This window comes from Bartonella sp. AU18XJBT (assembly GCF_028618595.1).
Classification (GTDB): domain Bacteria; phylum Pseudomonadota; class Alphaproteobacteria; order Rhizobiales; family Rhizobiaceae; genus Bartonella.
Genome location: NZ_JAQITE010000010.1, coordinates 1 through 57,671, shown reverse-complemented (window position 1 = coordinate 57,671; position 57,671 = coordinate 1). Strand labels below are relative to the sequence as shown.

The following is a 57,671-nucleotide window of genomic DNA, read 5'->3' as shown; positions in this document are numbered from 1 at the left end:
AATCCCCACAATAAAATTATTACCGAGATCAAAATTAATACCCGCATAAAAACCACCTATAAATCCAGAAAGCTCAGGCATATACTGTTTCTCGACAGGTACCCATGGTTTACTTTTACTCTCCTCATCAGGATAGAGAGGAATATCAACATCACGCGTTATTGCAGAAGTCTTACTTGAAAAGCCACCAACTTGCCCCCCAAAATAAATACCTCCCCAAGAAAAAGGTGAAGAAGCAACAACTTCTGAGGCAACATGTACTGGCTCTTCATGAGCCACCACATCTGCAGCCTGTACTATAGAAGGCGAAATCAAAGAAAAAACAGACGCTGTTATAAATTTTGTATTCATAAAATTATACCCCATTGCTAAATTATATAATCAAAAATCACATTTAGAAAAACAAAGTTTTATAAAATCTTATGCAGCAAAATCGCATGTACTCCTTTATCGTTACATATTAAATCTATAACTATAATAATATATCATTACAATATATCATTACATCAAAATTTAATATTATCAAATAAATTTTAAAATATTATAATAAATCAATATTAAAATAATAAAAATTTAATAAAAATACTTATTATGTTTTTAAAATGAGAAGGTGTAAAACATTTTGTATTTAAAATACAACAAAAAATCATAAAATAGTATATTTTATGCCTTTTTTTTATGAGAAAAATGCTAAAAATAATGTAATTATTTTTAGAGAATCGATGTTCATTAAAAGTAATTATAAATACCTTAATATTCTTACATGCAAAATGCATACTGTAAATTTTACATAGTATAAAAAATTACACCTATTTTATATTAAAACTATACCTTTTTTTATACAATTTTCTAAAGGATGAGATTATTAATACGACAATATCATTATCCTTCTAAATCTTGTCTCCAAATAAAAATTCTCAATCATTTTATTTAAAAATTGCTCTTCCCCTACTGATTTCTATATTATCATCTGCCTTTATTGCAAAACGGTCTTTATTAGGAAAAGTTATAAAACATCCCTTCATACAAATTGTAATTATTTGATGAGTATTTAAAGAAATTTTTGAAGGTATACTTCCTTCGACAACAACGAGAGATTGTATCTTTAAATCAGTATTCTTCACTGTTGCAGCAAAAGCTGTTATGGTAAAAAGATTCAACAGAATAACTGTAATCAAAGCACAAATATATTTCAGCATTCTAGGATTCCTTCCTCAGCAAAACGCTTATATAAGCTAAATCGAAGAGCATTGGTTACATGAGAAGGTGAAGTAATATTAGGCACATAAATAGCTAAATTAAAGGAGAAACTCTTATGATCAAATGCTGTAAAACTCACCTGCGGAGTAGGACTTTTTAAAACGCCTTCTGTTGCAAAAGCAATCTCCAACAAAATTTCAGCAACATGCTCTGGAGCAACCTTAGATGATACAGTAACTGGTATATCAATTCGTCCTACTTTATTGCGTCGTGTCCAATTACTAACGTTGTTATTAATAAGGCTTGAATTGGGAATAATAATCGTCTTACGCTGAATGGTCTCAAGTTCTGTTGCACGCACATTAATACGCTTAACAACACCAGCGACTGATCCAGATTCTATATAGTCTCCTATTTTAAATGGTCTTCCAACTAAAATAATAAGTCCAGAGACAAAGTTTTGGACAATATTCTGTAAACCAAAACCTATACCAAGAGAAAGTCCTCCAGCAATAAGAGCGAAATTTCTAAGATCCAAACCTGCCATTGACAATCCCGTCAAAGCAGAGACAACAACGCCTCCATAACTTATCACTGTTTTGATAGAATTACGGATACCAGAATCGAACTCTCCATGAACCAACACCACACTATCTAACCAACCAATAAATCGGCGAATAAGAAACCAGCAAACACAAAAAGAAATAATTCCTGTTACAAGAGAAATCAAAGAAAGAGTAATATTTCCAATCTGAAAACCGGTAACCAATTGCCACAATACTGCTTTCAAATCAGAATAGGAAAATCCAAACTGTACAGCAATTGGCATTGCACAAAAGACAACAACAAATAAATTGAAAAAGACGCTCACAAAAACTCCCAATTGATTCATCGTTTTTTCTTCTAAATGAAACCTCTGCATCAAAAGATGACCAACCGTTGTTTTCATAAATTGTCCTTTAGTTCCAAGTGCTTGAGCGCTTCGTATTCCTAAATACATGAGAACTAAAAATGCTCCATCAATCATAATTTGCTGCATAATAAAACGTGCAAGACCAACGTAGCCTAAAAAATTCAACACAAAGAGCAGTAATCCCAAGCCAATAAGAGGAATGCGTATATAAAATGGCCAAAAGTATGGCTCTTTTTTTTCTCCTTGAAGACGCCTACGTCTAAACCGCAAAGGTACAAATGATATTATAAACAGCAATATCGCTACAAGAAAAACAGCAATAAAACTTTTAGCAATTGTCAAAGATAGAGGCGCTGAAATGATTTCATAAATACTATCAAGAACAGCGTCAAATGCCAAAACACCCCCTAAAGAAGTAAGTAGAATCACTAATTGATAAGCAGACAATGGTGCAATACTGAGAAGACGCACATGGGGTATATTCGATGATAAAAGAACAATCGCTAAGCGATTAATTAAAAATACTAAAATAATTTGACAACCTATCATATCAAAAACTGGTGTAAGCTTACCTGGATCTAAGTTAAAACTACGAAACAAAAACAACACAAGATAAACGCAAAGAGTACATACAAGCGAAGGTAAGAGAACTGAAATAAAAGCGATCAATAAGCGTTGTAAATAAGATATTTCCTCATTAGACTTCCTAAAGTGGCAATACACATGAACAAGAACTTTTCGAGAAAAATATGAAAGACCCAAAGTAATAAAAAGTGGGATTAAAAAGGAAAGAAATAGTTGTAACAACTTGAAATAAAATATAAAACTCCACCAATAATTTAACAAAAAAAGAAAATCTGATAAAGCCTCTTTTGTTTTTTGGGCGAGATGTTGAACCATCGGAATAGAAAACTCAAGCCTATACGTAAGTGTGCGTTTAAAAAGCTCCCGAGATTGAGAAATAGAAAGTTCAGCTATTCTATTTGCCGCTAAGAAAATCTCTTCAAAACGAAGCATGATACTGTTAATTTTATCTTTTTGCTCTATCAAGTAAGAATATTCCGTTACTGAGCTTTTCAGTTTTTTTACGTCACGATGGAGCTCCGTTAATTGATCAAGAAGTGTATTAATCTCATTAAGAGGAGGACGCAAAACAAATGCTGCCTCAATAGCACGTTCACTGATATCTTGTGCACGTAACCGCAATTCTTCTAAAGCACGCTCATTTTCTGGCTTTCTGTCAAAATCTCTTTTTAAAGTTTCAGTATTTTCTTCAAGAGTATCAATAATCAACTGTTGTTGTTGAACAATTTCATCAACTGAATAAGAAGTAATTGTTTGTTCGACAATTGTATTTTGTGCACCCCTATTCCCCCATGCACCAGAATGAAATACAAAGATAATCCCCAAAAGAAGGAAAATTATGCGGATGTTTTTTCTACAAAATGTATACATATCTACCTTATGCGCACAAAAAGGATTTTATCCCCCTTCTCTTTAATATGGTATAAAGAAGATATTTTCAACTTTTATAGAATAATCTTATAAAAGCTTTCCCTTATCCTATAATACTGATAATAAGAGAAAAGGATATAAATAAGCTGAACTCAATAAGATTAAAGAAGGCACTCTAGCATGTGTTTTTTGCACCTCTATTGCAAAAAAGAAAATTTTCTTCCTTTGACAACTTGGATTTTTTTATCCAGTTTAGGGGTATTATTGACGAGCAACCTAGGAACGCGTGCTTATTTAATCAAACAATCACACACCAACAATATCATTAAAACGAATAGATTTGATTTACAAAATAAGTATGATCAGTTGAATACTACCACAACTGAAAACAAAAAACTTGTAACACCCCATGCAGAATCTATTTTTATGAGAACCTTTCAAAGAATCCTAACATTGGATTTCTTTTTAATAAAGATTCCAGCTGTTGACACACGATTTTGTAACATTAAAATGCAATATTTCTCAAATAAACGCGCTCCTCCCAATAAGTACTCTTAATTCTCTTCCTTGAATTATAAAACGATCATCTTATTTTATTTGTGCTTTTAACTTTAAATAACTGTTAGATTGCCTATTAGCGGAATATATCATGCGTACACCTGGTTGGTTAACTACCCTTTATTGTTTTATTCTTTTAAGCAGCATTTATGTTGCCTTACCCAATTTATTTTCACACGAACAAGTTAAAAACTCGAAATTCTTACCCGACACCCGTGTAGCACTTGGCCTTGACCTTCAAGGAGGCTCTTCCCTCCTGCTCGAGGTTGATAGCAAAACGTTAAAACGCGATCAGTTACACATAGTTTTAGGCAGTGTACGCAATGTATTGCGTGAAAAACAAATTCGCACCTCAAGTGTGCGTATCGTTGAAGATAGCGTTATTGCCCTTATTTCAGATCCATCGCAAACTGAAAAAGCACTCTCTGCTTTGAAAACATTAATAACCCCCATACACAGTAGCTTTGGCACAACAGAACATAACATCACGATCAGTGCTCAAAATGAAACTCTCCGCATCACATTAACGGAAGCTGGTATAAAAGACCGTGTAAGCAATGCTATTGAACAAAGCTTAGAAATCATCCGTCGCCGTATAGATCAAGTTGGTGTTTCAGAACCAGCCATCCAAAAGGTCGGAAATGATCGTATTATGGTCCAATTGCCTGGTCTACAAGATCCAAAACAACTGCGTGATCTTTTAGGAACAACCGCTAAGATGAGTTTTCATCTTGTTCCTTCTAATGTGGACCCCAATAATCCCCCTATAGGTGTTTCTATTCTCCCTGGATACACTGATGCAACACAACATTATGCAATTTATGATCAAATCGCTTTAGATGGAAATGTCCTGAAAGATGCTCGTGCAGGTTTTGACCCCCAAATACCAGGACGTTCCATTATTTCATTTACACTAGATTCCGCTGGCGCAAAAATATTTGCCGATATAACACGACAAAATATTAACCGTCCTTTTGCCATTGTTCTGGATAATAAGGTTTTAACCGCTCCGACCATCAATAGTGTCATTCCCAATGGACAAGGTCAAATTACAGGAAACTTTGACGCCAAAGAAGCCTCAACTCTGGCTGCTCTGCTTCGTGCTGGTTCCCTCCCCGCACCACTCACAGTCATTGAAGAGAGAACCGTAGGCCCAAATCTTGGTGCTGATGCCATCCAAATGGGACTTTACACCGGCATAATTGGCTTTATTCTTGTTGCAATTTTTATTTTTCTTCTCTACCGTATTTGGGGATTAATTGCCAATATAGCACTAGCTCTACACACGATTTTAACGTTTGCTGCACTGAGTCTTTTAGGAGCTACGCTGACCCTGCCTGGTATTGCTGGTATTATTTTAGGCATCGGTATTGCCGTTGATGCTAATATTCTCATCAATGAACGTATCCGTGAAGAAAGTCGAAAAGGTGTGAGTGCTTTTGCAGCCCTAGATCGTGGATTTAAACACGCTTTTGCAACCATTGTTGATGCAAATGTTACAGCAATTATAGCGACCGTCTTACTATTTTGGTTCGGTACTGGTCCTGTTCGTGGTTTTGCCGTCACAATGTTGCTTGGTATTATCATCTCCATGTTTACAAATATCACCATTGTACGCATCATCATGATTTGGATCGTTCGTAAATGGAAGATTAAAAAATTGCATATCCACTCTGCTTTCAACATCCTGCCACAAAACACAACTTTCCACTTTATGAAAGCACGCTTCATTGGTATTGGCGTTTCAATTGTTTTATCAATAGCTTCAGTTTTTCTCTTTTTTAAGCCTGGATTGAATTTCGGAATTGATTTCATTGGCGGAAGCCAGATGAGTATTACCACGAAAGCACCAGCAGATCTAGCAACTCTGCGTTCCAAGCTTTCTACTCTTAATATTGGTGAAGTTACCTTGCAAAATATTGATAACGAAAATACCGTATTAATTCGCATGCAGAAACAAAGCGGTAGCGAAGCACAACAAACCATCGCCATTGATAAGGTCAAAACAGCTGTACAAAATATCTATCCCGATACCACATTCGATCAAATAGAAGTTGTTGGTCCCAAAATTTCAGGCGAGCTTGCCACAGCTGCTTTTACTGCTGTTATTCTTGCGGCTATTGCCATGTCTCTCTATATATGGTTACGCTTCGAGTGGTTCTTTGCCATTGGAGCAATTATCACTCTCATTCTAGACACCACCAAAATGATTGGCTTTTTTGCTTTATTTCAATTTGATTTTAATTTAACGGCTATTGCTGCGCTCTTAACAATTGTTGGATATTCTATAAATGATAAAGTTGTCGTCTATGATAGGATGCGCGAAAATATGCGCCTTTATAAAAAAATGCCGTTGCGCGAACTGATTGATCTGTCAATTAATCAGGTTCTTGTACGTTGTTTTTTTACATCAGCTACAACAATTCTTGCTATGCTCCCCATGGCGATATGGGGTGGAAGTGCTGTTCATAATTTTGCATTACCCATGGTCTTTGGGATTATTATTGCAACATCATCCTCTATCTTTATTGCTGCTCCTATTTTACTCCTGCTAGGAAATTGGTGGCGTGAACGAAATAATCGTGCAAATATCAAAATAAAATAAAAATGTCCTTTAATGCGTATGATACATCTCTCCTCTCTTCTCATAGAAATGTAGTCATTTTCACTCACTCGATTTTTGATCAAGAATAGTAAATAATCCATGCTCCACGACACACCACTTATCACAACTATTGTTGCAGGTTTATGTTTAGCATTTCTCTTAGGAATGCTTGCTAGCCGTTTACGTATTTCACCACTTGTAGGCTATTTGTTAGCTGGTGTTATTGTGGGACCCAATACAGGCGGATTTAAAATAGATTCCGTCATTATTAATCAACTTGCTGAAATTGGTATTATTTTGCTAATGTTTGGTGTTGGGCTCCACTTTTCATTAAAAGACCTTTTGTCTGTCAAAGCTATTGCTGTCCCCGCTGCTATTGCACAAATGGCATTTTCTACTTTTCTAGGTTTGTGCCTTGGTTTGATTATGGGATGGGGTTTCAGTGGTAGTTTGATCTTCGGCCTCGCTTTATCCATAGCAAGTACTGTTATCCTGCTACGCGCTTTACAAGAGCGTCATCTTATTGAAACAGAAAAAGGACGCATTGCCGTTGGATGGTTGATTATTGAGGATTTAGCAATGGTCCTTATACTTGTCCTCATCCCTTCCCTAGCAAGTGCACTCAGCAATACCAAAAAAGAAGCGTTGGATCCTCTTGTTCAATGGTTGGATTTAAGTATTTGGGGTATTTTTGGTCTCACCATACTGAAAGTGATTGTATTTATCGCACTTATGCTCGTCATTGGGCGACGCGTTATCCCATGGCTTTTAAAAATGAGCGCACAATCGGGATCACGTGAATTATTTCGTCTTAGCGTCTTTGCTATTGCATTAGGAGTAGCATTCGGAGCCGCTCATTTATTCGGTGTTTCTCTTTCTCTTGGTGCTTTTTTTGCTGGTATGGTTATGAGCGAATCAGAATTAAGCCACCGTGCCGCCGAAGAATCCTTACCACTGCGCGATGCTTTTTCTGTTCTCTTTTTTGTTTCTGTAGGCATGTTATTTGACCCAGAGAAACTCTTAACTCATTTTTTTCCTCTCTTAGCAACCTTATTTATTATCGTAATCGGAAAATCTGCTGTTGCCTTTTTCATCGTTAAGGCTTTTCGCTATTCTAATGCAACAGCTTTGACTATTGCTGCAAGCCTTGCCCAAATCGGAGAATTTTCCTTTATCCTTGCTGGTTTAAGTTTAAGCTTAGGACTTTTAAACAATGACGCTCATGATTTAATTCTTGGAGGAGCAATTTTTTCTATTTTGCTCAATCCTCTTGTTTTCATTGCCTGTAATAAAATTAAAAAACATCTAGAAAAAAATTCTGCATCTTCACAAAACACCCAAACAATTATTGATATTGATCCACAAGACCCAGACCAAGATTTTTTACCGATGACCTTAAAAAATAACCATATCGTAATTATTGGCTATGGTCGTATCGGTAAGTGTGTTGCATTATCTTTAATCAATAGAGATAAACCTATAGTGATCGTAGAAGAATCAAAACGCCTCTCTGATAAAGCGATTGCAGATGGCTTTGAGGCTATTTGTGGCAATATCATTCAACAAGAAATAATGAACGCAGCAAATATAAATAATGCACATAAAGTTGTTATTACAATGCGAAGTACCATTGAAGTAGGAGAATGTATCGTGAATATACGTGATATGAAAAAAGATATCCAGATAATCACACATGCATTATCCGACACAGAAACAACTTATCTCATTGATTTAGGTGCTGATGTTGTAGTAACAGATGATGAAGAAATTGCCAATGGCATTATAGAGTATATAACAGAACGAAGATCTGTAAGGAATATGCTCAATCATGAAGATTTACAGAAAACATAAAATGGATACAGAATCGTGAAAATAAAGCAATTTATATGGCCATTGATTGGTATCTTAGCAATGCTGGTATCTATTCGAATTCTTTACATGAAGCTCTCTACCATTTCATTTGGGGATGTATTGGAGCGCTTGAGCGATTTAAATGCACAGCAATGGTTATTAGCCTGTTTATGTTCTCTCCTAGCTTATGCTGCTCTTGCTGGATATGATCGAATTGCCTTGCAACATCTAGGCCATAAAATTTCTTGGATTTTTATCGCTATATGTTCATTTACAACCTACGCTCTTTCACACAATATCGGTGCTTCAGTTTTTTCTGGTGCCGTTGTGCGCTATCGTGCCTATAAAATGAAAGGATTAAACGGAACAGAAATCGCCATATTAGTAGGTTTTTGCTCTTTTACTTTTGTAATCGGCACAATCTTACTTTTTGGAATCGTTTTGGTGCTGCAACCCGAAATTATCACCCTCATTCATAAAGAACTTCCTAAATGGCTAGGAACAACGGTTGGAGCAATTTTACTCAGCTGTATAGCACTTTATACGTTTGGCAGCTGGCTTCAGTTAAAACCCTTACGTTTGGGTAAGAAAATTCAACTTTCCTATCCGCGGCTGAAAATTGTGATTCAGCAGCTTCTCATTAGCCCTCTAGAGCTTTTAGGAGCAGCAGGAATTATATATGCTGTTCTCCCACACAATGCAGATATTCATTTTATCTCTGTTCTTGGTGTTTTTCTAGCATCTTTTACGATAACTCTTCTCTCCAATGCTCCAGCAGGAGGAGTAGGAGTTCTTGAAGCTCTCTTCATAACAGGCATGCCCAACATAAATCCAACTGATGTTATTGCAGCACTTATTGTCTTTAGAATGTTTTATTTGATTATACCGTTCATCATTTCATTGTTTGTGGTCGTCATTTTTGAAGCGCAACAATATTGGAAAAGAGCCTCCAAAACACCACCTGAATAAATAAAAGGCTATCAACGACTTCTTTTTTTGTGTACCTATAAATGATTATAATCACGCTAAATTCAATTATATATGTAAATTAATACAATCATTATTTATTTATCTTTTTCACATTGAAACTTGAAGGTCCCCTTTTATAAAAATCTTATTTATAAAAAACATAGAAATATTTTTCTATTTTCCTTTCAAAAAAAACTCCTATAAGCTTGAATATTAAAGATACTATTTCATTGTGTAATCGATTTTTATGTTGGATAAAGCATATGATTGCAAAATTTTTTGCAAAAAATATATGCTCAAAATTAAGGACCTCTATTTGAAAATAACTTCATTTTATTATTTGAAAAAGAAAAAGTATTATAGATAAATAATAATTAAAGGACCCTTTTAATAAAAAATCTCGCAAATGATCATACAAAAAGGCAAGAAAAAACTTTACAAAATTTTTATTTCTCAAAAATATAGGAATAATGTGTATACATATTGCGTCACGCTTTTGTTTGTTACGTTCTTTAATAGAATCAAGCCTCTTAAAGAGAAAAAACACCATCGTGTTGCCAATTTACATATCTTTTTTAAGAAACCTCTCTCAGCGCTCTTCCCATTACAAAACAACACCCGTGAATGGTATAATAGTAAAGCCATTGTTGCAGCGTCATCTTTATACTTAATAAAAGAGCAAGACTGCACCATTATACTATTTTTCCAATGCTGTGATAACTTTTAGCGCCTAAGAACGTTAATAAAAATCATTTTTATGCTTTTCTTCAATAGTCTTTATCCACACGTTAATCCCATTTATGATGCACAAATGAATGATTTTAATTGATTCATTATAAGAGGGATTAAAATAAAAGAAGTTTATGATATTAAAGTTTTTTCAAACAAAGAATAATTAATTATTATAAATCAATATATTATAATGATTCTGAGCAGTTTTCTTAATGTTTATATTTTTAGAGATTAAGCTAACGGGAAAATAGTATAGCGTAACTGTACAATCTAATATTTAAAAACTTTAAGCCTTATTAAAGCTTATTTTCTGTTGTTTAGCAGGTATGAGCTTTAAATAATTAAGCTGATCTAATTTTATTCTTGTTATGTCCAGCTAATTACTTTGTTTTATCTTGATTTATCCTCTTGGAATACTGATGATTATTACAGATATCTTTTATTTAAGTGGGAGAGTTACCAAAAAATATTCACGCTTCTGACACAACTAAAGTGTAAATTTTCTTCTATCTTTAGACAATATGCTAAAAATCCAAAAAAATTTAATCAATTTATATTAAAAGAAGTGAAAACCGTTGATTTTTATACCCCTTTAAATAACACAATTGTCGGTAAGAAACTTCTCCTTACCAATTGATTAAAAAAGAAACAATACGCATTAAAAGATCTTTAAATCCCCTAAAAGTACAAAACCTGATGACTAAGCTATATCAACAATCTTTACTTTTAAACAAACACATATGGGAAATCCTACTGCCCAATTTTATTTAGCAACTCGTACCTTAAAAAATTTACACAATCAATAAGTTATTTATGGTATAAAATCGAGTGGTGGGTGATGAGGGGATCGAACCCACGACCCGCTGATTAAGAGTCAGCTGCTCTACCAACTGAGCTAATCACCCATAAGCTTCCCAAAAGATGAGAATGAACGTTTCTATAACGCTCCTAAGGATGGATGTCCAGATATTTTGTTGTTTGTTATATAGACTCATTGTCTGTAAGGTTAAAAATATGATATTCACCACTTGATCTTATATAAAAATAACCCCATTATAGGAATCTTTATAAATAAATGTTCTGATTGTTATACAGAACCTATAGTTTAGAGGATTATCGAGCATAATGCCCGAGCAAAGTTTAGAGGAACCTTCTTGTGGTTGTAAGCGGGATGGGGCATTGTTTTGTTTTATCAATAATCACATGGATTCAAACAATATTTTGCTGTTTTTTTTCGTTGAATATAAATTTTTTTTACATTCAATGTTCATGATCCAATATACGAAAAAAGCCTATGAATTTTTTTTGTCAATCGCACGCTTTTAAGCTTCTAAAAGGTAAGGAATGATGGAATGGATCACTGATCCCCATGCGTGGTTTGGTTTGATCACGCTGGTTTTTCTCGAAATTGTTTTAGGAATAGATAACCTTATCTTTATTGCAATTTTAGCTGAAAAATTGCCCCTACATTTGCGTGACCGCGCACGCTTTCTAGGTCTTACTTTAGCATTAATTATGCGGCTCTTCCTTCTTACAGTTATCGGATGGGTTATGAGACTCGATAGGGTAATTCTTTCACTTTCATCTGTTGTATTTAGTTGGCATAGCTTTATTTTAATTGGGGGGGGAGCTTTTTTGCTAGCAAAGGGAACGCTAGAATTACATGAAAGGTTAGAAGGGGTATCACATGAAAGAAAAACAGGCGTTGCTTATGCTGTTTTTTGGCAAGTAATTGTTCAAATCGTGGTGCTGGATGCCGTTTTTTCACTAGACAGCATTATTACCGCAACAGGTATGATTGCAAAAGAGCAAGCAGCAGTTATGTATATCGCAGTTATAGCTGCTATGGGAGTGATGATGTGCGGATCTGGTGCTCTTATGCGTTTTATTAATCGTCATCCCACTATTGTAATTCTTTGTCTTGGTTTTTTGATGATGATTGGCTTTACTCTCATTGTTGAAGGATTTGGTTTTCATATTCCAAAAGGGTATTTGTATGCTGCTATTGGTTTTTCTGTTCTTATCGAAGCTTTTAATCAAATTGGACGTCGTAACCGTGAAAAAATGATTAAAACGAATGATCTACGCAGTAGAACAGCTGATGCTGTTTTGAGGCTCTTAGGAGGAGGAAGCAAAGATAGTCACCTTGCTGAGACTGTAGATGTTATTGCTGAACAAGCTGCAGCTTCTGAGTTGTTCAGACCAGAAGAAAAGGAGATGATTCGTGGTGTTCTCGATTTAGCTGATCGCCCTGTTCGCTCTATCATGTCGCCACGTAATGAGATTGAGTGGTTAGATTTAAATGCTGATGAAAATGAAATGCGTGAAGAATTACAAAAGGTTAAACATAGCCGCTTAATTCTTGCGCGTGAAAAAGTGGATGAATTTGTTGGCGTTGCGTTGACAAAAGATCTTCTTTTGAATTTGGCTGAAGGAAAAAAGATTAATTGGAAAAAAGCTATGCGAGAACCCCTCGTTGTTCATGAAAACACAAGTGTTTTAGGATTGATGGAGCAATTACGTCATTCTTCGATTCAGCTTGCAATTATTGTTGATGAGCATGGATCTTTTGAAGGAATTGCGACACCAACCGATATTCTTGAAGCTATTGCAGGAGACTTTCCTGATGATGATGAAGAACTCATGATCGCAGAACAACTTGAAAATGGCAGTCTTCTTGTTGAGGGATATGCTGATATCCGCCGTTTAAGTGGTTATCTTGGGCGTAACCTTGTGGATGAAGCAGATCGTTATACGACTCTGGCAGGCTTTATGCTTTGGCAGTTTGGTCATTTACCAAATGAAGGAGAAAGTTTTGAAACGGATGGTTTACACTTTAAAGTGATTGAAATGGAACGCCGAAACATATCTAAAATCCTTATTTCTCCAATTATCTTACCAGAAAAAAGCTAATTCTTTTTATAAGCAAGATGAATAAAAGATTTTTTTATGATGAAAAATTGAAAAGAATAGGAAGTTGATAACTTATATGTTTGAGTGCAAAATGAAAATACACTTATGAGAATCTCACTAAATGAACATTTAAACGTTTGAAACATAAAATGAGATCTCTATAAGAAACGGTTGAAACCTAGGTTTTATAAAAAGCGATTGTTTATTGTCTTATGAAAAGCTGCTTTTAAAAACCAATGCTTGGTAAATGTAAAAAACGGGTTTTGTTACAGATATTCACTTAATACGCATTTTTTCTTGATTATCTTGATATGAACCTACCAAGCATTTTAATTTATTTGATAGGTTTAATTTTAGAATGTAAATTATTTCAATTCACTCAGCTAGATTTTGAGCTTGATATTTTGAAACGTTTTAAAAGAGGCATTTTAATAATGTGCTTTGTTTCAAATGACCACCTCAAAAATGAGGGAGTTATTCTTAATATGTTTTATAGCCATAAAAAAGTGTTTATAGGTTCTGTAATTCAAATGAGTGATAAAGATCATATCTGTTCATTTACGTTCCTTTTGATAAGTTTTAATCAATCGAATAGAGTGCTTGCAATATGATACGTTTTGTATATATGCGTTCATTATTGATTTCTTTTGTATGATCTGTAGTACCTCTATTTAAAAGCCGCGTCATATCACTTGGCACGGCTTTCTTTTATGCATTCTCTCTTTTATGATGGGTTTTATAGCCATCAAAAAGGCGCCCCCCTCGTCTATCATTTATTCTGTTTATCAATCTTAATAACGTTATCGCTTTCATAAACCTCACAAATTATGGAAACCGAATATAAGTCGCTATGTCTTTTTATTCTTGCATTACCATATACATACCTCTAATTACGAAATAACCAGAAATCTTGGCATTGCCATAAACAGAGCTATATACATCAGCATGACACCCCACTCTAGATTGCCGTAAACCTTGCTTAACAACAGCATGATCATAAACCGCGGCATTGCTGTGAGTACGTGCATTACCAGATAATTTTGCATTCCCATAAACCCGCGCATAATGATAAACTCAAACATTATAAGAAAAACGAGCATTGTCATAAACATGAGCACCAAAATACACATGGGTTTTATCACATATTAAGGCATTGCCATACACATAGACACCAATAACAGCATTGCCATAGCCCCTTGCGCTTTTATAAATACGACCAGATTTTACAACACAGGCATTATCAGAAACCTAGCAATTGCCATCATGAGAGAGGTTGCTTTCATTTTCAATCAAACCACCTAGATCGCCTTTTTTACATCACCAAAATCTTTTAAAGTACGAATGCGATATAATATATGACCAGTCACAATCCATTTGATTGGTCAATTCATATTTTTGGGATCTTTTATTAACAGAAGCGGTTTCATTTGCAATGGAAGCAAGAACGGGGCTGTTTTGTTGATATCGTTGTCATAATTAAACCTGTATGTTTTAAAAAGTTTTAAACAAGCATTAAGCCGACTCCAAACCAAATGTTGATCGCATCAAGCGCCCTGTTCAAACTAATAATAACATATTCATTACCTAGTAGAATACCAACTCCTACACCTGCATAAAGCGAAGCAATAATCCGCCGATTATGGCTATGCTGTATGACCATAATAAAACCCAAAACCATCATTGCTACACTCGCAATACCAACAGCAAAACGGATCAAAAGGACTAAGTATTAACGCCATAGAAATAATAAGTGCAACCATTACTATAGCTGCACAAGATAGCATGCGAAGAGCAAGAGATATAATCCAAATTCTGCCAAGCGTAAAGAACATACCCCCAAACTAAATAACCACCATAATTAGCGCTAACTATATAAGAAAGTTGCTTAAAGGTAAACAATCACTCATCCAACATAACTGACAATATTGGTGTATAGAGAAATTGCCCGATACCCATTCTCAAAACCATAATAACCATACTGGATACAGCGTTTTGAACCAATTCAAATCTTGACGATTATTTTTCCCATTATTATTCTTTAACTAGTGATATTTCTCATCCGCGTTCCATCTCACTATAACAACCTTTAGCGCCCCAAATAGAATAAAAGCAAATTTAGCTATCTATTTTAATGCTCAGAACAATATATTTAGCGATCTACTGTCAACATCGCCAGATAAGTTATACAATAAGATATTGGATTATATGTATTTTTATGTTATAAATATTTATAGTTAAATTGAAAGCATATTTAGATAATCTGGCTTTTTATCTCGATATTCAAAATGACTAACTGAAAAATTATATACGCAGCCATAAATTTTACTTCTCTTAAAATCATTTTCTTATCCGCTACAAAACTTAATAAACAACTCAAACGACCATTTTCATAGAAGAGGTAAAGTGGTTTCTTTTTAGGTAATATTGCTATTTAGGATGATATGAAGTTGAAGAATTTGGTGCACCCGACAGAATTCGAATCTGTGACCTCTGCCTTCGGAGGGCAGCGCTCTATCCAGCTGAGCTACGGGTGCTTCAAACTGATCATTAAAATCAGTTATGCTCTTTTAACTAATCATACTCTTAGCTTCAATGCTAAATTATCATTCTAATAAAAATTACTTGTTTGTAACTTATCTAACGACGCATTCCTCTTACTTTTCAATGATACTTTACCTTGAAATAACTTCTCTTTATTCAATGCTCTTTTTATTATAAAAAGAGTTTTTATTGCAACTTCAAAACTCTCAAAAATAAGTTACAACATAAATTATAAGTATCAGGATAATTTTTAAATGACTACGTTACCAAGTCGCTTTCATTTTATTTCCGCAGAAACTGAGGACGCTATCAAAGCTACCCATAAGTTAATTTCGGTTTATGGTCATTCTTCTCTGGAAGAAACTGATATTGTTGTTGCAATTGGTGGTGATGGGACAATGTTACAAACCGTACGAGACGTCATGTACACAGGAAAACCTATTTATGGCATGAATCAAGGTTCTGTAGGATTTCTTATGAATAAATTTCATGAAAAAAAATTGCCCCATCGTATTGCTGTCGCACATAAAAAAGAAATCCATCCCCTGCGTATGATTGCAAAATCTGAATGTCAAGATTTTATCGAGGCGCTTGCAATTAATGAAGTATCCCTCTTTCGGCAATCTTATCAAGCCGCAAAAATTCGCATCACCATTGATAACAACGTACGCATGGAACAATTAAGTTGTGATGGTGTCCTCGTCGCTACACCAGCTGGATCTACCGCCTATAATTTATCAGCACAAGGACCTATCTTACCTCTTATGGCCCCCCTTATGGCCCTCACTCCCGTTAGCCCTTTTCGCCCTCGGCGTTGGCATGGAGCTTTACTTCCCAATACAGTAACAGTGCGTTTTGATATGCTTGAACCTGACAAACGCCCTGTCAACGCTGCTGCAGATAATATTGAAGTTAAATCTGTCCATTCAGTTACTATTTCAATGGCAACAGAAGTAACAGCTTCAATCCTTTTTGACTCAAATCATTCATGGGATGAGCGCATTTTATCAGAACAATTTCGCTATTAATGATTGTATTATGCGTTTTATATGTATATGATTGTTATAGTTAGTTTTTTTGTGAAAACATCTTAACACTTTTAAAGAGTGTAGAGTATTGATTATAATCATCATTTAGATAGCACAGTTAAAATCACAGAGCAATTGATAAAAAAATGATACCATCTTTAAACAGTTTTGATGATTTAGGTCTTTCCGCAAAGGTTATTAATGCGGTAAAATCAGCGGGATATAGAGCTCCTACACCTATTCAAAGTGAAACAATTCCGCATGTCCTTCAAGGAAAAGACGTTTTAGGAATCGCCCAAACAGGCACAGGTAAAACCGCCTCTTTCGTATTGCCTATGCTCACTCTCCTTGAAAAAGGTCGTGCACGAGCACGAATGCCCCGTACACTCATTTTAGAACCAACACGGGAAATTGCAGCTCAAGTTGAAGAAAATTTTGATAAATACGGAATAAATCATCGTTTAAATGTTGCTCTTTTGATTGGCGGAGTTTCTTTTGAACTCCAAGATCGCAAACTTGAACGGGGAGCTGATGTTCTTATAGCAACACCAGGGCGCCTTCTTGATCATTGCGAGCGCGGTAAACTACTTCTAATGGGTGTTGAAATCCTTGTGATTGATGAAGCTGATCGCATGTTGGATATGGGCTTTATTCCTGATATTGAACGTATCTGTAAGCTAACTCCTTTTACGCGTCAAACTTTATTCTTTTCTGCAACAATGGCGCCAGAAATTGCAAAACTAACGAAACAATTTTTACATTCTCCCGTATCTGTTGAAGTTACAAAAGCTTCCTCAACGGCTACCACAATTACACAATGGCTTGTCAAATCTGGAAATAAATCATGGGATAAAAGAGCGATTTTACGAGAGCTGATCCAAAATGAAGGTGCAGAGCTTCAAAATGCAATCATTTTCTGTAATCGAAAGAGAGATATCTCCGAACTTTTTAGATCGCTCATCAAACATAATTTTAATGTAGGGGCACTTCATGGAGATATGGACCAATATTCGCGCATGAACACCCTAGCTGATTTTAAAAATAATAAACTTACGCTTCTTGTTGCTTCTGATGTTGCTGCCCGTGGGCTCGATATTCCAGCTGTAAGTCATGTATTTAACTATGATGTTCCTACACATGCTGAAGACTATATCCATCGAATTGGTCGTACAGGGCGTGCAAATCGTAGCGGAAAAGCTTTTACAATTGTCACAAAAGCTGATCAAAAATATATCAATGCCATTGAGGAAATGAGTAATGAAAAAATTGAATGGCTCAATGGAGATCTCTCAACTTTAATAGCCGATGATCAAACAGAAGATATTGTTGTAAAGAAAAAATCTTTAAAATCATCAAAGAAAACTGCTCCCAAAGAGTCCGTTGCTCACGCTAAAAAATCTGTAGAAGAGAATAAAACAGAATATATCAAAAGTGCAAATAATAAAGAGAAGCCATCTGAGAAACAACGCCCACGAAAAAATAAGAATTACACGCCCCTTGGATTTGGTGATGATATTCCTGCTTTCATGCTTATAAAAACGTGTAAATAAACCCATTCTTTATTCCCTTTAAAAGTGAAATGAACGAAATGCTTTAAAAAAAGCCGCTCTTATTTCCTAGTGAGTCTTTCCGCTACCTTTTCACGCCCTAAAAGCTGCAAAATTTTTCCCATTTCAGGTCCATGGTCCATGCCCGTCAGTGCCTGGCGTAATGGCATAAACAAAGCTTTTCCTTTTCGACCTGTTTTTTCTTTTAATGCTGTTGTCCAAATTTTCCAACTTTCCTCACTCAAAGCACCTTCAGGTAAAAAATCGAGTGATTGGCGCACGAAAGCACGATCTTCTAGTGTCACTGTATCAAAATTCTGTTCATCATGAATGATTTTCCACCACAAAACAGCATCATTGACTTTATTAATATTGCTTCTTATCGCGTTCCAGAAATATTCCGCCTTATCTCCCTCAATAGAAAGTTTTTTAAGGCGCATTTTTACTTCCTCATAGGTTAACTCATGGACAAGATGACTATTCAAAGCAAGAAGATCAGCAATATCAAATTTTGCAACGGATCTTGACGTATCTTGAAGATTAAAACGTTCTAAAAGCGCTGCTTGATTGGGATAGGGATGCACATTTTGCGATGTCCCAATCAAAACAGCAAGACACTGAACAGCTATAGATTCAAATCCTTCTTCCCGTAGAGAACGAATAGAAAGATCATGGTCACGTTTTGAAAATCCTTTTCCTAAAACTGTCGCCAATAAATTGGTATGACCAAAAAACGGTAATTCTGCATTAAGAGCTTTAAAAAGAGCAATTTGAGCACCTGTATTTGTAATATGATCATCCCCACGAATAATATGCGTAATAGCCATATCTACATCATCAACAACAGACGGCAATGTATAAAGATAGCTTCCATCTTCACGAATAAGAACAGGATCTGAAAGAGACGCCAAATCAACCGTCTGCTTTCCCTTTACGGCATCATTCCAGCAAACTTCTGTTCGCTTTGTTTGCAAAGGATCATTTTCAAAATTAGGAAGAAGAAAACGCCAATGGGGTTTACGACCTTGTGATTCAAATTCTTTTTTCTCTTCTGCTGTCAATTTTAATGCAGCACGGTTATAAATAGGAGGCAATTTACGTGAAAGCTGGATTTTACGACGCCGCTCTAATTCTTCTGCAGTCTCATAACAGGGATAAAGAAGCCCGCGTTGTTTGAGAATTTCCGCAACTTCATCATATCGATTAAATCGCTTAGATTGGTAATAAATTGCATCTGGTTGAATACCAAGCCATTCAAGGTCAACAGCAATAGCATCGATATATTCTTGTTTAGAACGTTCAACATCTGTATCATCATAGCGCAAAATAAATTCTCCCTTATACGCTTGCGCATAAAGCCAATTGAAAAGCGCACTACGGATATTGCCAATATGAATATAACCTGTTGGAGAGGGAGCAAAACGAACTTTAACCATAAAATAATACTCAATTTTTATCGCGAAAATAATTGACTATGGGATAGCGACGATCGCGTCCGAAATTCTTGTAACTGATTTTTACACCGGGTGCAGATTGTCGTCTTTTATATTCGGCACCATAAAGAAGCTGTTCAACTTTCTCAACAGTTTCCTGTGAATGCCCACGTTTAATAATATCACAAATACTCATGTCATTTTCTACAAGAGATTGCAAGATATCATCTAGAATAGGATAAGGGGGAAGAGAATCTTCATCTTTTTGATTTTCCCGCAGTTCTGCAGAAGGCGCTTTTTCTATAATATTGTATGGAATGACAATTCCTTCTGGTCCTCTCAAATTGTGCAAGTGATTTTTATTGCGCCACTCAGCTAATGCATAAACCTGCATTTTATAAATATCTTTAATAGGATTAAACCCGCCATTCATATCACCATAGAGTGTTGCATATCCCACAGCCATTTCTGACTTATTGCCTGTCGTTACCACCATTGAACCGAATTTATTTGAAAGAGCCATTAAAAGTGTACCACGTACACGGCTTTGAAGATTTTCTTCTGTTACATCAGGCGACAACCCTAAAAAAATAGGTGCCATTGTCTTAAAAAAAGCTTCAACAGTTTGCTCAATCGGTATGATTTCATAACAACATCCTAGAAGTTGTGCACATTCTTTAGCATCTTTTAATGATTCTTGTGAAGTATAATGATAGGGCATCATAATGGTGCGAACTCTCTCAGAACCAAGAGCATCCACCGCCATTGCCGTACACAGGGCTGAATCAATTCCTCCTGAAAGACCAAGAATAACATCCATAAAGCGATTTTTATTAACGTAATCTCTCAAACCTAAAACACAAGCTTGATAATCGGCCGCTAATCCATTGAGAAGACTTTCATTAGGACCTGAAATACAGTGCCAGCCCGTCGTTGTTTTTTGCCAATGGGTTAAAGCAATATGGCTATCAAAGTGCTTCATTTGAAATATCTTTTTTCCTTCTCCATTCAAGGCAAAAGACCCGCCATCAAAAACGAGCTCATCTTGACCACCAACTTGATTAGCATAGATAATTGGTACCCCAGATCGTAGAGCTTGCGTATGAACAACATCTATACGTTTTAAAGTTTTATTACGATAGTAGGGAGATCCGTTAAGGACAAGAATAATTTCCGCTCCTTTATCTTTAAGCTCTGTACTAAGAGAAAAATCATTCCAAAGATCTTCACAAATGACAATTCCTAATTTGATTCCATGATAAACAATAGGTTCAGGACGTGGACCTGAAGAAAATAAACGCTTTTCATCAAACTCAGCATAATTAGGTAAATCAAACTTCAAACTTTCGGCAATGACTCGCCCTTCATCAAGAAGCATGACACCGTTGTAAATATTGCCATTGCGTCTTAATGGAAGACCAATAACAATTCCTGGTCCGCCTACAGTTATCTTTGCTAATTTCTTAACAGTCTCTTCACATGTTTTTGTAAAAGCAGGTTTTAGAACAAGATCTTCCGGCGGATAAGCGCTTATAAAAAGTTCCGTGAATAAAACAAAATCAGCCCCCTCTTCCTTAGCCTTTTGATGTGCCATGACAGCTAAAGAAAAATTCCCCTCAATATCACCAACAATAGGATTTAATTGGGCAATGGATACCCGAAAATCATTTTTCATAAGCCTTTGTATCATTTCATCAGTTTAGCAACCACAACTTTATTCTTCATCATCGGAAATATCACTTTTTTTTAAATTCTCTTTTGCCATAATGACCTAAAAATATATTAGGAAAATTTTTGCCTACCCACCAGCAGCAATTGCTAACGAGTCAGTCACACGATTTTTTTTAAGGAGTTCAGCAACAAGAAAAGCCAATTCTAACGCTTGATCTGCATTTAACCGTGGATCACATTGCGTATGATAACGATCAGATAAATCGTCCACAGAAATAGCATGCGCCCCTCCTGTACATTCAGTAACATCACGGCCTGTCATCTCAATATGAATGCCCCCTGGATAAGTTCCCTCTCCACGATGCACTGCAAAAAAATTCTCTACTTCTTTTAAAACATAATCAAAGGGACGCGTCTTATAACCATTGGCAGTAATTGTATTGCCGTGCATTGGATCACATGACCATATAACCGCACGTTTCTCGCGTTCAACGGCACGGATGAGTTTAGGCAGATAACTTTCAACTTTATCATAACCAAAGCGCGTAATGAGAGTAAGCCGCCCCAGTTCGTTTTCAGGATTTAAAATATCAATTAATTTTAAAAGCTCATCAGGTTCAATGGAAGGACCACATTTTAATCCTACAGGATTCTTAATGCCGCGACAATATTCAACGTGAGCATGATCAATCTGACGTGTACGGTCACCAATCCATAACATATGACCGGATGTTGCATACCAATTTCCTGAAGTTGAATCAATCCGAGTCAAAGCCTCTTCATAACCAAGCAAAAGTGCCTCATGACTAGTATAAAAAGATGTTTCACGCAATGAAGAATGTGTTTTGGATGTAATTCCTATAGAACGCATAAAATCAATTGCTTCAGAAATGCGCTCTGCCAATAATTCATAACGCTCCCCCTGCGGACTGTTAGAAACAAAACTCAACATCCATGTGTGTACATTTTCTAAATTAGCATAGCCACCTTGTGAAAAAGCACGCAATAAATTAAGTGTTGCGGCAGATTGGCGATAAGCCATAGACATCCGTTGCGGATCCGGAATACGAGAAACGGCTTCAAACTCAATGCCATTAATAATATCCCCACGATAAGCAGGAAATTCAACGCCCTCTTTTCTTTCGATATCAGAAGAGCGAGGCTTTGCAAATTGACCAGCAATACGACCAATTTTAACAACCGGTTTAGAACTACCAAAGGTCAAAACAATCGCCATTTGCAAAAATACACGAAAAAAATCACGGATATTATCAGCTTCATGTTCTGCAAAGCTTTCGGCACAATCACCACCTTGCAATAAAAAAGCTTGGCCTTTCACAACTGCTGCTAATTCATTTTTTAAATCACGTGCTTCACCGGCAAAAACTAAAGGAGGATAGCTTCTCAGTTTTCGCTCAACATCTTCTAACATAGACTTATCCGGATAAGTCGGAACTTGTTTAATTGGCCTTGTTCTCCAAGAGTCAGGCGCCCATTCTTTTATCATTACACTCTCTCTAAAGATTAATCTTACAGATTGGCATATCAAAAGCTTTTTACCACAATATATGCTCTTTATATGCTCTTTAACTTTCTATTTTCTTCCCATTTTCATATATATAACTTGGTTTATACATCGTTACCAACTCTTCTGCCATCGTTGGATGCACTGCCATCGTTTCATCAAAGATATCCTTCGTCAGCTTACCCTTGAGAGATATTCCTATAAGCTGTGCCATCTCACCAGCGCTTTCTCCCAAAATATGAGCTCCTACAACGATACGACTTTCACCATCAACAATGAGCTTCATAAACATTTTTTCTGAACTCCCAGAAAGAACATTACGCATAGGACGAAAAACTGTACGATAAATTTCAAGGCGTTTATAACGGCGTACTGCATCTTCTTCTGAAAGACCAACTGTTCCAATCTCTGGCTGAGAAAAAACTGCCGTCGTAATTAAATCATAATCAGGTGTCGTGGGAATATTCTCAAACGCAGTCTTCACGAAACACATTGCATCATGAATCGCAACAGGTGTTAATTGAACATGACCTGTTACATCACCAACAGCCCAAATATGGGGTATATTTGTTGTCATTCTTTCATCAACAACAACTGCACCAAATTCATCCACTTGAACACCTGCCCGCTCAAGTTTTAAACCCGTTGTATTTGGTACACGCCCCGTAGCCAACATAATCTGATCGGCACTGATCATTTTCCCATTTGATAAAACAACTTCATAACAATTTTCTGCAGCCTGCACTTTAGAAATTGTTACGCCATAGAGAATAGAAATCCCTTTTTCAATCATTGCATTGCTGAGCAATTGCCGCAAATCATAGTCAAAATTACGAAGGATTAAATCACCCCGATGGAGTAGTGTTGTTTTTACACCTAATTCATGAAAAATATTAGCAAATTCAACACCAATATATCCTCCACCAACAATAACTATTGATTTTGGTAGTTGATCAAGGTCAAAAATCTCATTAGAAGTAAGGCAAAATTCACCGCCTTCTATGGAAGTATTTGGTGCAAATTTTGCCCCTGTTGCAATCAAAATTTTCTCTGCACTTACCCGCTCACCCGTGGCAGAAAGCTCTAATGTGTGATCATCTATAAAAGTAGCACGACTTTCATAAATATACACATTATTATTTTCTAATCCCTTACGATACAGCCCTTCTAACCTTGATATTTCTTTATTTTTAGCTGCAACCAACTTTTCCCAGCTAAAAATTGGATCCGCATATTTCCACCCAAAACCAACACTTTTCTTAAATTCTTTTACATATTGTGATGCATAAACATAAAGTTTTTTGGGAACGCAACCACGAATAACACAAGTGCCCCCTATACGATATTCTTCTGCTATAGCGACTCGCTTTCCAAGCCCCCCAGCAAGCCGTGCTGCACGCACTCCACCAGAACCACTGCCAATAACAAATAAATCAAAGTCAAAAGAGCCCACGAATTATTCCTTCTTATATATCTGTAAGAATAGGCTAAGATCATTTATTATCAAATGAAAGTCTTTTTTTCTTTTGAAGAAGCATTTCTTTATAAAGCTGTATTCTAACCTACTCTCATTAAAATATTAAAAACGGCGGAAAAACCGCCGCTATTTAAAAATCTGAAATTGCCCATTGGTTATCATGATATCAATCAAGCTATTTTTTATTTCCTGAAGATTCTGATTTTATAGGTACATTTGTAGGCATAGTAGAATTATTCAAATTAAGTGTTTCAGACATCTCTTTTCTCACATTTTCTACAAGATCCTGCATAAGAGCAGTACGCCATATATCAAATGCTGAATAAGAATCACGCGCTATATTGGGGACTTCTGTCAAAAACTTTTTACCGGTATCAGAATTATAAAATGTTGTTATTGCATCAAGCTCTTTTTGAGTAAAATATTTTGCATATACATGAGCAATCTCTTTTTCTAGATCAGAGCGCCTTTTAATTAAAGCAAGCGCCTGCTTATCAACAATATCAGAAATATCCGCTGCCAAATTTGGATCATCCCTCATCAGTGCAGTTTTAAGATCATCTACCGCATTTGGTAAAAAACTATCAAATTGATCCGTTGCTTGAATAGCTCTGATTGCCTTTCGCGCTGAATCTAAATGTTGGTCACTCACACCTTGTGCATAAACCATTCCAATATTCACAAAAAAAATAATAATTGCACCAAAATATACGACAAAACGCTGAAAAGAAAATATTGTTTTCATTTAATGATTACCCCGATAATTAATTATAATTCAAATGCGTTATTTATTCAAAATTTTAATACTCTTTGATTTATTGTATTGTGCTAACATATCGTCATGAAACTGTCTTCTCTAAAAATCAAAAGATTCTAAAATTTTTGTTTGACCATCAGCCATAGCGACAATTGCACGTGAAGCCAACCCCAAAAAAAGTCCATGCTCAACAACACCAGGAATGGCAAGAAGTGCATCCGATAATGGTTTTGGTTGCAAAATACAGCCCCAAAATGCATCAAGAATAAAATGGCCACCATCTGTTTCAAAAGGATTTGTTCCATTCATCCGCAATGCAATTTCTCCAGAAAGCCCTAAATCATCAGCGACTTTTTCGATAGCTCTGCATGTTGTATGGATACCAAATGGATTAACTTCAATTGGTAGTGCAAAGGCACCAAGTCGTTTTACCACCTTTGTTTCATCAGCAATGACAAGCATTGCACGAGATGCCGATGCTACAATTTTTTCATACAACAATGCTCCCCCTCCTCCTTTAATAAGCATCATCTCAGGACCAATTTCATCTGCTCCGTCAATATCAAGATCCAGTTCAGGTATTTGTTCTAAAGTGCTAACAGGTACTCCAAACTTACGACAGAGTTGTTCAGAATATCTCGAAGTAGCAACACCAGTCACATGCAAACCACCCGCAACACGCTCGCCTAGAAGACGAATAAATTCATTGACTGTCGAACCAGATCCGATACCAAGCCGCATACCATCTTCAACAAACTCGAGTGCTTTAATAGCTGCCATTTTTTTTAACTGCTGAACATCCATGAATGACTTTGCCTTTTATCCGTATAAGCAGCATTTATCACCCCTATTACCACCGATAATAATGATAATAAAAGATAACCTCTTGACGCAATCTATTTAAATTTACCATCATCTTTTGCTTGAAGAGATGTTACTCGTTATAGAAATATATGATAAGAATAAAATAGAATAATCAACAATTATCTTTTTTATTTCTTTGAGAAGATTTGTTAGCATTTTTCTCATTCAATAAGATTTTTTGATTTATCTTGTTCTATCAATAGGATACACAAAGATACACATATCAATTTTTTTTGAATAATTTAAAATGATCATATATAAAAAAATCATCTATTTTTAGAAAACTGTAGATTATTATCTCGTTTCAATGACGTTGATAAACTTACCAAGTGAAATACCGTAAAATATTATCAGAAAAGTCTTCTATTATTTTTTGTTTTGTCATTATCCAAATGTGAAGCAAAAGATGATAGATTATATATTTTTTATGAATGCTGTCTGTGCATATTCCATGGTCTATGAAACCCTAGCGAAGACCAAATAATATCTCCACCTTTGGTCATCATAACGCTTCCTCGTGATAACAATTGTTGAGGCATAAATATTATTTTTGCCTTCTTGTTACAAGTTGGATTATGCATTACAAATGTCTGAATGAGAATATCTGCCTCTACACATTGATCTGTTTCTCTCTGTAAAACAATCACTTTTAATCCATTCTCTAATAATGACGTACATACATGATAATCACAAATAAATTGTCCGTGCAACGAAGGACCATATTTTGTTGGTTTAATCGTTTCATTCACACGAAATGACTTTTTCCATATGGATGTCGTGAACTTAGAGATATGGTAACGATCAATATATAGCTTTTTATCATGAATAACGCCCACGAGACGCATATTATCTGCTATAATCAGTTGTACAGGTGAATGCATTACACAAATAGAAATACCAGCCAAAATAAATAAACTAAAAAAGAGCCGGATAGGTGTTTTGCAAAAAGTCAGTCCAACCAAACCTATACTCAATAAAACTAATGCTGATAACGGCATAAAACCAGGATTCAAATCAGGAGAAATAGCCTTGATCGCATGTGCAATCTTTATTACAAGATCAACTCCAAACCCCATAATTTGAAGGGGGAGCCATTCGAATCCTCCTAACATTGAGAGGACTGCAATTAATCCAAAGGGAATGACAAAAATTGAGATGACAGGCAAAGCAAAAGCATTACTGATAATGCTCAAAGATGCCATATTAGAAAAATGATAAGCAGCATAAATTCCACTTGCACTCCCTGCAACAAGGGAAGAAGCACATGTTGAAAGCATCGATAAGAAAGCAAAATTTATCACTCCTCCTCCAACATACGAGGGCGTTGTTTTTCTTTTACGAAAAAATGACCTTCCACTCCACCAATCAAAAAAAGCGATCAAAGCAGCAGTCGCAGAAAAGGACATTTGAAAGCTAGGACCTAATATTTCATGGGGTGTCATCGCCAGAGTTATCAACCCTGCAATAGAAAAATTACGCATTGTTATAGCTGAGCGATTACACAATATAGCAACCAACATAACAGCAATCATCACAAAACTTCTTTGCGCTGATATTGCTAAGCCCGACAATAACAAATAAAAAGCTGTTATCATAAACGCAACGATAGCAGCAAATTTTTTACTGGAATAATAGGAAGAAAAAACTGGAAAAAATGCTAAAAAACTACGGATACTCAAAAGAACTATGCCGCTTAACAACGCCATATGTAAACCTGATATTGATAAAATATGGGCTAATCCAGCCGTACGTAATGCTTCATTTGTCTCATTTGAAATACCAGCACGCTGCCCTGTTATGAGAGCAGCTGCAACACTCCCCTTTTCTCCTTCAAGGGCTATACGAATTCTTTGTGTCATCTTCGTGCGTAAATTTTCAATTTTCTGTAGAATGATAGCGAATATTCCATCAGGCTGCGAAACGGATATTTTTATTGGTTTTCCTAAATAAACGCCTTGTGCCCCAATTCTTTTAAAATAATTATGAAAACTAAAATCGTAGCCTCCTGGACGCACCGGCCCAGAGAATGCACGAATCTTAACTTTTCCATGCAGTCCATCACCAATCGCTAAGCCAGATGGCAAATATCTTGCTGATAAACGAATACGATGAAGACTATGGCATAATACGGGCTTTTCTGTACTCAAAATATCCAAAACCAAACGAAATCCCCCTTTAGCGCCTGGCTCAATAGAAACAATTCTTCCCGTCAATGTGGTGACAATGTCACTGCTTAACATAGGTGTTGCAATACGCCACGTTTCTATTTTTGCTGCTAAAGCACCCAATATAATACAAAACAAAAATCCCACGGGAATCCATATTTTTCGATAAAAACGTGCCACATAGAATATTCCCAAAAAAATACTGACCAACGCCCCCAAATGTCCCCAACTTGGCTCCCACTCTAAATGGAAATAGAAAATGATTCCCAGGGCAAAAAAAACTAAAATCAGTGAAAAAAGGATACCAAAAGAAACTTCTTTACTGATACAATCTTCTAACCATTTGCGAAAAAAAATGATTATTCCTTTTAAGAGTGTCAATAAAAAAAGTTTTTGTTGGTTATAACTGCTGTTCTTTGTATCATCATATTCAGAAAAAACACTTTGCCCTATTTGGCATGGCTTTTTTCTTTCTGTAACAGATTTTTCGGATAAACCCGCTTTAACTTTACTTTTATAAAACATCCGTCCCCCACTTTAACTCGCAATACGGCTATTGCACACCCCATCACTTATGTTAACATGACTTTTCTATAAAATTCCATAAGTAATATCTTAGTTTAAAGGAAAATATTCGTGTCTGTTATTACTCGTTTTGCCCCTTCACCCACTGGCTTCCTTCATATTGGTGGTGCTCGTACTGCTCTTTTTAATTGGCTTTATGCAAAACATACCGGTGGAAAAATGCTTTTACGAATTGAAGATACAGACCGAGAGCGCTCAACAGATGCAGCTGTAAAAGCTATTATAGATGGCTTGCACTGGATGGGGCTTAGTTATGATGGCGCCCCTATTTCGCAATTTGAACGTGCTGAACGTCATCGCCAAATCGCCGAACAGTTGGTCAAAAACGGCAAAGCATATTATTGTTATGCTTCACCTGAAGAGTTAGCTGAAATGCGTGAAAAAGCCCGTGCAGAAGGTCGTCCACCACGTTATGATGGACGTTGGCGCAACCGTGATACTTCTGAAGCTCCTAAAGGTATTAAGCCTGTTATTCGTATCAAGGCTCCACAAGATGGAGAAACAATTGTGCATGACCGAGTCCAAGGTGACGTTCGCTTCCCTAATAAAGATCTCGATGATTTTATTATTTTGCGTTCTGATGGTTCGCCTACCTATATGCATGCTGTTGTCGTTGATGATCATGATATGGGCATCACACATATTATACGTGGTGATGATCATCTTACCAATGCAGCACGCCAAACAATTATCTTCAATGCAATGGGATGGGACATTCCTGTTATGGCCCATATTCCTCTTATCCATGGTGAAAACGGTGCAAAACTCTCAAAACGACATGGTGCACTCGGTGTTGATGCCTACCGGACAATGGGATATCTTCCTGCTGCTTTGCGCAATTATCTTGTCCGTTTAGGTTGGAGTCATGGTGATGACGAACTGATGTCACTTAAAGATATGATTTCTTGGTTTGACATTGGGGATATTAACAAAGGTGCTGCTCGTTTTGATCTCAAAAAGCTTGATTCCATCAACGGACACTATATGCGCATGAGTAATGATCAAGAACTTTTTGATGCCGCTCTTAATATTCTACCAGAAACCGATAGGGGAGCACAAATTATTGAAAGACTTGATGAAAAACGCCGTGTTCAATTTTTAAAAGCAATCCCACATTTGAAAGAACGTTCAAAAACTCTGTGCGAACTGATTGAAAATGCCTCCTTCATTTTTACGCAACGCCCTTTACAACTTGATGAAAAAGCACAAATGCTCTTAGATAAAAATGGACGCACCATTTTAAACGATCTTTATCTTGCCCTGAATGCTTGCCTCTCTTGGGATACAAAAACCCTAGATGAAACACTTCGCTCTTGTGTACAAACACAGAATCTCAAATTTGGATCTATCGCCCAACCACTTCGCGCAGCTCTTACAGGATGTGCAACATCACCAGGTGTTTTGGATGTTCTTATTTTATTAGGACGCGATGAATCTCTTCATCGCATCAAGGACCAACTTATCGCCCATGATGTGTACTGAGTATATTTCCTCAAATAGGGATCTATACAGATATCTTAACGCGCTCTAAAAGAGTTTTTTATGTTATATCATTGAAATACATTTTTTATTGAGTAATAATGATCAATAAGGAAATATTTTTAGATTGCATGTACTCACTTTTAGAGGCAATCTACCCTTAATATAAGTAAGAAAAGCTTCAGCTATACATCCCCCACTCTGATGAAGCAGAGTCTTAATTTTTAGAAGTGAAGGATCTGAAAGGAATACCGAATGTCCGAGAATAACGCATATATTATTGTGAATGATAAAAAAGTAGAGCTTCCCTTGCGTAAAGGTACGATTGGACCTGAGGTCGTTGAAATTGCTTCTCTCTACAAAAAAACCGATATTTTTACTTATGATCCTGGTTTTACTTCAACAGCTTCTTGTGAATCAAAAATTACTTATATCGACGGTGATAAAGGCATATTGCTTTATCGTGGTTATCCTATTGATCAATTGGCTGAGAAAGGAGACTTTCTCGAAAGTTGTTATCTTTTACTTTATGGAGAACTCCCAACACAGCAAGAAAAAAATGAATTTGATCGATGTATTATGCAGCATACCATGGTACACGAACAGTTTGCACGCTTCTTCCAAGGCTTCCGTCGTGATTCTCATCCTATGGCCGTCATGGTTGCCTGCCTTGGCGCTATGTCTGCGTTTTATCACGACTCTATTGATATTACAGATCCTCACCAGAGAATGATTGCTTCTGTTCGTCTTATCTCAAAAGTTCCAACGCTTGCTGCTATGGCCTATAAATACAGTATCGGACAAGCATTTGTTTATCCACGTAATGATCTTAGTTACGCCGCAAATTTCCTCCGTATGTGCTTTGCTGTTCCTTGTGAAGAATATAAAACAAACCCTGTGCTTGCTCGGGCGATGGATCAAATCTTTATCCTTCATGCAGATCATGAGCAAAATGCTTCTACATCTACTGTACGTCTTGCTGGATCCTCGGGTGCTAATCCGTTTGCCTGTATTGCAGCAGGTGTTGCATGCCTTTGGGGACCAGCACATGGTGGTGCCAATGAAGCATGTCTAAAAATGCTACAAGAAATAGGTTCTATTAAAAGAATTCCTGAATTTATTGCACGTGCAAAAGATAAAAATGATCCTTTCCGCCTTATGGGCTTTGGGCACCGCGTCTATAAAAATTATGATCCACGCGCAAAAATCATGCAAAAAACCTGTCATAAAGTTTTAAAAGAACTCAACATTCAAGATGACCCGCTTTTTGATATTGCAATAGAACTTGAAAACATTGCCTTAAGTGATGAATATTTTATTGAGAAAAAACTTTATCCCAATGTTGATTTCTATTCCGGCATTACATTAAAAGCTCTAGGTTTTCCAACTGAGATGTTTACTGTCCTTTTTGCATTGGCGCGCAGTGTCGGGTGGGTGGCACAATGGAAAGAAATGATTGAAGACCCTGCACAAAAAATTGGTCGTCCTCGACAACTCTACACAGGCTATGCTATGCGTGACTATATTCCTATAGATGAACGTGCAAATTAAAAAAGAAATCAATAAAGCTTCAATCTACTGAAGCTTTATTGAGAGTAATCAAAAAACATCCTTTAGGAATTTTTATAAAACGTAATTTTAAAGCTCTTTCTACCGAGATAGCATCATCATAAAAATTTACTAAAAAATTCTAAGTTTTAGCTCTGTAAATAATTAGCTCTGTAAATAAATTGAGAATACTCTTCTGCGAATTAGCTAAACATTTAGCAAAAAGAAATTGAAAATTTTACCTTATAATCCTCATTATCTTTAATGAAAATGTATTCCCTATCATTCCCTCATGTTTAAAAGCCTTATTACATATTAAAATCTAGCAATGTCAGAATTTTTCTTTCTATCTTTTCCAGATAAAATTGCAAAAGGCTTATATTAAGTACTTCTCTAAGATGCCAAAACTTCTTATCTCTCTTCAAGTAGATTAGAATAAAAATACTTTACATTTTTTCCTGTTAAGAGCAGAAATTTTCTTTGTATTTAAATTAATAATTTTTCTTTCAAAGATAAATTATTAATTTTTAAATAAAATTATTTAAAATCATCCTATAATCAGAAAGAGGTATACTTCTTTCCTGTATTTTTTATTCCCATACTTGATAAGAATAAATCATTTTTTGATAATGATATCCTGCATAATGATAACAAAATGAACACAGATAAATTTTTTGCATTGCTCCAAAAGAGCTTACAGATTATAAAATTTATGATGGTTTCATATTTGCCAGCTTATCTAATAGGAGAACATCATGAAATTATTAGCAGGAGCTCTTATAATGAGCGCGACACTGTTTACCCTATCGGCCAATTCTCAAACGCTGAAAATTGCAAGCGATGCTTCTTATCCACCTTTTAGTTATATTGACTCAAATAACGAACTTCAAGGGTTTGATATTGATATATCTTATGCGCTTTGTAAAAAAATGAATGTTGAATGTACTATTGTCACACAAGATTTCGAGGGGATGATTCCCGGTCTTCTTGCCAAGAAATACGATGCTATCGTTTCTTCTCTTTCCCCTACAAAAGAGCGCTTACAAAAAATTGATTTTACAGATCCTTACTACAACACTGTACTCGCTGTTATCGTTACCAAAAATTCGGAAATTAAAGAAATCTCAACACAAGCCTTTAGAGATAAAAATCTTGGAGTACAATCGAACACAACACAAGCTGCATATGCAGAAGATCATTATGCTTCTGAAGGAGTGAATATCAAACTTTATCCTACAGCAATAGAAGTTAATCGTGATCTTTTAAGCCACCGGCTTGATATCGTCATCTTTGATAAATTAAAAGCATTAAATTGGCTTGAAAATGAAGGAAAAGATTGCTGTTTCCTCTTAGGAACTTTAGAAGAAACAAAGTTTCCTGTTGCAATTGCACTTCGTCAAAATAATAATGATCTTAAAAACAGTTTTAATAAAGCAATAGAAGAAATCCGCGCCGATGGAACCTATGAGAAAATTATGAAAAAATATTTTACTTTCGATATCGATTAGATATCACTCTGAACTAAAATTCAATCTGTATATTTAAGGAGTATTTTTTAACTCTTTAGATGCGAGTATAATTGGAAATTCGGCGTTTTTATAAGAAAATTTACATTTATCAAAATCCAATTTTTTCTTTATGTTCAAATTGAATAGCCTTATTTTCAAGAAAAATCTTTAATTTTTACCCATGAAATGATTCAAATCAATCATTTCGTGAAAGTTGATCTGTCATACAATCAATAAGATATTTATTCTTTTTTTATCAATAAAAAAGATAATTTTTTTGATAATAATATCCAACATAATAATCTAAAATAAACATCAGTAAATTTTTGAATTGCTCCCAAAAAGCTTACAGATTATAAAAACATAATGATCTCATATTTGCCCGCTTATCCAATAGGAGAACATCATGAAATTATTAGCAGGAGCTCTTATAATAAGCGCCTTACTATTCACCCAATTGGCTGATGCAAAAACATTAAGAATTGCGAGTGAAGGCACCTACCCTCCCTTTAGTTATATTGACTCAAATAATAAACTGCAGGGACTTGATATTGATATATCTTATGCACTTTGTAAAAAAATGAATATTGAGTGTACTATCGTTACACAAGACTTCGAGGGAATGATCCCTGGACTTATTGCAAAAAAATATGATGCTATCATTGCTTCCCTCTCTCTCACACAAGAGCGCTTACAAAAAATTGACTTTACAGATCCTTACTACGATACAGAACTGGCTGTTATTGTTACCAAAGCTTCGGGAATTAAAGAAATCTCGACAAAAGATTTTAAAGGCAAAAATCTTGGTGTGCAATCAAATACAACACAAGCTTTCTATGCAGAGGATCATTATGCCTCTGAAGAGGTGAAAATAAAACTCTATCCTTCCACAATAGAAGTGAATCGTGACCTTTTAAATCATCGACTTGATGTGGTTATTGTTGATAAATTACAAGCATTAAATTGGCTTAAAAATGAAGGAAAAGATTGCTGTCTCTTCTTGGGAACTCTAGAAAAAACAAGATTTCCTGTTGCAATTGCAGTCCGTCAAAATAATAATGATCTTAAAAATAAGTTCAATGAGGCTCTAAAAGAGATTCGTTTGGATGGAACTTATGAAAAAATTATGAGAAAATATTTTACAAGTGATGTTTATTAAATATCAATATAATATTTAAATAAAACCCGCTGGTTGTTGATAAAAAATATTATCTAACTCTTTCATGAGGAACACAAGAATGATTGAAAATTTAGCATTGCTATCATTTAGCAATGGTGGATGGGGAGCAGTTATAGTTTCCAGTGCAGGAATGACTTTGTCATTGGCATTATGTTGTGGCCTTCTAGGCTTTCCTCTAGGACTTCTAAATGCAGTGATGATTCGATCCAATATTAAGATAGCCAAAGCTATGGCACGCCTCTTTTCAATGGTATTTCGTGGGCTACCAGAGCTTTTAACTTTGTTTTTAGTTTACTACGGATTACAAAGCCTTATTCAAAATTTATTTGATTATTTTAATTTTGAAATCATGTTCAGTATCAATGCTTTTGTTGCTGGTGTTCTTGCTCTTAGTATGGTTCTTGCAGCTTTTTCTTGTGAAGTTTGGCTTGGAGCATTTAATATTTTTGATAAAGGTCAATATGAAGCGGCTAAAGCTTTAGGACTTTCACGATCAACCACATTTTTTCGTATTGTCTTCCCTCAGCTCATCCGAAATGCCTTGCCAGGACTTTCTAATAATTGGCTTACTTTACTGAAAGATACATCCCTTGTTTCTACCATCGCACTTGTTGACCTCATGCGACAAACGAATCTAGCTGTCGCTGCTACCAATAAACCCATGCTATTTTATTTTGTAGCATGCTTACTCTATTTGTTATTTTCAGCGTTTTTTACTGCAATCCTACGCCATTTAGAAACATACACTCAAATAGGCTATAAAAAGGTGCTAGGTCAATGATTCCTGAGTGGCTTTATTTCCTTTTTAATCCTGATCTTTTAAGTCATTATGGACCAAAATTTATTAATGGCTTCATTGTTACTGTTGAGCTTGTTTCTATTTCTTGTTCTCTAGGTCTTTTTCTTGGTATGCTTATTGCTTTTGCACGTCTATCAAAGAATACATTTTTACAATATTTTTCAAATGCTTATGTCTATTTTTTCCGTGGCTCTCCTTTATTAGCTCAACTCTTTCTTTTTTATTATGGGCTTGGTTCAATGAACAGTTTATGGCAACAAATGGGGCTATGGTGGTTTTTTCAAAATGCATGGTATTGTTGTCTTTTTATTTTTACACTCAATTCTGCTGCCTATCAATCTGAGATTTTTAAAGGAAGTTTTCTATCCGTAACAACTGGACAACGTGAAGCATCAAAAGCTTTAGGTTTAAGCAACTCTGTCACATTTTTTAGAGTTATTCTTCCACAAGCAATGATTGTAGCATTACGCCCCCTAGGAAATGAGTTGATTTTAATGATTAAATCCAGTGCTCTTGCCTCACTTATTACTGTTTATGATTTAATGGGGGTTGCTAAACTCACTTATTCACGGACTTTCGATTTTCAAGTTTACGTTTGGGCTGCTCTTATCTATCTCTTTATCGTTGAACTCATTCATCGTTTTATTGTTTTTATCGAGCAACGCCTCACTCGATATTTACGATAAATAAAATGATCATAAAAAACTTTACCAAACCAAAATGTTGAATTAATCAAGTTCTTCATCCATGAAAGAATAAAATAAGATGAATTTGAAAAATAATAAATCGATCTCTCACAGTGAAAACCCTGTAATCTCTATTCGAAATCTAAATAAATGGTATGGAAACTTTCAGGTCCTACATGATATCAACCTTAATGTTCAAGCTGGTGAGCATATCGTTATTTGTGGACCATCCGGATCAGGAAAATCAACGTTAATTCGTTGTATTAATCAATTAGAACAAGCACAAAAAGGTTCAATCTGTATCCATAACGTTGATATCCATACCGCTCCTATACAACAGCAAAAAAATGTTCTTCGTAAGATAGGAATGGTCTTTCAGAACTTTAATTTATTTCCCCACATGAGCGTTATACAAAATTGTATTTTAGCACCCATGACAGTTCAAGGGCTTTCCAAACAACAAGCGCAAGAACGGGCAATTCGTTACTTAACGCATGTTGGTATTGAAAAACATTGTGAAAAATATCCTTTACAACTTTCTGGTGGGCAGCAACAACGTGTTGCGATTGCCCGTGCGCTTTGTATGGAACCTGAAGTCATGCTTTTTGATGAACCAACCTCTGCTCTTGATCCAGAAAGTGTGGGAGAAGTTTTGGAAGTGATGGCTCGATTGGCCGATACAGGGATCACAATGCTTTGTGTTACCCATGAAATGGGCTTCGCACGTAAAGTCTCAGAAAGAATACTCTTTCTAGAAAATGGAAAAATTGTTGAAGATGCAGCCTCTGAAGAATTTTTTACCAATCCTAAAAGCCAACGTGCTTGTAATTTTCTTGCTAAAATTAAATATTAATCATTATTATACAATTTTATTCCTGCTTTTTAAAAGAGTGATAATTGTTTGTGCGCCAACACCCCCCGATGGCACTTCAGTTTTCATTTTCTGTTTTAGCATCTCAAAGGAATCAAGTTGTGCCTGTCGTATTAAAGGATTATACAAAAGTTGTTCTACTTGTCTTGCTAACATGCCTGGGCGTAGAAATTCATTCAAATATTCCGGTACAATAGGCTTATCAGCAATAATATTGGGAAGAGCAGCACTCCATAACATCATTTTAGGAAAAATAAATAATTTAGAAAAGCGATCAAGTTTATAGCAAAGAACCATAGGGATTTTTGCTAACGCTAATTCAAGTGAAACAGTTCCATGTGCAGCAAGAGCAACATCTGCTTGTGCAAAAGCACGCCATTTTTCATCTTCACCAACTACAATTTCTATCTTGCTTTTCCAACCTTGTATAAAGTCACGAATTCTATCTACCAAATGAGGTAAGGTTGGTAAAATAATACGTAAATGAGGAATACGTTGTACAAGCATCTCTACTGTTTTTTGAAAAATAGGCATTAAGGAACGAATTTCTGAATTGCGTGATCCTGGCAGAATAACTAATCTAGGAGATGATTTTTGTGTATCGATCAAATTTCTTTGTTTTAATTGGCACTCTTTTTCTGATTGAACTCTCAAAAGGGGAGGATATGTTAAAAGATGATGTCCAACATAGGTTGTGGCAGGACCTCCCAAATCTTGCATAATCTTTTCTTCAAAAGGAAAAACCGCTAAAACATGATCAACAAATCCACACATAGCTTTTGCACGTTCTGGCCTCCATGCCCAAACGGTTGGTGCAACATATTTAATAATAGGAATAGAGGGCGCTAAAACGCGCACCTTTTTTGCAACACGATGGGTAAAATCAGGACTATCAATAATAATGAGGCAATCAGGTTGTTCTTGTGCAATAAATTTGGATAAATTGCGAATATGCCTCAGCAATAAAGGCAGTTTTTTCAACACCTCCTTCAAACCTATTAAAGCAATATCATGGGAATCAAAAAAGCTTTTTAAACCTAATGCCTTTAAATGCCTCCCCCCAACACCAATCAAATGAATATTGCACCCTGTTTGTTGTGATAAACAAGAAATCAAATCTGCTCCAAGTAAATCACCAGATTCCTCACCTGAAACCACAGCAATCTTTAAGGAACAATTATTCATGACCAAACCTTTCAAATGTCTCTATAAATAGAGAATATTTGTTGGCTTTTTCTATTGTTGTTTTCACCGATAATATTAGACTTCTATTTGCCTCCACCGCAACACCAGATAAGCCACTCTTTGCAACATTCATTATTGTCGCGGGCCCAATTGATGGTAAATCAACGCGATTATCCTGTTGTGGTTTTGCACATTTTACAAGAATGCCACCTTTAAGGGGAATTTGCCCTCTTTCTCGCATTTCACAAACACGCCACAGCATATTATCAGTTCCCTCTGCACCCTCAACCGCAACCACTCTCCCATTGATAGCCACAACGGCTTGCCCGATATCTAATTGACCTAAAAGCTTTGCTGCTTCTGCTGCTAAAAAAATATCTTTTTTCTCTTTTGGAGTAGCACGCCGCACTGTTAAATTGAATTCTATGGGTGCTAAAAGATCTGGAACTATTTCATGAGCACCGATAACACAAAAACCGTGTGCTTCAATAACCCGTATAAAAGCTTTTAATAACGCATCGTCCCCCCTCTTCAAAGCTCTGATTAACTTAGGAAGAGCTAAAAATGTTGTCCAGTCCAGTCGCAATTGTTTAAGAAGTGGACGCTTTTTCACACCACCTGCCAAAACAATATTATATACACCAGCTTCTTTTAAAATTTTAACGAGTCGCGCTAACTCTACAATTGATAGCTCGCAATGCTCATAGCGATAAAGAACAGAATCTGCCTCACCACGCAAAAGAACAAGAAAAGGATTTTCTCCATTCTTCTCAAGAGCCTGCGCAACAGTAATCGGTAGAACACCATTTCCTGCTATAATAGCAGTACGGCCGGAAAGAAAACTTCGGGCTCCCCAAATAGGCATTTTTAATCCTTATGTTCTTTTATTCTATCACCTTCAAATTTTGGTGTACAATAAAAACGCTTTCCTTCTTCTTTAATAAAATTAACAACTTCAGAAACAGACTGAGAAGAAGAATAGAAAGAAGCAACATCACTGACACGCTCTTTAAATGGTTTGCTATGATCAAAAAGCATGGCAACCGCATGACGGAGTGCATGAATATCTTGACGCTCAAGTCCTGCACGCTTCATACCAATAATATTGAGGCCAGCAAGTTTTGCCTGCACACCAACAGCTGTTCCATAAGGTATCAGATCACCAACCAGTGCAGATACACCACCAATAAATGCATGATGTCCAACACGAACAAATTGATGAACAGCAGCACCACCACCAATAATCACATAATCACCAATAGTAACATGACCAGCAATCATTGCATTATTGGCAAATGTTACATGATTGCCTACATAACAATCGTGAGCGATATGCGCATAACAAAAAAATTGGCAATTATCACCAACAACTGTCATTCCTACACTCGAATCGGAACCTCTATGCATTGTTACACCTTCACGAATCGTACAGTTCTTGCCAATAAAAAGAGTCGTAGCCCCTCCTTTATGTTTATTATTTTGCGGATCTCCTCCTAAAACGGCATGAGAAAACACTCTACTCTTAGCTCCTAATGTTGTCTTTCCCATTATTACAACATGACTTGTCAAACTACATTCATCACCAATAACAGCCTCTGAACTAATATGGCAAAATGGTCCAACGCGTACATTCTCACCAAGCTGCGCTCCCTTCTCCACAAGAGCAGTTGGATGGATTTTCGTACCGGACATTTTTAAATTCCCATCAAATATCGTTTATTCTTCTTCGACAATCATCGCAGCAATTTCTGCTTCAGCGACGCGGACATCTTCTACTTTTGCAACACACGAAAAACGTCTCATACCAGATCTTTTTTTCAAAAGCTGAACATGAATCTTGAGCTGATCACCAGGCATAACCGGCTTGCGAAATTTTGCCTTATCAACCGTCATAAGGTAAACTAAATTTGTTTGCTTATTGCCTAAATTTAAAAGTGCTATCGCTCCTGCCGTTTGTGCCATAGCTTCTAAAATCAAAACTCCAGGCATAACAGGCTTTGCGGGAAAATGTCCCGTAAAATGCGGCTCATTAATCGTTATATTTTTAATACCAATAGCTCCTTGTTCACCATCAATATCAACGATACGATCGATTAATAAAAATGGATAACGGTGAGGTAATATTGATAGTAGTTTTTCAATATCGACAACCTCTAAGTTTTTAATCTTTTCACTGCTGATCATATCAGCGTTTCTCCTTTTTAACTTTTCCCATACTACGCAACGTCGCTACTTCACGAAACCATTGTTTAAATGGTCGCGCTGGACTACCTCCCCATTTTTCGCCATCAGGAATATCATTCATAACACCACTACGAGCTGCAATCTGAACAGATTTACCTATTACGATGTGATCGGCTACTCCAACACATCCGCCAAGCTGAGACATATCCCCTATAGATGTACTTCCCGCAATGCCACATTGAGCGGCAATGAGACAATAGCGGCCAATTTTTACATTGTGGGCAATTTGTACAAGATTATCAATCTTGCTTCCTTCACCAATAACAGTATCTTGAAATGTTCCACGATCAATTGTCGTGTTCGCACCAACTTCTACACCATCCTCAATAATAACGCGACCAAGCTGTGGAATTTTCTCGATTCCAGAAATGCCCCCAACATAACCAAAACCATCTTGCCCAATGCAAACACCAGGATAAAGCTGAACCTTATCACCTATTATAGAACACTGAACTGTTACCTTAGGAGCAATATAGCAGTCACATCCAATACGGCAATTTTCACCGATAACAGCTGTAGATGAAATAAGAGTTCCTGCACCAATCTCAACATTTCTACCAATAACAGCTCCCGCTTCAATACACACATCATGTGCCAGCTTAGCCGTTGGATGAATATGCGCAAGCGATGAAATCCCCTTCGGTCCCAACCAAGGTATTGGTTTGACAGAATCTGGAAACAAAATACGACCAATCTGAGCAAAGTCACGCTGTGGTGTGGTTGTTACCAAAATTGCCATAGTTTCAGGAACTTTAAAAACAATTTCATTCGTACAAAAAACAGCAACAGCAGAACTGTTCAGTAAAGCATCAGAAAACTTCCGATGCTCTACAAAAACAAGAGAACCTTCCACAGCACTCTCAAGTGAAGAAAGAGTATTGATAACTTTATGAGAAAACTCTGGATTAAGAAGCTTTGCACCCGTCAACTCAGCAACATTTGCAACTGTCAATTGCCGGGACGGCGTAAAAAAAAATGTATCCGCCATCAAAATACTTTCTCTCCCAGCTTAGGCCATTCTCTTCAAGTTTTTCCTTCTTAAAATTGCTCAAATTAGAACTTCGTAGAAATACCAAAATTCAATTGTTGCAAACGATCACCTTCCTGCTTCGTTATTGGCCAAGCATAATCAAAACGCAAAGGACCAAACGGAGAATCCCACATCAAACTCACACCTGCGGATGAACGCCAAGCACTTTTGGTATTGGTAACAGGCGGTTCACCCTTAAAAACGGCTTTATAATTATTGCCATAAAGCGTGGCAATATCCGCAAATAAAGCACCGCGCAACCCGAACCCTTCAGGCACAACAGGAATAGGAAACTGTACTTCAGCAGTCGCATTCATATATGTCGTTCCCCCCAAGAAATAAACCTCACCCTTACTGGAGACCTGACGCGGACCAATTCCATTATATTTGAACCCTCGAATCATATCAGTATTTGCTTTAAACATATCGAAAATACGAACACCGTCTCGGCCCATTCCGTGGATATACCCCCCCCCAAAGGAAAGCAAACCAACAATATCCTTCTGATCAGAAAGAGTCTTGTACATCATCGCCTTACCCGTGGTCTTCAAGAACTTTGCACTTCCACCAAGCCCTGCATATTCCTGAAGAAGATGCACGTACCACCCATCATGGGGGGATCTCATATCATCAATCGTATTATAGGTGAAACCATAACTAATTGATGAACGTTTCCAAGGACTTTGTTTTGCAGCTTGAACAATTGCACCAGAATATTTCCCATATAATGCTATTACGTCACTCTCTTTGTCAAAATCATACTCTCCGCCAAAATCATATTCTTCCTGCACGTAAGAATAAGCTACATTAGCAGATAATTGATTATTAATAGGTAACGAAAACCGCAGCGATCCACCTGTCTGTCGTACATCATAAGCTTTATCAGCACGATAAGTACTACGAAAAACATCAACACCAGCAGATAAACGATACCCTAAGAAATAAGGATCAACAAATGATAAATTATAATTACGAGATTTTTCTTGCCCTGCACCCAACCCTAAACGAACATATTGACCACGTCCCCCAAGATTACGTTCAGTAACAGAAACTTCAAGTGACATACCAGGACTTGTTCCCCCTGTTGTATACCCTCCAGAAAGAGAGAGATCTCCTGTTGAAGCTTCAACGACATCTATTACCAAAATAACTTGGTCAGATTGATCTGTGGGAACCATTGAAATATTAACTGCTTTGAAGAAACCTAAACTTTCTAGACGACGTTTTGCCCGCTGTAATAAAGTTTGATTGTAAGCATCTCCTTCGTTTAAATCAATCTCACGACGAATGACGTAATCACGCGTTTTTTCATTGCCACGTATATCAATACGCTGAATATAGGCACGTGTACCCTGTTCAATATTATATAAAATTGAAATTGTATGATTTGCTAGATTACGATTTCCCCGCGGTTCAACTTTAGCAAAAGCATATCCCGAATCAGCAACCTTGTTATTAATAATTGCAACAGACTGCTCAATATCTTCTGCACTATAAACATCACCTGGCTGGGTTTTAAGCACCTTTTTCACAGATTGAACGTCAATTCCATCAACATCACTTTCAACCTGAATATCACTAATTTTATAGCGCACCCCCTCATCAAGAACGAAAGAAATTTTATACGTATTGCTTGCTGCATCAAAAGTTGCTTTAGAAGAGACTACACGAAAATCTGCATAACCACGATTATAATAAAAGCGACGTAAAGCTTCCTCATCAGCGGCGAGACGCTCTTCACTGTAAACATCACCTCCCAACAACTTCGAAAAAATTCCTGAAGTTTTTGTTGAAATCACATCACGCAAACGGCGACTTCCAAAGACACTATTTCCCTTAAAAGTGATATCACCAATCTTTGTTTTTTTCCCTTCAACAACATTAAATACCACATTAACCCGCCCTTTTCCAAGGTTAATCGTTTGAACATTAACAGTGATATTATTACGACCAAGAGTTTTATAAGCTTCACGAATTGTATTTATATCAGCAGAAAGCTTAGCAGAATTAAAAGGCTCATTCGGTTTTAAAGAAATAAACCGCTTAAGATCTGGGTCTTTAAAAGATTTATTTCCTTGAAACAATACTTGATTGACAACCTCATATTCTTTCACGAATACAATCAATTTATCACCTACCGGATTTATTTTAACATCATAAAATAAACCCAATTCAAAAAGGTTCTTTACAGCATTATCAACATCACCACTGGAAACCCCTTGTCCAGGCTTAATTCCCATATTGTCTCGAATCGCCTGAGAACTTACAAACTTATTCCCACGGACCTCAATAGAACGGACTACAGACGCTTGTATTTCTCCAACCGCAGCAATTGACATAAAAACCGTTGCTGGGGCAATCATCCCCATCTTTAACACCAATACAGATGCTGCATTTAAAAACTTTGAATTCGTAGTCATTGGTTTTTTTACCTTACTCTTGTTCCTTAGACATGATGCCTTAAAAAGCTAACTGCCATAACAACCTTTTTACAGCGAGACTTTTCATTCCTTAATACTCATTATAATATATGACGCCACAACATTTTGCAGACATGGTAAACAACCTTCAATTTGTTTTCGCTATTATTACTCAATTTATAAAGCCTTTTCCATAATTTAATTAGCTAAACCAACAAAAATAATCATTTAAAAAGACAAAGATCATAAAAAGGAGAAGAATGGCAAAACCTAAACGAAAAACAATTCCCTGAATTTTAGCAGATATTCTCCTCCCAGTAATGACCTCCATGACATGCAATAAAAGATGCCCACCGTCAAGCGGTAGAATCGGAAAAAGGTTAATAAGCCCAACACTTATTGAAAGAAAAGCTGCCAAATTCAATAAAGAGATAAAACCTGTCTCGCTCACTTTCCAAGCAATTTTAATGGTTTTAGAAGGTCCACTTAGCCGACAACGATCCTCTTTGCCTCCTATTAAACGACTCATAAAAAGAACGGTTTGAGTGGCGATAAACACAGTACGGTCTGCTGCTTCTCTTACAGCTGTTACAAAACCATAGCGAATATGTTTTATATAAGTTGGATCTAAATGTGCAGGATTATTTAAATCAACAGGAACACCTACACCTATCATAGCACTTCGTGTTCGATTACCAAATCCATCATCTCGCTCAACAACTTTTGGAGTAATCACCGTTGTAAAGACTCGCCCCATGCGTTCTATTTTAAACTCTATGGGTTCTCTTCCGTGAAAAGTTACATAATTCATCAAATCTTCAAAACTTTCAACTCGTCGCCCATCCATTTCAACAAAACGATCACCTAATTCCAAACCGGACTGAAGAGCAGGACTATCTTTTACCAAAGAACCAACAACGGGCTCAATGGCTACACGACCATAGATAAAGAAAAAAAATGTTAGAATAACAACAGTAAAAAGGGCATTGAAGAACGGACCGGCAAAAACAGTTGCTGCTTTTTTCCAAGCATGCGCACTAGCAAATGAACCATCAACTATCAGAGATGATGAGGATGATACCGTATCGTTTTTTTCCTCATCCCCAACAAATTTTACATAACCTCCTAAGGGGATAAGTGCTAAACGCCACTTCGTGCCTTGCTTATCTGTATAACTCGCTATTTCTGGTCCAAATCCAAGCGAAAAAATTAACGCCTTAATACCACACCACCGACCAATGAGATAATGCCCAAATTCGTGCACAAAAATGATAATCATAATGATGAAAAGAATACTCAAACTTCTTAAAAGAAAATCACCCATAGTGACGATATGATTTAAAAGTTCCAAACTATCTTCTCCCAATTAGATCATACTAAAAAGATTAAAAGGCGCATCCATACCAGACATAAATGAACCAATTAAATAAAGGAGAAAAGCTGCCCCTACCAATCCATCTATACGATCCATAAAACCACCATGTCCAGGCAATAAAGAACTAGAATCTTTGACAGAAAACCGTCTTTTGAGCCATGATTGCCCTAAATCACTCAATTGTGAAACAATTGACAAAACAAGTGTAAGGAGTGGCACAAAAAAACTGGCTAAATTTATATCAAAAAATCCAAAAGAAACCCATATACCACCGAAAACTCCGACAAATGTACCACCAAGCGCTCCAGACCATGTTTTATTAGGAGAAAATTGTGGTGCTAATTTAGCCCCCCCTAATGCACGTCCGATAAAATAACCACCAATATCTGTTCCCCACACTATCGTAAATAAGAAAATAACAACTTGAAATCCCAACATTTCATGATCCCGTAGAAAGCATAAAGCAACAACAGGAAAAGATGCATATAAAAAACCACAAAAAACCCAACCACTCTTTTTGATAGATATAATAGCCAACACCACAGCTAAAACGATTAAAACACAAAAATTCAATGAAGCAGATACATTTAACACTAAAAAAAAGCCAAAGATCAAATAAAAGATACTTGCTAATATTTTTTGTACAGCACACCATTTTTCTTTAGTAATACTCATCCACTCATAAAGAACAAAACCGCCAATACACCATACAAATAAAAAAAAGAAGTTTCCTCCCAACCATGTTAGATACAACGCAATAACGCCAAAAACAAAAGCTGTCAGAACACGATAAACCAAATTAGACAAAACAACATCCAAACCATAAAAATAGAAAATACAAGCTCTAAAATTGACGCAAGAAAAACTCCCCTACGCAGTATTTTCATTTCATACTTGTATAATTTCTCTTATAATTTATCATAAACAATTCAGTCTACCAAGATAGCGTTTATGAAACTAATAATCAATGAAAACAGCTTCAAAAATCTTCGTCAAGATTAATCCTAAAATATTTTTTAATACTTTCTCAAATATAAAATGAAAAAGTAGTTACCTCTGCCCCATACAAATTAACTAATATAGGTTTCGTATAACAATACTTTTCTATCAACTATTCGTCGTCAAAAAACGAATTACGCCACATAACATCTGTTTGATCGATTATACTCACATGTTTTATAATGGGAAATAAGAGAAAGGTTAGGCTTATTTTTTTTGCTTTATATTCTTTCCCTAACCTTCATCTTAGAATATTTGAATAATTTCTAATAATGCTTTCATTATACAGTTTAACAAAGACGTGCTCAACTAAAAGCCCACACCATGCTGTTAAATACTGTCTTCCAGAAAAGGGCACAATTTACCACGCAGATTAAAAAATTAAAACATCTGCCTTTTCAAATCAACCTTCCCAAAACAAGATGATAAAATACCTTCCTGCATCACACCTTGCTATCACAGAACACAGCACTCCCCACTATTATCCCTAGAAACAATTTACAGGCTGGGGATATAATATCCTTTTCTAGCGACAAAACCGTCTTAAACGTGCATAATTTCAGATTCCTTTACGGCTAAAATTTTATCAATATCAGCAATAGTTTCATCTGTGAGTTTTTGAACTTTTTCAGACAAACTATGGGCTTCATCTTGTCCAATCTCACCATTTTTTTCTAACTTTTTTAAATTGTCCAGACCATCTCGACGAACATGACGTGTAGCAACACGCGCTTGCTCTGCATAGTGATGCGCAATTTTTACAAGTTCTTTACGGCGTTCTTCATTCAGCTCAGGCAAAGGAATACGTAAATTCGTACCATCAGTTATGGGATTTAAACCAAGACCAGAATCGCGAATAGCGCGCTCTACAGCTCCGACCATCGTTTTATCCCATACAGAAACAGAAAGCATCCGAGGTTCTGGAACAGAAATATTAGCAACCTGATTTATGTGCACAACAGAACCATAAGATTCAACGGTCAACGGTTCTAATAAACTGGCCGATGCACGCCCAGTTCGCAAACCACCTAATTCATGTTTAAAAGCCGTAATGGCACCATCCATGCGACGTTTCAGATCATCCATAATTGATGTAACATTCATATTTCTGTCTCCTTCAATTGTCCTTTGAAGCTTACCCTTATTCCGATACTATTGTAAAGCGTCCTGTTCCATTCAAGACCTTAGCCAAACCGCCCTTTTCATGAATGGAATACACAATAATCGGTACATTGTTCTCACGTGCTAGAGTGACCGCCGTTGAATCCATAACAGATAATCCCCACTGCAAAACTTCAACATGTGTTAATTGATCAAAACGCTTAGCCGTAGGGTCTATTTTTGGATCTGCTGAATAAATACCATCAACTTGTGTTCCTTTAAGAAGAACATCTGCACCAATTTCTGCCGCACGTAAAGTAGCAGCAGAATCAGTGGTAAAAAATGGATTTCCTGTACCGCCCGCAAAAATGACAACTTTTCCCTGATTCATATAAGCTATTGCTTTACGTTGCGAGAAACTTTCACAAATTTGTGGCATAGCAATCGCAGAGAGTACAACAGTTTCAATCCCTAATTTTGTCAAAGATGTTCGCAATGCTAAAGAGTTAATAGCAGTTGCAAGCATTCCCATATGATCACCTGTCACTCGGTCTCCACCATGCGAAGCAACAGCAACGCCACGAAAAATATTTCCCCCACCGATAACAACCGCAACCTCTATCCCCATTGTGCGCACTTCTGCAATATCAGCGGCAATACGGTCTACAACAGAAACATCAATGCCAAAACTCTGCCCCCCCATAAGAGCTTCACCAGAAGCCTTTAAAAGAATACGTTTATACGGAAGTGCTAATGCCATTAATAATCTCCCCAAAAGCACATTGACTTTTTGCTTTTGACATTACGAAGGGCATCACCTTTTTCATGTGACGCCCTCTCAACAATTATATTGTTCCCATCAGAGATTCTACAACCAACGATATGATTTTAAATCTCTGATAAAGAGTTTGCAATAACTAGCCTTTTACAGCAGCAGCAACCTCTGCAGCAAAATCAGACTCCTCTTTTTCCACACCTTCACCTAATGCAAAACGAATAAAGCCTGTAATTTTTGCTGGTGCACCAATTGATTTTTCAGCATCCTTTAAAGCTGCCTCAACAGTCACATCAGGATTCATAACGAAAGCTTGAGAAAGCAAAACAACCTCTTCAAAAAACTTACGCATACGTCCTTCTACCATTTTTTCAATGATATTTTCAGGCTTTCCAGACTGACGTGCTTGATCTGAAAAAATCGCCTTTTCACGTTCAACAGCAGCAGCATCAACATCTTGCGCTGTAAGCGCTAACGGATTGGTTGCCGCAATATGCATCGCAACCTGTCGACCAAAAGCAAGAGCAGCCTCTTTATTTCCTGTTGTTTCAATCGCAACCAAAACACCAAGCTTACCAAGACCATCAGCTACACTATTGTGTATATAAGTCGCAACAACACCACTCTCAACAGACAATTTAGCGGAACGACGAAATGTCATATTTTCACCAATTGTACCAATTGCATCTTTAATTGTAAGCTCTACAGTCTTCTCAGAACCGGGATAAAGAGAAACAGAAACAGATTCAACATCACCTGGCGTATCTAAAGCAGCAGTTGCTACATTGCGCACAATGTCTTGGAATCCGGCATTGCGTGCAACAAAATCTGTTTCAGAATTAATCTCAACCAAAACCGCATTTAAATCTTTTGATACGACTCCGATTAATCCTTCAGCCGCTGTACGACCAGCCTTTTTATCTGCTTTAGCTATTCCTTTTTTACGAAGCCAATCAACAGCAGCTTCCATATCACCACTCGTTTCAGCTAGAGCGGCTTTACAGTCCATCATACCAGCGCCAGATAGTTCTCGAAGTTCTTTTACTTGTGCAGCAGTAATGCTCATATTTGCCTCTTTATTTTGTAACAGCGAAAGCGTGCAAAGTTCTTCTGCACGCCTATAACTTCTTCTTTAGACAATAAAAGTACCTTAATTAGGCGTTTTATATTATTCAGAAACTTCTGAAACCGCATTTTCTTCCAAAACAGGCTCCACAGGCGCATCAACTTGAGCCCCTAAATCGATACCCATTGCTCCTTGCTGGCGTGCAATACCATCAAGAGCGGCACGAGCAAAAAGATCGCAATAAAGAGAAATTGCACGTGAAGCATCATCATTACCTGGTATCGGATGCGTTACGTCATCAGGATCGCAATTGGTATCAATAATAGCAATCACTGGAATGCCTAAACGTTTTGCTTCTTGGAGGGCAATATTTTCTTTATTCGTATCGATGACAAATATAAGATCTGGAACAGATCCCATATCCTTAATACCACCAAGCGCACGATTAAGCTTTTCACGATCACGTTCAAGATTTAAACGTTCTTTTTTGGTAAAACCTTGCGCCTCAGCAGCAAGAATTTTGTCAAGCTTTCGCAAACGATGTATCGAATTGGAAATCGTTTTCCAGTTTGTGAGCATGCCGCCAAGCCAACGCGCATTAACGTAATACTGAGCAGAACGATTCGCCGCATCAGCGATAATGTCAGATGCTTGCCGTTTCGTACCAACAAAGAGAATACGACCACCACGCGCAACAGTATCTGAAACAAGTTTAAGTGCTTGGTGTAAAAGCGGAACAGTCTGCGCAAGGTCAATAATGTGGATATTATTACGCTGACCATAAATATAGGGTGTCATTTTGGGATTCCAACGATGAGTCTGGTGACCAAAATGCACACCTGCTTCTAAAAGCTGGTGCATAGTAAAATCGGGTAGTGCCATAAATCTTATCCTTTCCGGTTCAACCTCCGCGGAAAAAGCAGGAACACCTACTACCGGCGGATGCTTGCTAGAATTTTCTCACAGATCATTTGCAAACACCCAGACTCCGCGTGTGGAATAGCGCAAACATACTAATATTTGATTCTTTTTCAAGTCATTTTCTTTAATCATTTAATATTTGCATTTTTACATTCATTAAGATCTTTTCCAAGTTCCAAGAATTCGAGACTATTCAATTTTGCACGCACTGAAAAAGTTCCATAATCTATATGAAGATCACGCATGACACCATTCTCATGTAAGAGAAAACTGCTACGATAAACCGGCAAACCATCTTTATTTTCTCCATCATCAAAATAAGAAATTGTAACAGGCCAATATTCTTCTTCATCCAATTTTCTAACTTTTTCCGTTTCGCTATCAGATAAAAGCATCTTCTTTTTCCCTATGACGATACTTTCTTTTATAACTTTATCTGCTTTACTTGTCCCATCAAACACAGTAGCATTGTAAAAATGATCTCCTGCTTTTGCATGGCGGATAATATTTTTTAGTTGCATCATTGGAAATTCAGCCATTGCAAGCTTATACTCTTTTTCCTTTGGCTTTTTTAAGGTAACTGTAATACCATCTTGAGTACGCTCCGCGACCCCCTCGGCACGATGCGCAACCTCTTCTCCCTCTTGATCTGTAATATTAAAACGAAATGTACGGCTGTCTCCTGTTTCATAACTCGTCGTCTGTTGATCCGTCAAACGTACCGGCATATCCTCAATGTGAACACGGCTAATAAAGCGAAAACGTGTGCTATAGCCTTGGCATGCCGAACCAGTAAGCTCGTAAACCATTCGCCCTGACATCGCAGAAATTGTCATTTCATGAGAAACGCTATCGAGATGAAAATCATAAATTGCTCGATGAGGCACAATAAAAACAGGCTCTTCAGCTCTCGCTGTACATAAAAAAACAATATATAAAATTATTATAAATAACGATCTAATCATTCCCAACTTCCGAACTTTATCCCCGTTGCATAACATCATACAATAAGGCAAAAAAGGCTAATTTCTCAATTAACCACACATTTCCTTAAATCAAAAAATAGATTATGCAATGAATATATTATAAAGCAGCTATGGAGTTTAAATTATGACCAATATGATTGAAAAAAACTTAGAGAAGTTCGGAATCACTCTTCCTGAAGTAATCTCCCCCCTTGCCAATTACATCACCACTTCACAAAGTGGTAATCAACTCTTTATTTCTGGACAACTCCCTCTTATTAATGGAAAACCAATAGCCATCGGTAAAGTTGGTGCAACTGTGAATACCAAACAAGCCCAAAAAGCATCTGAAGCTTGTGCTCTCAATATTCTCGCTCAACTCAAAGCAACTCTGGGTGACTTAAATAAAATAAAACGTGTGGTAAAAATTACTGTTTTTGTGGCTGTAGATTCTCATTTTACCGATATTCCTTTTGTTGCCAATGGAGCTTCTAATTTATTCGTCAATATCCTTGGCGAAATTGGAAAACACGCCCGTTCTGCTATTGGTGTTGCCTCTCTTCCTATGGATGTTCCTGTAGAAGTTGAAGCCATCATAGAAATCTAAGCCTTCATTTAAGACAGTGCACCATCCTAAATATAACCGAAGTCAAAATACTTCTTTGTCTTACACTCTGATAAACCTTGCATTTTTTTGTTTTTAAATTAAAATTTTAAACTTGCAATAAAAGGAAATATTTGTATGAAACAAGCTTATGACAATAATAATATTTTTGCTAAACTGATTCGCAATGAAATCCCTTCTGTTCGTGTCTACGAAGATGATGATGTTATTGGATTTATGGATATCATGCCACAGGCACCAGGTCATACGCTGGTTATTCCTAAAAAAGGCTTTAGAAACTTACTTGATGCAGATACTGAAACATTATTTCCTGTTATTAAAGCTGTTCAAAAAATTGCAAATGCCGTCAAAAAAGCCTTTCAAGCAGATGGCATAACTGTCATGCAATTTAATGAAGCAGCTAGTCAACAAACCGTTTATCACCTCCATTTCCATATTATACCACGTATGGAGGGAATAGAACTTACCCCTCATAATGATATGATAACACCTACAGAAATACTTGAAGAGAATGCAAAAAAAATCCGAGCAGCCCTATAGCACACTCTTAGGTTGTTGTGCTTTTTTTTCCTAAACGTTTTTTTGTAAAATTTTCTATTTTACTTTTCTTTGAGCCTACAGATATATCGGAAGATGAAATTTCTAACTGTAAGCTTTCTTTTTTGCCATTTGATTTTTGTGTTAATACGCGAACGATGCCCCCGTTACGTAATTTTCCAAATAAAATTTCATCAGCTAATGGCTTTTTAATATATTCTTGTATAACACGCCCTAATGGGCGTGCTCCCATCTGAGAATCATATCCTTTATTGGAAAGCCATAAAGTTGCAGAAGGGCTTAATTCAAAACAAATCCCCCGATCAGCTAATTGTGCTTCAAGCTGAAAAATAAATTTTTGCACTATCTGATTGATGATTAAATGAGATAAAGGTGCAAACGGAATAATTGCATCTAACCGATTACGAAATTCTGGTGTAAATAATCGATTGATTGCCTCTATATCCTCACCATCACGATGTACTTTCCCAAATCCAATAGCTGATTTTGCCATATCTGAAGCACCAGCATTGGTTGTCATAATCAAAATAACATTGCGGAAATCAATTTTCTTACCATTATGGTCTGTTAATCTACCATAATCCATTACCTGCAACAAAATATTAAATAACTCTGGATGCGCTTTCTCAATCTCATCTAGCAAGAGGACTGCGTGAGGTTTCTGATCAACTGCATCTGTAAGGAGACCTCCTTGATCAAACCCTATATAACCTGGAGGAGCTCCTATTAAACGTGCTACCGTATGCCGTTCCATATATTCTGACATATCAAAACGCAATAATTCAATGCCTAAAGATGATGCAAGCTGTTTTGCAACTTCAGTTTTTCCTACACCTGTTGGTCCTGAAAATAAATAACTTCCTATTGGTTTATCCGGTTCGCGTAAACCTGCTCGCGCCAATTTTATGGATGAAACTAAGACGGAAATTGCCTGATCTTGACCATAAACAACATGTTTGAGTTCTCTTTCAAGCTTACTCAGTATCTTCTGATCATTCCGAGAAACTGTTTTTGGTGGAATTCTTGCAATTGTAGCAACAGTCGCCTCAATTTCTTTAACACCTATACTCTTCTTGCGTTGTTTTTGTGGCAAAAGCTTTTGCGCTGCACCACTTTCATCAATAATATCAATTGCTTTGTCAGGTAACCTACGGTCAATTATATAACGTGAAGATAATTCTACGGATGCCTTCATCGCCTGATCTGTATATTTAATCTGATGAAAATCTTCAAAGTAAGGCTTCATCCCCTGCAAAATCTTAATCGCATCTGTCACAGAAGGTTCATTAATATCAATCTTCTGAAAACGACGCTCTAAAGCACGATCTTGTTCAAAGAATTTGCGATATTCTCTGTAAGTTGTCGAACCAATACATCGCATAGTCCCAGAAGATAATACAGGTTTTAAAAGATTTGCCGCATCCATATTTCCCCCTAATGTCGCTCCTGCTCCAATTAAGGTATGAATTTCATCAATAAATAAAATAGCATCTGGATACAACTCAAACTCTTTAATAACTTGCTTTAAGCGTTCTTCAAAATCACCGCGATAACGTGTACCAGCAACAAGTCCCCCCATATCAAGAGAAAGTATTGTTGCATTTGATAAAACTTCAGGCACTTGCCCATCAACAATGCGCTTTGCCAATCCCTCAATTATAGCGGTTTTCCCCACTCCAGGATCACCAACCAAAAGCGGATTATTTTTTGACCTTCGACATAAAATCTGAATCATGCGTGAAATTTCTATTTCACGGCCAATTAATAAATCAATTTTTCCATTACGTGCTTTACAATTGAGATCAACACAATAATTCGTTAAAGCACTTGTTCCTCTTTCACCATTATCCGAAATCTGCTGATCTAATTGCTCTTCAAGTCCTTCAAGTAACATGGATAACCCATCATCACGCGTGATACCATGTGAAATAAAACGTACAGCATCGTAGCGTGTCATTCCCATCTCTTGAAGAAAATATGCTGCATGGCTTTCATGTTCAGAAAAAATTGCAACAAGAACATTTGCCCCAGATACTTCATCTTTTCCAGCTGATTGTGCATGAATCACCGCACGTTGGATAACACGCTGAAAAAACGCTGTAGGCTTTGTATCCTCATCAGCTCTAATCTGTTCATCTAACTCTGAGCGAAGATAATTGGTTAAGCGCTCTCGCAATTCCTCCACATCTACCTGGCAAGCCTGAATAACGGAATTTGCATCGGCATCATCTAACAGCGCAAGTAGAAGATGCTCTAATGTTGCATATTCATGCCGTGCTTGAGTAGCAATTGTTAATGCACGATGCAAAACCTCTTCAAGACTAGGTGTAAAAGATGGCATAATTCCTCACTTCCATTCCATTACACATTGTAACGGATGTTCATTTTGACGTGCACATTCCCTCACTTGTACTATTTTCATCTCAGCGACTTCATAAGTATAAGTTCCACATTCTCCTATCCCATTGTGATGAACATTTAACATAATCCGCGTTGCCTCTTCGAAATTTTTTTTAAAAAAGTTCTTCAAAACGAAAACAACAAAATCCATAGGTGTGTAATCATCATTAAGTAAAAGAACTCGACATAATTTAGGTCTTTGGAGTTTTGCTCTAGCCTTAGGCATTATAACCGCACCATGCCTACCTTCATCCCAATTTTTGCCCTTTTCATTATGCATAATATGATTTATAGAGTTTATTATGAGGGTCTGTCCCATTATCGTTTTCCATGCAGCACATTTTCTATTAATTTTAAATTCTTTCATAACTATTGCAATACCTGTTGGTATAAGAAAAAAACTTTCTCTCTATGGTTAGACTTCAATCACTCACTCATAAAATAACTTCTGTAAACAAATTAGTAATACCATTCGTCTAAACTGCATCAACAAATTTCAGAAAAGAAAGCTTTATAGAAGTTTTTTAAGATAAATGGAGAAATAGGATACTGCAAGTGTATATTAATTATCAAAAAATTATGCGCTACTATAAAAAAATAGCAATTTCTTTTGTTATGTTAGCTTTTTCTTACTGTTGGGCATCAGCCACACCTCAAGGAGCCTATCCTGATAAGTATGCGGCTATTGTTATAGATGCTACTACAGGAAAAACTCTATTTCAAGCCAATGCAACACTGAAACGTTATCCTGCTTCTTTAACAAAAATGATGACATTGTACTTACTCTTTGAAGCTATGCAGATGCGTCGTGTGACACCAAATACACCAATTCCTGTTTCACATTATGCAGCAACGCGTCCACCAACAAAAATTGGTTTTAAAGCAGGACAAACAATTTCTGCAGAAGCAGCAGCTAAAGCACTCATTACAAGATCCGCAAATGATGTTGCTACTGCCATTGCAGAATATCTTGGAGGTAGTGAAAAAAAATTCGCTCAAATGATGACAGTAAAAGCTCGTAAACTTGGCATGAAACATACACATTTCGCAAATGCTTCAGGACTTCCGGATGTGCACAATTATTCTACAGCACGAGATATAGCGACTTTGTCATTAGCTTTACGTAAACATTTTCCAAAACAATATAAATTGTTCAAAACAAAAAGTTTTAATTTCCGTGGACATACAATTAACAGCCACAATAAACTCGTTAAAATAATGAAAGGTGTTGATGGGATTAAAACAGGATACACACAAATGTCAGGTTCGAATTTAGCAACTTCGATGCGTCTTGAGGGGCGCTCTATTGTTGCTGTTGTTATGGGAGGTAAATCATCTACTGCACGTGACGAACATATGGCTAGCTTATTGAATCAATATTTGCCCAAAGCAAGCCAAATGAAAAGTGGTGAACGTTTAATTGCTTCTGTGCGCTATCACTTACCCACAGGCGCCAATACTCCTATACCAACCATTAAAGCTGATTCAAGTGATTTGGATGATGAAATTTCGACTATGTTGACAGCATTTGCAGAACAACCTAAAAACTCCAATATCGCAATAACGGCTGTAAATAAGGTAATTATACCAATACCAAACCCTCAAAAAACTATACCGGTTGAGACTCATAAAATTGTAACAGCTTCTTTGTCCGCAAACGCCGGATGGGCTATCCAAATTGGTTCTCTTCCTAGTGAAGAACAAGCAAAAACTCTACTTTTAAAAGCAAAAAATACAGCTTTTTCTACTTTAAAGCAGGCAACTTCACACATGCAACTGTTTGAAAAAAATGGGCAGCGTTATTACCGAGCGCGCTTTACAGGGTTTCAATCAAAAAAAGCTGCATTTGATGCTTGCTCTACATTAAAGAAAGCAAATTTTAACTGCTATACTGTAGCCTACTAAAAATTTTTGAATTCTGCGTTAAGGATAGTATTATGACAGATAATGCTTTTGCTTCATTCCATAAAAAAGAAATTTTATTGAAGCAATCATCCCTCCTTTCATTGCGTTCTCTTCACGATGCTGCCACAAAACTTACTGGTTTAAAATATAATTCAACTGCATTAGATACACAATCTCTTGTTAACCTTCTCATTTGCCAAACAATGCGCAACCGTCGTCTCATTATGCCTCCTGTACGCATTCATTTACGCGTTGCGAGCCAAACTGGTAATGTGCCTATTAAAATCCGTCTAGGAGCAACAAATATTTAATTCTACAAACCATCTCTAAAAAACTATTTTATTATTAATCATTATCTACAGCCTTAGAAAAACCTTTAATAAGCATACTTTTTTCTTAAACTATGGAATTGTACTGACAGCTTTTCCAACTATCCAATACCTCCAAACTTTCAATAAAACCATTGTTAAGGACATAAAAAATACTCAATACTTTTTCACTTTTGGATTTAATATAAAAAAATATCCTTGATATCTTTCTGGAAAAAATGAATAGCTTCATTGGATTAAAGCGTATCATTTTAGGGGTTATTGTAAAAGTTTAATAAAGAAAGTTCCTCTTAATAACGCCCCTCCTACAACATAAACGCTGTAAAAAATAATCTAACGCCTCTTTCTTGTATTTCTTCAACGGACAAAGAAAATAGAAAATACAAACACTATCAATGAAAAAACGTAAAAGAAATTATCAGATTAAATATTATGATAACAATTTCCATAAGAATTTAATTTATAATTATAATTTATTTTTTGCATATTCAATAAGAGATTTTCGTAAAATTGTCTCATTTTAAATCAGTTTATATTGCTTCAATCAAAACCACTCATTTGCACATAACAAGTGGGATGAGTGTGTGGATCAAATTTGTATAAGAAAGGACTAAAAATGGCTCTTATGAACCGTCTTAATGCAAGGGCTGTCGCAACATTGGGGGCTGGCAAATATAACGATGGTGCTGGCTTGTTACTTCATAAGCGTAAAGATGGGGGTGCCCAATGGATTTTACGGTATACCCTTCACGGGCGTCGTCGTGAAATGGGATTGGGTGCTTTAAAACATGTCTCTTTAAAACAAGCCCGTGAATTGGCAACTGGGTGGCGTTCGGTTTTACGTGAAGGTCGTGACCCTATTAAAGAACGCAATAAACAAAAGCGTGAAGCAATAAGCAATCTTCATTATTTA

The 57,671-nt window shown here is 36.5% G+C and carries 46 protein-coding genes and 2 tRNA genes (1 of these 48 running past the window's edge); 19 read left to right on the top strand and 29 right to left on the bottom strand.

Translation table 11 applies throughout. From position 1 onward, the window contains the following. The 3 genes from PVV60_RS04565 to PVV60_RS04555 form a co-directional block, all read right to left on the bottom strand. Positions 1-351, bottom strand: the beginning of a protein-coding gene (locus tag PVV60_RS04565) for an outer membrane protein (protein ID WP_273723462.1). It extends 603 nt beyond the left edge of the window; only the first 351 of its 954 coding nucleotides appear in the window; it begins with the start codon at positions 349-351; its stop codon lies off the left edge, out of view. Positions 352-926: 575 nt separating this feature from the next. Then, a complete protein-coding gene (locus PVV60_RS04560; protein ID WP_273723460.1) occupies positions 927-1,199 on the bottom strand; it encodes a hypothetical protein in 273 nt (90 codons plus the stop codon). Next, the gene (locus PVV60_RS04555) at positions 1,193-3,568 is read right to left on the bottom strand and encodes a mechanosensitive ion channel family protein (protein ID WP_273723458.1); all 2,376 of its coding nucleotides are present in this window, start codon (positions 3,566-3,568) and stop codon (positions 1,193-1,195) included. Before PVV60_RS04555 ends, PVV60_RS04560 begins: the two co-directional genes overlap by 7 nt. Positions 3,569-3,748: 180 nt before the next feature. Here PVV60_RS04555 and PVV60_RS04550 point away from each other — a divergent pair, with 180 nt between their 5' ends. The 4 genes from PVV60_RS04550 to PVV60_RS04535 all read left to right on the top strand — a co-directional run bounded on the left by PVV60_RS04550 (position 3,749) and on the right by PVV60_RS04535 (position 9,551). Continuing rightward, a complete protein-coding gene (locus PVV60_RS04550) occupies positions 3,749-4,126 on the top strand; it encodes a hypothetical protein (RefSeq protein ID WP_273723456.1) in 378 nt (125 codons plus the stop codon). Between the two features lie 91 nt (positions 4,127-4,217). Then, positions 4,218-6,731 carry a protein translocase subunit SecD gene (secD, locus tag PVV60_RS04545; RefSeq protein ID WP_273723455.1) on the top strand — a complete coding sequence of 838 codons (2,514 nt, stop codon included), beginning with the start codon at positions 4,218-4,220 and terminating at the stop codon, positions 6,729-6,731. 99 nt (positions 6,732-6,830) lie between these two features. After that, positions 6,831-8,582, top strand: a complete 1,752-nt coding sequence (gene ybaL, locus PVV60_RS04540; protein WP_273723454.1) for a YbaL family putative K(+) efflux transporter — start codon at positions 6,831-6,833, stop codon at positions 8,580-8,582. Positions 8,583-8,597: 15 nt separating this feature from the next. After that, positions 8,598-9,551 (top strand): YbhN family protein, encoded by a 954-nt coding sequence (locus tag PVV60_RS04535; RefSeq protein WP_273723453.1) that lies wholly within the window; start codon positions 8,598-8,600, stop codon positions 9,549-9,551. A gap of 1,561 nt (positions 9,552-11,112) precedes the next feature. On the opposite strand, the gene PVV60_RS04530 is transcribed toward PVV60_RS04535, so the two are convergent. Further along, a tRNA-Lys gene (locus PVV60_RS04530) sits at positions 11,113-11,188 on the bottom strand. A gap of 439 nt (positions 11,189-11,627) precedes the next feature. Here PVV60_RS04530 and PVV60_RS04525 point away from each other — a divergent pair. Continuing rightward, on the top strand, positions 11,628-13,196 hold the full coding sequence (locus PVV60_RS04525; RefSeq protein ID WP_273723452.1) for a TerC family protein: 1,569 nt from the start codon (positions 11,628-11,630) through the stop codon (positions 13,194-13,196). An 890-nt stretch (positions 13,197-14,086) separates the two neighbouring features. Here the strand turns inward: PVV60_RS04525 and PVV60_RS10740 are convergent. The 3 genes from PVV60_RS10740 to PVV60_RS04510 form a co-directional block, all read right to left on the bottom strand. Then, positions 14,087-14,302 (bottom strand): hypothetical protein, encoded by a 216-nt coding sequence (locus PVV60_RS10740; protein ID WP_342752786.1) that lies wholly within the window; start codon positions 14,300-14,302, stop codon positions 14,087-14,089. Positions 14,303-14,697: 395 nt separating this feature from the next. Continuing rightward, positions 14,698-14,913, bottom strand: a complete 216-nt coding sequence (locus PVV60_RS04515; RefSeq protein ID WP_273723450.1) for a YbfB/YjiJ family MFS transporter — start codon at positions 14,911-14,913, stop codon at positions 14,698-14,700. Positions 14,914-15,653: 740 nt separating this feature from the next. Beyond that, positions 15,654-15,730: transfer RNA gene (locus tag PVV60_RS04510), tRNA-Arg, on the bottom strand. A gap of 261 nt (positions 15,731-15,991) precedes the next feature. On the opposite strand from PVV60_RS04510, the gene PVV60_RS04505 reads away from it, so the two are divergent. Together PVV60_RS04505 and PVV60_RS04500 are read left to right on the top strand one after the other, a co-directional pair. Then, positions 15,992-16,765 carry an NAD kinase gene (locus PVV60_RS04505; protein WP_273723449.1) on the top strand — a complete coding sequence of 258 codons (774 nt, stop codon included), beginning with the start codon at positions 15,992-15,994 and terminating at the stop codon, positions 16,763-16,765. Between the two features lie 146 nt (positions 16,766-16,911). Continuing rightward, positions 16,912-18,315 (top strand): DEAD/DEAH box helicase, encoded by a 1,404-nt coding sequence (locus PVV60_RS04500; protein ID WP_273723447.1) that lies wholly within the window; start codon positions 16,912-16,914, stop codon positions 18,313-18,315. A 59-nt stretch (positions 18,316-18,374) separates the two neighbouring features. Here PVV60_RS04500 and gltX (PVV60_RS04495) read toward each other — a convergent pair whose 3' ends face one another. From gltX (PVV60_RS04495) to PVV60_RS04465, 7 genes are all read right to left on the bottom strand, one after another. Then, positions 18,375-19,748, bottom strand: coding sequence for a glutamate--tRNA ligase (gltX, locus tag PVV60_RS04495; RefSeq protein ID WP_273723445.1), 1,374 nt, complete (start codon positions 19,746-19,748; stop codon positions 18,375-18,377). A gap of 10 nt (positions 19,749-19,758) precedes the next feature. Beyond that, complete coding sequence (locus PVV60_RS04490) at positions 19,759-21,420, bottom strand: NAD+ synthase (protein ID WP_273723444.1); 1,662 nt, start codon at positions 21,418-21,420, stop codon at positions 19,759-19,761. A 123-nt stretch (positions 21,421-21,543) separates the two neighbouring features. Further along, positions 21,544-22,923: a class II 3-deoxy-7-phosphoheptulonate synthase gene (locus PVV60_RS04485; RefSeq protein WP_273723443.1), complete on the bottom strand. Its 1,380-nt coding sequence runs from the start codon at positions 22,921-22,923 to the stop codon at positions 21,544-21,546. A 79-nt stretch (positions 22,924-23,002) separates the two neighbouring features. Continuing rightward, the gene (gor, locus tag PVV60_RS04480) at positions 23,003-24,394 is read right to left on the bottom strand and encodes a glutathione-disulfide reductase (RefSeq protein ID WP_273723441.1); all 1,392 of its coding nucleotides are present in this window, start codon (positions 24,392-24,394) and stop codon (positions 23,003-23,005) included. Positions 24,395-24,593: 199 nt separating this feature from the next. Further along, positions 24,594-25,163 carry a DUF2059 domain-containing protein gene (locus PVV60_RS04475; protein ID WP_273723440.1) on the bottom strand — a complete coding sequence of 190 codons (570 nt, stop codon included), beginning with the start codon at positions 25,161-25,163 and terminating at the stop codon, positions 24,594-24,596. A 111-nt stretch (positions 25,164-25,274) separates the two neighbouring features. After that, a complete protein-coding gene (gene rpiA / locus PVV60_RS04470; RefSeq protein WP_273723438.1) occupies positions 25,275-25,979 on the bottom strand; it encodes a ribose-5-phosphate isomerase RpiA in 705 nt (234 codons plus the stop codon). A gap of 485 nt (positions 25,980-26,464) precedes the next feature. Continuing rightward, positions 26,465-28,729: a ComEC/Rec2 family competence protein gene (locus PVV60_RS04465; protein WP_273723437.1), complete on the bottom strand. Its 2,265-nt coding sequence runs from the start codon at positions 28,727-28,729 to the stop codon at positions 26,465-26,467. Positions 28,730-28,840: 111 nt separating this feature from the next. Between PVV60_RS04465 and gltX (PVV60_RS04460) the strand changes: the two genes are divergently transcribed. The 7 genes from gltX (PVV60_RS04460) (at position 28,841) to PVV60_RS04430 (ending at position 36,842) form a co-directional block, all read left to right on the top strand. After that, positions 28,841-30,271, top strand: coding sequence for a glutamate--tRNA ligase (gene gltX, locus PVV60_RS04460; RefSeq protein WP_273723435.1), 1,431 nt, complete (start codon positions 28,841-28,843; stop codon positions 30,269-30,271). Between the two features lie 252 nt (positions 30,272-30,523). Further along, a complete protein-coding gene (gltA, locus tag PVV60_RS04455) occupies positions 30,524-31,819 on the top strand; it encodes a citrate synthase (RefSeq protein WP_273723432.1) in 1,296 nt (431 codons plus the stop codon). A gap of 752 nt (positions 31,820-32,571) precedes the next feature. Beyond that, on the top strand, positions 32,572-33,324 hold the full coding sequence (locus PVV60_RS04450) for a transporter substrate-binding domain-containing protein (RefSeq protein ID WP_273723430.1): 753 nt from the start codon (positions 32,572-32,574) through the stop codon (positions 33,322-33,324). Positions 33,325-33,730: 406 nt separating this feature from the next. Next, a complete protein-coding gene (locus PVV60_RS04445; protein ID WP_273723428.1) occupies positions 33,731-34,483 on the top strand; it encodes a transporter substrate-binding domain-containing protein in 753 nt (250 codons plus the stop codon). A 79-nt stretch (positions 34,484-34,562) separates the two neighbouring features. Further along, positions 34,563-35,285, top strand: coding sequence for an ABC transporter permease (locus PVV60_RS04440; protein ID WP_273723426.1), 723 nt, complete (start codon positions 34,563-34,565; stop codon positions 35,283-35,285). Further along, positions 35,282-35,989, top strand: coding sequence for an ABC transporter permease (locus PVV60_RS04435; RefSeq protein ID WP_273723424.1), 708 nt, complete (start codon positions 35,282-35,284; stop codon positions 35,987-35,989). The genes PVV60_RS04440 and PVV60_RS04435 overlap by 4 nt, the downstream gene beginning before the upstream one ends. A 79-nt stretch (positions 35,990-36,068) precedes the next feature. Then, complete coding sequence (locus PVV60_RS04430; protein ID WP_273723422.1) at positions 36,069-36,842, top strand: amino acid ABC transporter ATP-binding protein; 774 nt, start codon at positions 36,069-36,071, stop codon at positions 36,840-36,842. 6 nt (positions 36,843-36,848) lie between these two features. On the opposite strand, the gene lpxB is transcribed toward PVV60_RS04430, so the two are convergent. The 13 genes from lpxB to PVV60_RS04365 all read right to left on the bottom strand — a co-directional run bounded on the left by lpxB (position 36,849) and on the right by PVV60_RS04365 (position 50,941). Next, positions 36,849-38,045, bottom strand: coding sequence for a lipid-A-disaccharide synthase (gene lpxB, locus PVV60_RS04425; RefSeq protein ID WP_273723420.1), 1,197 nt, complete (start codon positions 38,043-38,045; stop codon positions 36,849-36,851). Beyond that, positions 38,038-38,910, bottom strand: a complete 873-nt coding sequence (locus tag PVV60_RS04420; RefSeq protein ID WP_273723419.1) for an LpxI family protein — start codon at positions 38,908-38,910, stop codon at positions 38,038-38,040. Before PVV60_RS04420 ends, lpxB begins: the two co-directional genes overlap by 8 nt. Positions 38,911-38,912: 2 nt before the next feature. After that, positions 38,913-39,737 carry an acyl-ACP--UDP-N-acetylglucosamine O-acyltransferase gene (gene lpxA / locus PVV60_RS04415; protein WP_273723417.1) on the bottom strand — a complete coding sequence of 275 codons (825 nt, stop codon included), beginning with the start codon at positions 39,735-39,737 and terminating at the stop codon, positions 38,913-38,915. 24 nt (positions 39,738-39,761) lie between these two features. Continuing rightward, on the bottom strand, positions 39,762-40,229 hold the full coding sequence (fabZ, locus tag PVV60_RS04410; RefSeq protein WP_273723415.1) for a 3-hydroxyacyl-ACP dehydratase FabZ: 468 nt from the start codon (positions 40,227-40,229) through the stop codon (positions 39,762-39,764). A gap of 1 nt (position 40,230) precedes the next feature. Then, positions 40,231-41,277: a UDP-3-O-(3-hydroxymyristoyl)glucosamine N-acyltransferase gene (lpxD, locus tag PVV60_RS04405; RefSeq protein ID WP_273723413.1), complete on the bottom strand. Its 1,047-nt coding sequence runs from the start codon at positions 41,275-41,277 to the stop codon at positions 40,231-40,233. Positions 41,278-41,342: 65 nt separating this feature from the next. Further along, complete coding sequence (gene bamA / locus PVV60_RS04400) at positions 41,343-43,739, bottom strand: outer membrane protein assembly factor BamA (RefSeq protein ID WP_273723411.1); 2,397 nt, start codon at positions 43,737-43,739, stop codon at positions 41,343-41,345. 202 nt (positions 43,740-43,941) lie between these two features. Further along, positions 43,942-45,090: an RIP metalloprotease gene (locus PVV60_RS04395; protein WP_273723409.1), complete on the bottom strand. Its 1,149-nt coding sequence runs from the start codon at positions 45,088-45,090 to the stop codon at positions 43,942-43,944. 15 nt (positions 45,091-45,105) lie between these two features. Beyond that, positions 45,106-45,921: a phosphatidate cytidylyltransferase gene (locus PVV60_RS04390; RefSeq protein WP_273723407.1), complete on the bottom strand. Its 816-nt coding sequence runs from the start codon at positions 45,919-45,921 to the stop codon at positions 45,106-45,108. A 735-nt stretch (positions 45,922-46,656) separates the two neighbouring features. After that, entirely contained in the window at positions 46,657-47,217 is a 561-nt protein-coding gene (frr, locus tag PVV60_RS04385) for a ribosome recycling factor (protein WP_273723405.1), read from the bottom strand. A gap of 37 nt (positions 47,218-47,254) precedes the next feature. Next, entirely contained in the window at positions 47,255-47,974 is a 720-nt protein-coding gene (gene pyrH / locus PVV60_RS04380; RefSeq protein ID WP_273723403.1) for a UMP kinase, read from the bottom strand. A 157-nt stretch (positions 47,975-48,131) separates the two neighbouring features. Then, the gene (gene tsf, locus PVV60_RS04375) at positions 48,132-49,055 is read right to left on the bottom strand and encodes a translation elongation factor Ts (protein WP_273723402.1); all 924 of its coding nucleotides are present in this window, start codon (positions 49,053-49,055) and stop codon (positions 48,132-48,134) included. 102 nt (positions 49,056-49,157) lie between these two features. Beyond that, complete coding sequence (rpsB, locus tag PVV60_RS04370) at positions 49,158-49,937, bottom strand: 30S ribosomal protein S2 (protein ID WP_273723401.1); 780 nt, start codon at positions 49,935-49,937, stop codon at positions 49,158-49,160. A gap of 167 nt (positions 49,938-50,104) precedes the next feature. Continuing rightward, on the bottom strand, positions 50,105-50,941 hold the full coding sequence (locus PVV60_RS04365; RefSeq protein ID WP_273723400.1) for a cell envelope integrity EipB family protein: 837 nt from the start codon (positions 50,939-50,941) through the stop codon (positions 50,105-50,107). 145 nt (positions 50,942-51,086) lie between these two features. Here PVV60_RS04365 and PVV60_RS04360 point away from each other — a divergent pair, with 145 nt between their 5' ends. After that, positions 51,087-51,548, top strand: coding sequence for a RidA family protein (locus tag PVV60_RS04360; protein WP_273723398.1), 462 nt, complete (start codon positions 51,087-51,089; stop codon positions 51,546-51,548). A 135-nt stretch (positions 51,549-51,683) separates the two neighbouring features. After that, the gene (locus PVV60_RS04355; protein ID WP_273723396.1) at positions 51,684-52,106 is read left to right on the top strand and encodes an HIT family protein; all 423 of its coding nucleotides are present in this window, start codon (positions 51,684-51,686) and stop codon (positions 52,104-52,106) included. Between the two features lie 7 nt (positions 52,107-52,113). On the opposite strand, the gene clpA is transcribed toward PVV60_RS04355, so the two are convergent. Next, on the bottom strand, positions 52,114-54,465 hold the full coding sequence (gene clpA, locus PVV60_RS04350; RefSeq protein ID WP_273723394.1) for an ATP-dependent Clp protease ATP-binding subunit ClpA: 2,352 nt from the start codon (positions 54,463-54,465) through the stop codon (positions 52,114-52,116). A gap of 6 nt (positions 54,466-54,471) precedes the next feature. Continuing rightward, on the bottom strand, positions 54,472-54,843 hold the full coding sequence (gene clpS / locus PVV60_RS04345; protein WP_273723469.1) for an ATP-dependent Clp protease adapter ClpS: 372 nt from the start codon (positions 54,841-54,843) through the stop codon (positions 54,472-54,474). A 236-nt stretch (positions 54,844-55,079) separates the two neighbouring features. Between clpS and PVV60_RS04340 the strand changes: the two genes are divergently transcribed. The 3 genes from PVV60_RS04340 to PVV60_RS04330 form a co-directional block, all read left to right on the top strand. Continuing rightward, a complete protein-coding gene (locus PVV60_RS04340; protein WP_273723393.1) occupies positions 55,080-56,429 on the top strand; it encodes a D-alanyl-D-alanine carboxypeptidase in 1,350 nt (449 codons plus the stop codon). 32 nt (positions 56,430-56,461) lie between these two features. Continuing rightward, on the top strand, positions 56,462-56,740 hold the full coding sequence (locus tag PVV60_RS04335) for a hypothetical protein (RefSeq protein WP_273723391.1): 279 nt from the start codon (positions 56,462-56,464) through the stop codon (positions 56,738-56,740). A 634-nt stretch (positions 56,741-57,374) separates the two neighbouring features. Further along, positions 57,375-57,671 (top strand): Arm DNA-binding domain-containing protein (locus PVV60_RS04330; RefSeq protein WP_273723389.1); only part of this gene is annotated, 297 nt, incomplete at its 3' end.

Bases quoted from the DNA above. Each gene is read 5' to 3' on its own strand.
- PVV60_RS04560 (WP_273723460.1), bottom strand. From the start codon at position 1,199: ATGCTGAAATATATTTGTGCTTTGATTACAGTTATTCTGTTGAATCTT.
- PVV60_RS04555 (WP_273723458.1), bottom strand. From the start codon at position 3,568: ATGTATACATTTTGTAGAAAAAACATCCGCATAATTTTCCTTCTTTTG.
- PVV60_RS04550 (WP_273723456.1), top strand. From the start codon at position 3,749: ATGTGTTTTTTGCACCTCTATTGCAAAAAAGAAAATTTTCTTCCTTTG.
- secD (WP_273723455.1), top strand. From the start codon at position 4,218: ATGCGTACACCTGGTTGGTTAACTACCCTTTATTGTTTTATTCTTTTA.
- ybaL (WP_273723454.1), top strand. From the start codon at position 6,831: ATGCTCCACGACACACCACTTATCACAACTATTGTTGCAGGTTTATGT.
- PVV60_RS04525 (WP_273723452.1), top strand. From the start codon at position 11,628: ATGATGGAATGGATCACTGATCCCCATGCGTGGTTTGGTTTGATCACG.
- PVV60_RS10740 (WP_342752786.1), bottom strand. From the start codon at position 14,302: ATGACAATGCTCGTTTTTCTTATAATGTTTGAGTTTATCATTATGCGC.
- PVV60_RS04505 (WP_273723449.1), top strand. From the start codon at position 15,992: ATGACTACGTTACCAAGTCGCTTTCATTTTATTTCCGCAGAAACTGAG.
- PVV60_RS04500 (WP_273723447.1), top strand. From the start codon at position 16,912: ATGATACCATCTTTAAACAGTTTTGATGATTTAGGTCTTTCCGCAAAG.
- gltX (WP_273723445.1), bottom strand. From the start codon at position 19,748: ATGGTTAAAGTTCGTTTTGCTCCCTCTCCAACAGGTTATATTCATATT.
- PVV60_RS04490 (WP_273723444.1), bottom strand. From the start codon at position 21,420: ATGAAAAATGATTTTCGGGTATCCATTGCCCAATTAAATCCTATTGTT.
- PVV60_RS04485 (WP_273723443.1), bottom strand. From the start codon at position 22,923: ATGATAAAAGAATGGGCGCCTGACTCTTGGAGAACAAGGCCAATTAAA.
- PVV60_RS04475 (WP_273723440.1), bottom strand. From the start codon at position 25,163: ATGAAAACAATATTTTCTTTTCAGCGTTTTGTCGTATATTTTGGTGCA.
- rpiA (WP_273723438.1), bottom strand. From the start codon at position 25,979: ATGGATGTTCAGCAGTTAAAAAAAATGGCAGCTATTAAAGCACTCGAG.
- PVV60_RS04465 (WP_273723437.1), bottom strand. From the start codon at position 28,729: ATGTTTTATAAAAGTAAAGTTAAAGCGGGTTTATCCGAAAAATCTGTT.
- gltA (WP_273723432.1), top strand. From the start codon at position 30,524: ATGTCCGAGAATAACGCATATATTATTGTGAATGATAAAAAAGTAGAG.
- PVV60_RS04450 (WP_273723430.1), top strand. From the start codon at position 32,572: ATGAAATTATTAGCAGGAGCTCTTATAATGAGCGCGACACTGTTTACC.
- PVV60_RS04445 (WP_273723428.1), top strand. From the start codon at position 33,731: ATGAAATTATTAGCAGGAGCTCTTATAATAAGCGCCTTACTATTCACC.
- PVV60_RS04440 (WP_273723426.1), top strand. From the start codon at position 34,563: ATGATTGAAAATTTAGCATTGCTATCATTTAGCAATGGTGGATGGGGA.
- PVV60_RS04435 (WP_273723424.1), top strand. From the start codon at position 35,282: ATGATTCCTGAGTGGCTTTATTTCCTTTTTAATCCTGATCTTTTAAGT.
- PVV60_RS04430 (WP_273723422.1), top strand. From the start codon at position 36,069: ATGAATTTGAAAAATAATAAATCGATCTCTCACAGTGAAAACCCTGTA.
- lpxB (WP_273723420.1), bottom strand. From the start codon at position 38,045: ATGAATAATTGTTCCTTAAAGATTGCTGTGGTTTCAGGTGAGGAATCT.
- PVV60_RS04420 (WP_273723419.1), bottom strand. From the start codon at position 38,910: ATGCCTATTTGGGGAGCCCGAAGTTTTCTTTCCGGCCGTACTGCTATT.
- lpxA (WP_273723417.1), bottom strand. From the start codon at position 39,737: ATGTCCGGTACGAAAATCCATCCAACTGCTCTTGTGGAGAAGGGAGCG.
- fabZ (WP_273723415.1), bottom strand. From the start codon at position 40,229: ATGATCAGCAGTGAAAAGATTAAAAACTTAGAGGTTGTCGATATTGAA.
- lpxD (WP_273723413.1), bottom strand. From the start codon at position 41,277: ATGGCGGATACATTTTTTTTTACGCCGTCCCGGCAATTGACAGTTGCA.
- bamA (WP_273723411.1), bottom strand. From the start codon at position 43,739: ATGACTACGAATTCAAAGTTTTTAAATGCAGCATCTGTATTGGTGTTA.
- frr (WP_273723405.1), bottom strand. From the start codon at position 47,217: ATGAATGTTACATCAATTATGGATGATCTGAAACGTCGCATGGATGGT.
- pyrH (WP_273723403.1), bottom strand. From the start codon at position 47,974: ATGGCATTAGCACTTCCGTATAAACGTATTCTTTTAAAGGCTTCTGGT.
- tsf (WP_273723402.1), bottom strand. From the start codon at position 49,055: ATGAGCATTACTGCTGCACAAGTAAAAGAACTTCGAGAACTATCTGGC.
- rpsB (WP_273723401.1), bottom strand. From the start codon at position 49,937: ATGGCACTACCCGATTTTACTATGCACCAGCTTTTAGAAGCAGGTGTG.
- PVV60_RS04365 (WP_273723400.1), bottom strand. From the start codon at position 50,941: ATGATTAGATCGTTATTTATAATAATTTTATATATTGTTTTTTTATGT.
- PVV60_RS04360 (WP_273723398.1), top strand. From the start codon at position 51,087: ATGACCAATATGATTGAAAAAAACTTAGAGAAGTTCGGAATCACTCTT.
- PVV60_RS04355 (WP_273723396.1), top strand. From the start codon at position 51,684: ATGAAACAAGCTTATGACAATAATAATATTTTTGCTAAACTGATTCGC.
- clpA (WP_273723394.1), bottom strand. From the start codon at position 54,465: ATGCCATCTTTTACACCTAGTCTTGAAGAGGTTTTGCATCGTGCATTA.
- clpS (WP_273723469.1), bottom strand. From the start codon at position 54,843: ATGGGACAGACCCTCATAATAAACTCTATAAATCATATTATGCATAAT.
- PVV60_RS04335 (WP_273723391.1), top strand. From the start codon at position 56,462: ATGACAGATAATGCTTTTGCTTCATTCCATAAAAAAGAAATTTTATTG.